Origin of the sequence: Apilactobacillus sp. EABW-1NA, assembly GCF_030398685.1 — a bacterium.
In the GTDB taxonomy this organism is placed as follows: Bacteria; Bacillota; Bacilli; order Lactobacillales; family Lactobacillaceae; genus Apilactobacillus; species Apilactobacillus waqarii.
Genome location: NZ_JAPDKO010000013.1, coordinates 1 through 46,542, shown reverse-complemented (window position 1 = coordinate 46,542; position 46,542 = coordinate 1). Strand labels below are relative to the sequence as shown.

Here is a 46,542-nt window from a genome sequence, read left to right as displayed (position 1 = left end):
AGATAAATAGTGTGGTGGCGATAGCTAGAAGGATACACCTGTTCCCATGCCGAACACAGAAGTTAAGCTTCTAAACGCCGATAGTAGTTGAGGGATCGCCCTCTGCAAGGGTAGGAAGTCGCCGCGCAATTATGGAGGATTAGCTCAGTTGGGAGAGCATCTGCCTTACAAGCAGGAGGTCACAGGTTCGAGCCCTGTATCCTCCATCCATACGAGCCGTTAGCTCAGCCGGTAGAGCATCTGACTTTTAATCAGAGGGTCGGCAGTTCGAACCTGCCACGGCTCATTAATTTAATATAATATGCCGACTTAGCTCAGCTGGCAGAGCACCTGTCTTGTAAACAGGGGGTCGGAGGTTCGAATCCTCTAGTCGGCATTATGCGGAAGTAGTTCAGTGGTAGAACATCACCTTGCCATGGTGGGGGTCGCGGGTTCGAATCCCGTCTTCCGCTTTGCCAATTCATTATATATGCCGGGGTGGCGGAATTGGCAGACGCACAGGACTTAAAATCCTGCGGTTAGTGATAACCGTACCGGTTCGATCCCGGTCCTCGGCACCATATGCACCCATAGCGCAACTGGATAGAGTGTCTGACTACGAATCAGAAGGTTGTAGGTTCGACTCCTACTGGGTGCATTTCTCGGGAAGTAGCTCAGCTTGGTAGAGCACCTGGTTTGGGACCAGGGGGTCGCAGGTTCGAATCCTGTCTTCCCGATAGAGTTTAATAACTCGTCATATTAGTCACATATCGCGGTGTAGCTCAGCTGGCTAGAGCGTCCGGTTCATACCCGGGAGGTCGGGGGTTCGATCCCCTCTGCCGCGATTAGGTCTTGGACCTTTAGCTCAGTTGGTTAGAGCAGACGGCTCATAACCGTCCGGTCGTAGGTTCGAGTCCTACAAGGTCCATAGTGGACTTTGTTTCACATCACATGGAGAATTACCCAAGTGGCTGAAGGGGGCGGTCTTGAAAACCGCTAGGTGGGTCAAACCACGCGAGAGTTCGAATCTCTCATTCTCCTTTATATTATCGCGGGATAGAGCAGTCTGGTAGCTCGTCGGGCTCATAACCCGGAGGTCGTTGGTTCAAATCCGGCTCCCGCAATTTTGGTTCGTTGGTCTAGTTGGTTTAGGACGCCTGCCTGTCACGCAGGAGGTCACGAGTTCGAGTCTCGTACGAACCGTTTATATGGCTCGGTAGCTCAGTTGGTAGAGCAACGGATTGAAGCTCCGTGTGTCGGCAGTTCGATTCTGTCCCGCGCCATTTAACTAAATATATGTTATACTTTATATTATGCGGGTATAGTTTAGTGGTAAAACCATAGCCTTCCAAGCTATTGTCGCGAGTTCGATTCTCGTTACCCGCTTTTATATGGGCCTATAGCTCAGTTGGTTTAGAGCGCACGCCTGATAAGCGTGAGGTCGGAGGTTCGAGTCCCCCTAGGCCCATTGGAGAAGTACTCAAGTGGCTGAAGAGGCGCCCCTGCTAAGGGTGTAGGTCGGGTTACCGGCGCGAGAGTTCGAATCTCTCCTTCTCCGTTAGTTTTTGACTGACCCGTTGGTCAAGTGGTTTAAGACACTGCCCTTTCACGGCAGTAACATGGGTTCGAATCCCGTACGGGTCATTAAAATTTTTCTTTTATATAATTATCGCGGGATAGAGCAGTCTGGTAGCTCGTCGGGCTCATAACCCGGAGGTCGTTGGTTCAAATCCGGCTCCCGCAATTTTGGTTCGTTGGTCTAGTCGGTTTAGGACGCCTGCCTGTCACGCAGGAGGTCACGAGTTCGAGTCTCGTACGAACCGTAAATGAGATCGTCCTTGATGGATAATCTTTTTTTGTTGTCATAATATTTATTATGACCCGTTGGTCAAGTGGTTTAAGACACTGCCCTTTCACGGCAGTAACATGGGTTCGAATCCCGTACGGGTCATCATTTATGGAGAATTACCCAAGTGGCTGAAGGGGGCGGTCTTGAAAACCGCTAGGTGGGTCAAACCACGCGAGAGTTCGAATCTCTCATTCTCCTTAACGTAGAAAATAAAGGATTGCATTAAGTTGCAATCCTTTTTATTTGACTTCTTTTGTCTACAAATGTAGACTATAAAATGTTAAATAAATAAATGAATGGGGTGATACAGCTTTTGGAAAAGACTGATATTACGAAATCTGAATGGGAAGTAATGAGAATTGTTTGGACACTAGGGGAGACAACTAGTAGTCAATTGATCGATATCTTATCTAAGAAAATGGATTGGAGTTCATCAACAATCAAAACATTATTATCTCGTTTATGTGATAAAGAATTATTAGGGATTAAGAAGGATGGTAGGAAAAACATTTATTATTCTGCCATTAAGGAACAAGCAGCATATGATATGTCTGTTAAGAGAGTGTTTGAATCAATGTGTTGTATGCATTATGGAGAGACACTTCATGACGTTATTGAAAGCATTGAATTAAGTAAAAGCGATATCGATTCAATTATCGATGTGCTAAAGAAAAAGAGAGATACAGCACCTGAAGAGGTTCATTGTAAGTGCTTGGAAGAATAATCTATTTGGAGATGAGATAAATGTGCGGAAAAAAGCATGATATGAATGATGAAGAAAAACACAACGGAGAAATGGCTTGCTGCAAGCACCATGATCACAGCAACCAAAATCATAAATGCGATATGCACCATATGGATCATGATATGGGTAACATGGACCATGAACACATGGGCCATGACATGAATCACATGGACCACGATATGAGTCATATGGACCATGGACATATGGGACATGATATGAACCACATGGATCACAGTCACATGGGCCACATGCATATGGGAAACCTAAAATTGAAGTTTTGGATTTCATTGATTCTAACAATTCCAATTATTATCATGTCACCAATGATGGGAATGAAGATGCCTTTCCAAGTGACATTCCCTGGATCTGATTTTGTTGTTTTAGTACTAGGAACTATCCTTTTTATTTACGGTGGTTACCCATTCTTTACATCATGTATCAGTGAAATGAAGAGCAAGAAGCCAGGAATGATGTCACTAATCACAATGGGAATTTCCGTTGCTTATGTATACAGTGTATACGCCGTGATTGCTAACGACATTTTAAAGGTGACACCAATGGTAAATGATTTCTTCTGGGAATTATCAACATTGATTGTCATTATGTTATTGGGTCATTGGATTGAAATGAACTCAGTAATGAATGCTGGTTCTGCTTTAAACAAACTAGCCGAATTATTACCTGACAATGCTCACTTAGTTCAATCAGATGGTCAAACTAAAGATGTATCAGTTCATGAATTATCAGAAGGCCAAACCATCTTAATTAAATCAGGTGAAAAGGTGCCTGCTGATGGAACAATTATCGATGGTAGTACTGCTTTAAACGAATCACTAATCACTGGTGAATCAAGAGACGTGCAAAAGGGTGTCGATGATTCTGTAATTGGTGGATCAATCAACGGTAGCGGAACTATCAAGGTTAAGATTACCGGTACAGGTGAAAGTGGTTACTTATCAAAGGTTATGAACATGGTAAGTGAAGCACAATCATCAAAATCAGAAGCAGAAGATTTAGCTAACAAGGTTGCTGGATACCTATTCTACGCTGCATTAATTGTTGCTTTAATCGCGTTTATAACTTGGAGCATCTTAGATGGTGTTGCATACGCAATTCCGATTACTGTCAGTGTATTAATCATTGCTTGTCCACACGCCTTAGGTCTAGCCATTCCTTTAATAATTTCAAGAATGACTTCAATTTCAGCCACTCATGGTTTATTGATTAGAAACAAGACTGCACTAGAAGGTATCAAACAAATTAGATACGCTTTAATGGATAAAACAGGTACTTTAACTCAAGGTGATTTTAAGGTTAATGCCTACGATAGTTTAGATTCAAACATCGACAAGAAGGATGTAATTAAGATTGCTGCTGCAATTGAAGCTTCTTCAAGTCATCCACTTGCTCAAGGAATTGTTCAAGCATTCAAAGATTTAAACCAAGCACCACTTCAAGCAGAAAAAGTTGAAGAAATCGCTGGTTCAGGGATTAAGGGAACAGTAGAAGGTAAGGAATACCAAGTTGTTTCAAGCTCATACCTAGACAAGAATGGTATTGATTACGATCAAAAGACTGCTGACAAATATCTACAACAAGGTAACTCATTGAGTTATGTTGTCGAAAACGGACATGTTGTTGGATACATTGCTGAAGGTGATTCAATCAAGCCTGGTGCAAAGGACATGATTGATTTCTTAAACAGTCAAAATATTATCCCAGTTATGCTAACCGGTGATAACCAACAAGCTGCTGATAAGGTAGCAAGCATTCTAGGAATTAAGGAAGTTAACGCCCAATTAGTTCCAGAAGACAAACAAAAACTAGTTACTAAGTACCAAGAAAAAGGTAAAGTTATGTTTATCGGTGATGGTGTTAACGATGCACCTAGTCTTACTAAGGCTGATTTAGGTGTTGCCATCGGTTCAGGTACTGACGTTGCCATCGAATCCGCTGACGTTGTCTTAGTAAACAGTGATCCAGCAGATGTGATTAACTTGGTTAAACTAGCAAAACACGCTCGTACCAAGATGATTCAAAACCTATGGTGGGGTGCTGGATACAACATCATCGCATTACCACTTGCAGCCGGAGCACTTTCTTCAATTGGTATTATCATTGGACCAATGTTAGGTGCCGTGATTATGTCACTAAGTACAGTGATTGTTGCAATTAATGCCATGACATTAAAAATTAAGTAAATAAAAAAGCACTTGGATAAATTCCAAAGTGCTTTTTTATTATGCTCGTTTATAGTTTAAGGACATTTCTGCTAAATTCAAAAAGTCATTTCTCTTCTTCCAATTATTGAAATCAAAATAATTATGCCAAGTTGTCATTAAAACCGTTCTCTTACGGTTAACGGTTTCCTTTAAGATGACGAATGAGATCATGTTATCTAACGTAGCGTTATTATCCATCTTTTCGATGCTGGCATCAAAGATTTTTTGATCATCTTCTGATAGGTTGAAGTATGAATAATTTACAAATTCAAACTTTTCGGTAAAGTTATGATTCTTCAATACATCGAATGTAATTGGGTTTTTGAAAATATTATGGTTCCCGGAAAAATCGACGATTTGATACTGATCGTCACCGTTTTTAAATAAACTTAATTTTACATCGGGATGTTGTTTTCTGATTTTGTTTAAAATTTGATTGCTACCAAATGTCATGCTGATTTGATTTTCCATTTTTACGCCTCCAAGATGATAAAAAAGATTTTACAAATCACACCTATATATTTACACTAAAGATAAATAAAAACAAGTAGAAGGTATGCAAAATGAAGGTTACTGTATTAGGATATTATGGTGGTTATCCAGATAATGGAATCGCCACAAGCGGATATTTAATTCAAACTGAAAAATTCAATCTATTATTGGACTGTGGAAGTGGGGTGCTATTGGAATTAGAAAAGCACTTAAACCCATACAACCTAGACGCGGTCTTATTATCTCACTACCACAGTGATCATATTGCCGATGTTGGTGTTTTACAACACTACTGGCAACTAGCACCTAATAAGCCAAAGAAAGGCCCTCTATCAATTTATGGCCACACTGAGGATGAAGAACACTTCAATGCTTTGAACTGGTTCGATGATACGGTTGCTAAACCATACCATGAAGATGATGTCTTAACCTTAGGTGACTTGGAAATTACATTTAAGAAAACACAACATCCTGTCGTTACATTTGCGATTAAGATTAAAGACAAGACAACCAATCAAGTACTAGTTTACACAGGGGACACTAGATACTTTGAAGACTTAGCATCATTTTGTGAAGGTGCTGACTTATTAATGACCGATACTAATTTCTATGACGACAAGGAAGGTCAAAAGTGGCATATGACTTCTGAAGAAACTGGTAAATTAGCATTGGATGCTAAGGTTAACAATGTTTTAATCAGTCATTTACCACAATATGGTGACTTGGATGATTTAAAGAAACAAACTGAGATGGCGACAAATAATTCAGTAAACGTGATCTTACCAAAAACAGGGATGGTAATTGATTTAAAAGACGTTAAATCATTGAACTAACCGTTGATAATAGGTTAAAATGTAGTTATCAAATAGCGAACGTGAGAAGAGGTGTCGATAATGAGAATGGAAAAAATTAATTCTGGAACAATCAAAGTAACAATCACTAATCAAGAATTAGATGAACGCGGAATTGATTTATTATCACTTTTAGGTGATGAAGATGGCATTGAATCTTTCTTATACTCAATCTTGGACGAAATCGATGTAGATGATGAATTCAAGAGTACCGGGGCAGTATCTTTCCAAGTATTGCCAAACAGTACAGGGTTAGACATGTTTATTAAGAATAAGAATGTTTTTGATAACCAAAACCAAATCAATAATGATGATGAACAAGTAGAAGATGATAACGTCGACGATGAAATCGAAGACGACGAAAATGACAATGAAACTTATGATGGACCTAGCTCTGAGATGTTTACCGACACTGGTGAAGACAGAACCGACGAACAAAGAGCCCAACTACCAAGTATGGGCCACTTTAAGGACTATACTGATACCAAGAGTTTGTACTCATTGATTCGTGCCAAGGAAATGCTTGGAAAAATCCTAGACTTCAAGAGCGAAGATCACAAGTATGATGACAAGACAAAGGAATTCATTGATAACATTCAATTGAACCTTTCAACTATGATTGATGCGCTTGAAAGAAGCGATGACTATGCCCATTACAAGCTAATGATGATTGCGACAATCAACCAAGCTAGAAGTGAACGTCAAGACTTGGATTCAACAAGCAAACGTTCTAATAGTGACCCATTCAAGGATATGGTTAAAAATGCCAAGCAACCAAGCTTAGGCCACTTTAATCCACAACTTGAAAAGTGGGAAATGATTCTAAAGGTTAGCGACTTCGACAACGTTGTTAAACTAGCCGATGCAATTCATGGAACAGAAGATGTTGATTCAACATTATATAAAGTGGGTTCATTCTACGTGGTTCAATTAACTACTACTAGAACTGAAAACGAAGTTGACTTCAAGCACTTTACCAGTGCTGTGAGTGAAGCTGTTGAATATGGTAACCAAGTCAACGCTGTAGACTTTAAACATTACAACGACAAGAAAGTAATCATGGATCATCAAGCAATGACCCAAGTGAATAAATACTTTGGCTAATAAAAAGACTGGCAAATATGCCAGTCTTTTTTCGTATCTAATTTATTGGGTGATGAAAATGTTAATGGCATCTGATAAAGAAAAACTAGTCAGTGCGAGTGCAGCTAAAGATAATCAAAAGTACTACTGTCCAATCTGTAAAGAAGAGTTAATTTTAAAACGCGGCAATATTAATGCGCCACATTTTGCGCATTTTAAGAACAGCCAGTGTGTGATTGCGATGGAAGACGGCGAGAGCAATGAACATTTGATGGGCAAAGAACAACTATTGAACTTCATTGATAAAAGAAATACACATGTGGAAAAGTATTTACCCGAAATTAATCAACGTCCTGATTTGATGTATCAAAAACTAGCGTTTGAGTTTCAATGCAGTCCGATTTCGCGGAAACGATTGGAGGAACGCATCGATGGATACCATCAACTACATATGAAATCACTATGGATATTGGGGAGTAACTACAGAAAGCATTTTGGCAGCGATAGTGTGAATAAGTTTTATTACTATATCGATTCCATTGGTTTTACCATCTTTTTCTGGCTGGTAAACGAACGAAAAATTGAGGTTCGTTACAACTGTCAGTATGTGTGTGGAAAACTACGATACCAGCGCATCACGTTTTCTCGATTGGATGAATTATTGAGGTTTATTCACAATCCGGGCACCATTGTTAAGTACAAAAGTAGTATGCATGGTGTAATTAGTCAGCTAACCAGGATTGAAAACCAAATCTTTTATCGAAATCAACAGATGTTGAAATGGCAAAACGTTTGTTATAACCAGCATCATAATATTTCTGGATCACCCATTTTGTGTGATATCAAACAGGTGACCAGTCCAATCATGGGGAAGAACTTTTTGATATGGAAAATATTGATTATGACGAATATCAAGGAACGCGTGAAATTAAGGGATGTTTTTGAGTTTGCCAATCAAATGGTCGGATTACAAACGAATTATCCACTTGTGCATAACGCCACTCAATATATTAAAGATGAGTTCAAACTGTTGATAATGCAGCTGATAACTCAACGAAAAATTCAAATTAAAAATGGTAGAGTACACATAATCGACGAAATTAAGTGGTTTGACGATTACTATCAAAAATTAAATGAGCTAAGTACGCAAAATAACACTATTTTTTGATAAGATGGAGATAGCATATTTCAAAAGGCGGTGTTTTTATGAGTGAAGTACAACAATTACCAAAGAGATCAGAAGTACCAGAAAAATTAACCTGGGACTTAACAACTATTTATAAGACAGATGATGACTTTGAAGCGGATTTCAAAGAATGCGTCAAGGAAGTCGAATCCGTGGAAAAGTTAAAGACTGATCATTTTGATGCAAAAACACTTTTAAGTGATTTAAAAGCAATCGAAAAACTAGAACGTAAAGTGGAAAAATTATATGTATACTCATCATTGAAGAGTGATGCTGATACATCAAATTCTGAATACCAAAGCATGAATGCTAGATGTGCTGATTTAGCATCTAAAGCATCATCAGCACTAGCATGGTTTGAACCAGCGGTTTTAAATATTAGTGAAGATAACCTAAAGAAGATGCTAGTTGAAGAATCAGAATTAGCAGATTACACACACTATTTTGATGAACTATTCAGCCAAAAGGACCATATCCTGGATGCTGAACATGAAAAAATTCTATCAAGTTTAGGTAACATCTTTGATACCCCTTCAAACGTATACGGTGTAATGACCAATTCCGACTTGAAGTTCCCAGTGGTATCAGACGAAGATGGTAACAAGGTCGAACTATCAAATGGTGTCTACAGTAAGTTACTTGAATCCACAGACAGAAGTGTTCGTAAGGAAGCATTCCAACAGTTATACACAGTTTATAACCAATTCAAGAACACATTAGCATCAACACTTTCTGGTGAAGTGAAGGTGCATAACTTTAGAGCTTCAATGCGTCACTTTAGCTCAGCTAAGGAAGCTGCATTGAGCAATAACCACATCGATGAAAAGGTATACCAACAACTAATTGATACGGTTAATAAGTACCTACCTTTATTACATCGTTACGTGAAACTAAGAAAGAAATTACTTTCATTAGACGAAATGCACATGTATGACTTGTACACACCATTATTCGGTAACTCACCAATCTCATACAATTTTGATGAAGCCAAGGAAGAATCAATCAAGGCGTTATCAATTCTTGGGGATGATTACATTGATCATATCAAGGAAGAATTTAACAATCGTTGGATTGATGTAGTTGAAAATAAGGGAAAGAGAAGTGGGGCATACTCATCAGGAGTATACGACACTAACCCATATATCCTTTTAAACTGGCAAGATAACCTTGATAACTTGTTTACACTGGTTCATGAATCAGGTCACAGTATGCATAGTTACTACACAACCCATAATCAACCATTCCAATATGGTGATTACTCAATCTTCTTAGCCGAAATCGCATCAACCACTAACGAAAATATCTTAACAGATTATCTTTTGAAGAATACCGATGATGTTGAAGTTAAGAAGTACGTATTAAATCACTTCCTAGATGGTTTCAAAGGAACCATTTTCAGACAAACTCAATTTGCTGAATTTGAAGACTTTGCCCACCAACAAGAACAAGCGGGCAATCCACTAACAGCTAAGATGCTAAGTGATTTCTACTACAAGCTAAACCAACGTTACTACGGTGATGGAGTCGTATCTGATCCAGAAATTGCATACGAATGGGCCAGAATTCCGCACTTCTACATGAATTACTATGTATATCAATACGCAACTGGTTTTGCAGCCGCCATTGATTTATCAGATGGCATCTGTGACAACGACCAAGAAGCAATTGATAAGTACATCGGTTACTTAAAATCAGGTAGTTCTGATTATCCATTAAACGTAATGAAAAAAGCTGGTATTGACATGACTAATGCAGATTACCTAGAAAATGCATTCAAGGTCTTTGAAGAAAGATTAAACGAATTAGAATCATTAATTTAATAACAAAAAAGCTTCCAACTTTTAGTTGGAAGCTTTTTTTATTTTAGAACACGAAGGTGTTTCATTTTAGTTTCTTTTAGACTGCTTTCGCTTAATGCATCCTTTAAGTATTCAGGAGTTAAGTTTTTATCACAGCAGGCATTGAATAATGTTGAGTATTCAATGTCATCAGTTAAAATACCATCATCGTTTCCTTCACAGTTGAAGATAACAGCTGAGGCTGGTTTTTCAATCTTCATGTTTTGGACCAAATCTTGGTCTTTTTTGATTGATTTCTTAGCAAGGTTTGAACGACGATCTTCCTTAAACATTTCAACATCTAGACCGCATTTCTTGGCAATTGCAATTGCCATTTCGTCTGAGTAGATGTAACCTTCAGTCAATAGTTTATCCTGAATCGCTGTTAAGAACTTACGTCCCTTTTTCATACCTTGGAATAAGGCAGCCTTATAGTCCAAGACAACGTTTCTGTATAAGGCAGAAAGTTCTTCAGAAGATAATCGTTTTTTTAGTTGATTGTTTGAGTTGCAGAAGTCGGTTTGGACAACCTTTAGATTGTAAATCGGAATGAACTGCAACTTAAATTTTGAATCAACGTCTTCAGAAATCTGTAAAACGGTATTTTCTGAATTCCTGCATGCTTTACACAATGGATCTATAAACAGAAATAGTTCAAACACTTTTATCCCTCCATTAAGATTTTTGTTTCGTTCTATGAATTCCATTAAATAGAATACCAAATACACCGGTAAATACAACCATTTCGCTCATAAACGGTAAAAAATTGTTTGCTTTTTTACTTCTTGAATAGTGTGGTAAAATAATGTAGTAAATTAGGTTTAACAAGGAGGTTAGCCTAGTGATAAAAAACTGGAGTGACTTTTTATTTCCATACGAACAAGCCGTAGGTGAATTAAAGGTCAAATTAAGAGGAATTCGTAAAGAATTCATTCAATCGGATAAAAGAAGTCCGATTGAGTTTGTTACTGGTCGAGTCAAACCAATCGACAGTATTAAAGAAAAAATGAAACGCCGCTATGTATCAGAAGATCGTTTATCTCAAGATATGGAAGACATTGCGGGACTTAGAATTATGTGTCCATTTGTTGATGACATTTATGTGGTTGTCGACATTCTTAGAAGAAGAAGCGATATTAATATCTTGGAAGAACGTGATTATGTTAATCGTGAAAAAGCTAGTGGATATCGTTCATACCATATTGTTTTTGAGTATCCAATCGAATTAGTCGGTGGAGAAAAGAAAATTTTAGCCGAAATTCAGGTAAGAACACTTGCTATGAATTTCTGGGCAACAGTAGAACATTCTCTAAATTACAAGTACAATGGTGAATTCCCAGAAGGATTGAAGAAGCGTCTTCAACAATCTGCGGAAACAGCATTCAAGTTGGATGAAGGGATGTCTGAAATCAGAGATGAGTTAATTGAAACTCAAGAAGATGGAAGCAAAAATGAACATAATAGGGATGAATAGTTATGAAGGTTGCAATTTATAGTAACGACGGATTTACATCCAAAGAGGTTGCTACACAATTAAAAGAAAAAATTGATGCGTCTGAAAAACTTGAATACGATGGATTAAATCCGCAAATTGTGATTTCCGTTGGGGGAGACGGAACACTTTTGTCAGCTTTTCATCATTATCGCGATGCAATTAGCAAGATTCGCTTTGTGGGAATCCATACTGGCCACCTTGGTTTTTACACCGACTGGCGTGACTACGAAGTAAAAGAACTAGTCGACAGTTTGGAAGACGATAATGGTCAAAGCGTTAGCTATCCATTGCTATCAATCAAGGTTCAATACACCGATGGTGGACCAGACGATAGTTTCGTTGCGCTAAATGAATCTACCTTAAAACGCATAAACGGAACAATGGTTACTGATATTTACATCAAGGATGAATTCTTTGAAAAGTTTAGAGGGGATGGACTTTGTGTTTCCACACCAACCGGTTCTACCGCTTATAACAAGTCAGTTGGTGGGGCAATCATTAATCCTCAACTAAACGCTATTCAGGTTTCCGAAATGGCATCCATCAATAACCGTGTCTTTAGAACTTTAGGTTCACCTGTAATTGTGCCACCTGACGAAACAATCACAATTGTTCCCGATTCACCAAAACACAACATTTTAACATGTGACCAGTTATTGATTTCTGATCGTCCAATTAAATCAATTTCATATTCCATCTGTAACGATAGAATTTACTTCGCTCAATATCGTCATACCCATTTCTGGAAACGTGTAAGTAATTCATTCATCGGAGTTCACGAGGATGACTAGTTTCACCTGGTCCAATCAACAGGACAGTCCCATCCGATTAAGAACTTTCTTACGCCAAAATGGTATTTCGCGCACATTGTTGAAACAGATTAAATTCGAAGGCGGCAAAATCGTAGTTAACGGAACCGAAGAGAAGGTCAATTATATGTTGGCACAAGGCGACGAGGTAACCATCACGTTACCGCCTGAACCAGCCAACGACATTATTGCTGTATCAAATCTACCAATCAACATTTTGTATGAAGATGATCACTTTTTGGTTGTGGATAAACCAGCTCACGTGGCATGTCTTCCATCTCATTTATATAAAAATGAAACGATTGCTAATCGAGTGAAGGGATACTTTCAAAGACAAAATTACGATAATCAAAAGATTCATATCGTCAATCGATTAGACATGGACACCAGTGGGATTATCATTTTCGCCAAGCATCACTTTGCGCATTCGGTATTGGATAAGCAAATGCAACACCATCAAATTGAAAAGATGTATGTCGCAATTGTGGAAAATCCACTAAATGACGAACATCTAGAAATTAACCTACCGATTGAGCGACAACCGGGTTCGTTTATTAAAAGATGCGTGATGGATGGTGGAAAACCTTCCAAGACGGAGGCGTGGGTGGTTAAAAATACACCTAGTCACTCATTGGTTAAGATTAAGCTGCATTCTGGTCGAACCCATCAAATCAGGGTTCACTTTGAAGCAATCGGGCATCCATTAATTGGTGATTGGCTTTACAATCCAGACAACCATGAGTTGGATCGTCAGGCACTACACTGCTACAAAATGAAATTTTATAATCCTTTTACACAACAAGACGTAGTCTGTGAATCAAAAATTCCTACGGACATGTCGTCAATTATTCAAGGCTTCTAATATATTGATATTAGGGGCTTTTTTAGTTCTTGTAAATCAAGGCTTTACGAATATGATATACTTATATATTGAATTGGATAAGGATGATTTAGATATGAAAAAAATCGAAATTGCAAAGCAATTTTTAAAACAAAATATCGATTTATTTAGATGCCCAGTATGTAAAGAATCATTTATTAACCAAGTTGATAATTCAATCGTTTGTCCTAACAACCACTCATTGGATATTTCCAAAAAAGGAACCATTCAATTTATTAACCATAAGGTGAATACAGAATATGATGGGGATATGTTAGAATCAAGACGAAGAATTATGCAGGCTGGTTTCTTCGATGAGATTTTACAAAAGATTAATGAAATAATCGATGCCGGGCATAAGAACATCGTCGACATCGGTAGTGGGGAAGGAACACCACTAAAACGTTTAGAAGACTTAAGAAAAAACGTGGATAGTGCGATCGGTTTTGATATTTCTAAACCAGGGGTCAATCTATCAACCAGTGAATTAAGCGACCAAATGTTTTTCTGTGTTGCTGACTTGGCGAACCTTCCATTTAATGATCAGAGCATTGATATTATTATGGATTTATTTTCACCATCAGCTTACAAGGAATTCAATCGAATCATTGCACCAAGTGGTCACTTGATTAAGATTGTGCCAAACTCACATTACCTATTTGAATTGCGTCAAAAGCTTTATGGTAATGATAGCGAAAATAGTATATATGATAACCAAAAAGTTGTCGATTTATTTATGGAGCATTATCCAAATGCGAAGAAATACGATGTCAAATACACCGTTGAGTTACCCAAGGAGTTAACTCACGATTTAATGATTATGACACCACTTCATTGGGGCCATAATGCGAAAGATTTAACACAAGCAGAGGTTGAATCACTAACATCAATCACAGTTGATGTATCAATATTAGATAATCAGTTTTAAAGCGAGGAAAAATTTATGACTAACCATATTGTTTTATTTGAACCATTAATGCCAGCCAACACTGGTAACATTGCTAGAACATGTGCCGGTACCGACACTGTTTTGGATTTAATCAAGCCACTAGGATTTTCAGTTGATGACAAGCATCTAAAAAGAGCTGGACTAGACTACTGGGACAAGGTTGATATTAACTATCACGAAAGCTTACCAGCATTCATGAATACTTTAGGCGAAAAGGACAAACTTTACTTAGTATCTAAGTTTGCTAACCACGACTACACAGATCGTGATTACACAGACGATGACTACAACTACTACTTCATGTTTGGTAAGGAAACCACTGGATTACCTGAAATGTTCATGCGTGATAATGAAGAAAAGGCAATCAGAATTCCACAAGATGACACTCACATTCGTGCACTGAACCTATCAAACACATGTGCCATCGTTATTTACGAAGCATTAAGACAACAATCATTTCCAAATCTTGAAAGAACACACAAGTATGAATACGACAAACTAAAATAAATGATAAGGGGTAATCAATTTGGCAAAGAGAAAAACAAGCGCGCGTAAAAAGAAAAAAACAACCACCAATGCCAAATTATTTAATATCGATAGCAAGTATCAAAATCATATTATCGGATTTGTTATGATTTTGGTTAGTGCATTCAGTCTCTTTAAATTGGGCTTTTTAGGAATCACTTTCGATAATATCGTTAGATTCTTTATCGGAGATAGTAGTCCATTTGGATTATTGATCGCACTAGTAGTCGGTTTTATCTACCTAATTAAAGGACCTAAGCTGGAATATAATAAGCGTTGGATAATTGGTGGAACCATTTTTTACCTTGGTTTAACACTGTTCTTATCAGCATTATTGTTTTCAAACAGTAGCGACAATGCCTTTATATCAAAGACACTATCTTTAATTAGTCAGGATTTCATTCACCTAACCGATGCTTCATCAGTTGGTGGTGGAATGATTGGGGCATGCTTATTAGTAGTATTTGATTTCTTGGTTTCAATTCTGGGATCAGAAATTCTATCAATTATTATGATGATTGTCGGATTAATCGTATTCTTTAACGTTCCAATGAATAAAGTCATGGATAACGTTAGAAAGTACTCCGAAGAATCATCACAAAAGATTGGGTCTGCTATCGAAGAACGTAAGCAACACCGTTTAGAAGCAAAAGAAGATAATCAAGATGACGAAGAACTAAGCGAAGACGTTAATCCAATGTCTAGGGTTCAAAGAAGAAAGAACCCATCTGCTGCTGAAGAAAATCCTAAGATTAAGCTTTCGGGTTGGATGGATAACGAACCTGAAAAACCTGAGATAAAGAGTAAGCCGGAAGCTAACTTGGATCGTTCCGACTTCAAGTCAGCAGACGACTACAATCAAGATACTAGAAACAAACCAAAACTATCTGAAATTATCAATGGACACACCGAAAATGATAGTAAGGGAATCGATATTAAGGATATTGATGATTCCAACTATCAATTGCCACCTATTGGTTTGTTATCCGATGTGGCTAGAAGTGACCAAAAAGATGAGTTTAAAAACATCGACCATAATACAACCGTATTGAAGAAGACATTGAATAGTTTTGGTGTTGATGCCGAAATTAAGAATGTTAACTTGGGACCTTCAGTTACCGAATATGAATTGCATCCAGCGATCGGTGTTAAGGTTAGCAAGATTGTTAATCTAGCAGACGACTTGGCCTTGGCATTAGCAGCTAAGGATATTCGTATTGAAGCACCAATTCCTGGTAAATCATTAATCGGGATTGAAGTACCAAACAAGAAGGTCGCAATGGTGTCATTTAAGGATGTTGTCAAAACATCTCAACAATCCAAGCATGGATTATTAACAGTGCCATTGGGAAGAAACGTTAGTGGGGATGTTATTACAACCGACCTAACTAAGTTGCCTCATCTATTAATCGCTGGTTCAACCGGTAGTGGTAAGTCCGTTGCCATCAACGGAATTATTACCAGCATTTTAATGAATGCTAAACCTAGCGAAGTTAAGATGATGCTAATTGATCCTAAGAAGGTTGAACTAGGAATTTACAACGGGATTCCACACTTGCTATCACCAGTTGTTTCAGAACCTAAGAAGGCAGCAAGAGCCCTTAACAAGGTTGTTGCTGAAATGGAACACAGATATGACTTGTTTGCTAAGCATAATCAAAGAAAGATTAGTACTTTTAATGAATATGTAAAAGGGATGACCGAAGAAGAACGTGGCGATTTAAAACCACTTCCTTACATCGTAGTTGTTGTTGATGAATTGGCTGATTTGATGATGACTGTTTCAAATGACGTTGAAGGTGCCATCATTAGATTGGCGCAAATGGGACGTGCTGCCGGAATTCACATGATTTTGGCAACCCAACGTCCATCAGTTGACGTTATTACTGGTTTAATTAAGTCTAACGTGCCATCTAGAATTGCTTTCGCCGTTTCAAGTGGGATTGATTCTAGAACTATCCTAGATACTAATGGTGCTGAAAAACTATTAGGTCGTGGTGATATGTTATATCTACCAATTGATAAGAATAAGCCAAGCCGTGTGCAAGGTGCATTTATATCTGATCAAGATGTTGAAAATGTGGTAGATTATATTAAAGAACAACAACCTGCCGAATATGACGACGATATGATTGTTACGGATGAAGAAATCAAGGTCGACGAAGAAAACGAAGATCAAGACGACTTATTCGATGACGCACTAGCCTTTGTTGTAAAAGAACAAAAGGCAAGTACATCATTGTTACAACGTAACTTTAGAATCGGTTATAATCGTGCAGCTAGAATTATTGATGACTTAGAACAACGTGGTTACATTGGCCCTCAGGAAGGAAGTAAACCAAGAGAGGTTTATAAACAACCTGATAATGACTAAAAAAATGGAACCCATCATTTTGATAGGTTCCATTTTTATTAGTTTTCAAATAGTTGGAAGGCAGCACCTAGTACTAAACCACCAACAGTTGAGATAATCATTAACCAAACAAAGATCATGGTAATGATTTGAAATCTAGATTTCTTTTTCTTAGCCATTATTAACACCACTTTCCGCAATTAATAATATATTTTAAAGTTTACAGTTCATCAGCGAATAATGCAAACTAATTCATATTGAGGTGATTGTTATTTCTCCGTTTGGATTTTTGACCATGGTATTAGTTCAGGTGGTATTTTTATTCCTATTTTCATTACTGTTCAATATCGTCAAAAAAATTATTAGCAAACTTTATAAGATTTCGATTAGAGCGAGTGATTTCTTTCCAATTATCATGAGCTATTATATCTACCAATTATCATTGGATAAACACGATCAATCGTTCTTACCATATGTATGGTTAGGACTTGTTATCATTGGGATTATCTACGCAATCTACTACTTGTTTACACGTAGTAATGCCAAAGTGGGGATTTTTTACAAATTCTTGTGGAGATTTTCAGTAATTTATTTTTTTGTGGTCTGGTCCTCCACCATTTTGATAATTGCAGCAAAAACGCTTTAAAACCTTGAGCTACCAACGTTGGTAGCTCTTTTTTTATTGCCTAAAATTAGTGGATTTTAATCTAAATGTGGTGAAAATTAGTAGATATTGGAAGAAATTTAATAATAAGGTGGTACGAAGTGGTGGATAGTGGTAAAATCAAGTTAATATAAATTGGAAGGAGTGAAGAAGCGTGTTAATGGGTGAATATGAACATTCAATAGATTCAAAAGGGCGCTTAATCATTCCTTCCAAGATTAGATCAGAAATAGGTGCGAACTTCATCATCACACGTGGACTTGATGGATGTTTATTCGGATATCCTATGGATGAATGGAAAAAGGTTCAAGAAAAGATTAACCAACTTCCTGTAAGCAAGAAGTCAGCAAGATACTTTTCACGTTTTCTATTCTCAGCCGCCGACGAAAGTAAGGTCGATAGCCAAGGAAGAATTAACATTCCAGATACTTTGATTAACTACGCTGGTATCGAAAAGAAATGTGTGATTGTGGGGGTTTCCACAAGAATTGAAATCTGGAGCAAGGAAAAGTGGGACGAATTCTCAGCAACTGCTGGTGAAGAGTTCGACGACATTGCTGAAGACTTAATTGATTTTTAGAAAAGAAGGTGACTAATTATGACGGAATTTCATCATGAAACTGTACTACTTAAAGAAGCAGTTGACGGATTAAATATTAAACCCGATGGCATTTACATCGACTGTACCCTCGGTGGGGGAGGTCACAGTGCCCGAATTTTGTCACAATTAACATCTGGTCATCTTTATTCATTCGATCAAGATGAAGTGGCAATCGAATATAACAAAACTAACCTCAAGAAATACATAGATGAAGATAAGGTTACCTTTGTTAGAAGCAACTTTAGATACATTCAAGAAGAAATGAACAAATTAGGAATTCAATCTGTTGATGGAATTCTGTATGACTTAGGAGTTTCATCTCCACAGTTTGATGACGCAAGTAGAGGTTTTAGTTATCAACACGATGCACGATTAGATATGCGAATGGATCAGAGAAATCCGTTAGACGCATGGAAAATTGTCAACGAATGGCCATACGAAAAATTAGTGAAGATTTTCTTCCGTTATGGAGAAGAAAAGTTTTCCAAGCAAGTTGCACGAGCGATTGAAAGGAACCGAGAAAACCATTCAATCGACACAACCGAACAACTTGTTGATGTGATTAAGGAAGGAATTCCTGCCGCGGCTAGACGTCACGGTGGTCATCCTGCCAAGAAAGTCTTTCAGGCATTGAGAATTGCCGTCAACGACGAACTGGGCGCTTTGGAAGAATCATTGGAAAAGGCAATCGATTTAATTGATGTGAACGGAAGAGTCAGCGTCATTACATTCCAATCATTAGAAGATCGATTAGTTAAGACAATGTTTAAGGAAAAAACCACGATTGAAGATTTACCGAGTGGTTTACCAATCATTCCAGATGACATGAAACCAGACTACAAATTAATTAATAGAAAACCAATACTACCGAGTGATGACGAATTGAGAGATAATCATCGTTCACATAGTGCAAAATTGAGAGTTATTGAGAGAATTAATAAATAATAGAGAGAAGAGTTAATCTGATGGCACAAAATAATCTAGCTAATAGCGTATACGCTACCCCTGGTTATTACTCCGCAGGGGAACAACAAAAACAACAAAATCCAGAAGTAAAATCAAATGTAAGACTTGGATTGTCAAAATTTGAAAAAACTGTTGTAATATTAGGATGTTCACTTGTATTCTTTTTGATGGTGGGTCTAGTTGGTGAAAAGATTTCACTAGGTAACCATGCCACAGAACTTCAAGTAACAACTAATTTATTAGGCAAGGTTAAAGATGATAACAGTACACTAAAGCAAGAAGTAAGTGAACTTCAAAGCGGAAATCGTCTACAAAAAATTGCTAAACAAGCCGATTTATCTTTGTCCAATAAAAACGTAAGGAATGTTAGCAAATGAATAAATTAAATAATCGGAACAAACAAAAAAAACGCCGAGAAAACCGTAGCCGCTATGGACAATTTTTACTATTGCTATGTCTAGGCGTTTTTTTGTGTATGGTATTGAGATTTACATATGTATCAGTATTTAAAAACGTTGGCGGATACAACTTAAGCGAAATGGCGAAGAGTTTGTACACTCAAAGCAACGTGATTTCTGCTAAGCGTGGAACTATTTACGATGCAAACGGTCAACCTCTTGCTGAAGACACTAACGTCTATACAATGTATGCCATCTTAAATAAGAAACAAGTTGGTTTAGATAATAAACCAATGTACATCACTGATAAGGAAAAGGCTGCCAAAGCCATTTCTTCAGTGTTGCCAATTTCCTATAAACAAGCATTAAAGGATCTTTCTCCTAGTACCAATGCGTTCCAAGTTGAATTTGGTTCAGCCGGTACTAACATTTCATTAACTCAAAAACAAAAACTAGATTCATACCATATATCTGGTTTGAATTTCCTACAACAACCATCAAGACTATATCCAAATGGTGTCTTTGCTTCTCACATCATTGGATATGCGTCTGCTAACTCAAACTCTAGCGATAGCAAGGTATCACTAACTGGTCAAATGGGAATTGAAAAGGTATATAACGAACTATTGACTGGTAAGAATGGATACAAGACCACTCAACTAAACAACGCAGGTGTTGAAGTTGATAACGGTGAAAGTGTTAACAAACCAGCTAAAAATGGTGACGATGTTTACACTACTTTAGACTATCGTCTTCAATCACTACTAGAAACTGAAATGACCAGTGTTTACAACCAAGTTCATCCAAAGACAATGAATGCCGTTTTGATGAACGCCAAAACTGGTGACATTTTAGCTGCTACTCAACGTCCTACATTTAACGCTACTACCAAGCAGGGACTAAGCAGTATCTGGCGTAACACATTGATCCAGGATTCATACGAACCTGGTTCAACAATGAAGATTTTCACTGTTGCATCATCAATTAACAGTGGTCACTATAATGGAAATGCCACATACCATTCTGGTAAATACCTAGTTGATGGTAAGGTCGTTCCTGACTGGAATACTAATGGTTGGGGTAACATTACTTACAACAAAGGTTTCGCATTATCAAGTAACGTTGCCATGGCTCATCTTGAACAACAAATGGGTGCCAAGACGTGGCGCAACTACATGAATCGTTTCCAATTTTTTACTTCAACTAACTTAGGTTTCCCTGGAGAAGAAACAGGAAGCGTTCAATTTAACTACCCAATCGAACAAGCTAATACAGCGTTTGGACAAGGTATCCAAGTTAATGCAATGCAAATGATGAGAGCATTAACTTCAATCGCTAACGGTGGTACAATGTTACAACCAAGACTTGTTACAAAGATTGTGGATCCAAAGACCAAGAAGGTCATTAAATCATATCCAAAGAAGGTAGTTGGTCATCCAATTACCGCAAGCACAGCAAAACAAGTTATTCAACATATGGAAGATGTTGTTTATAAATCATATGGTATTGGTGGAGCATACAAGATTCCAGGCTACAAGATTGCCGCAAAGACTGGTACTGCCCAAGTCAGTGATGGTAAGTCTGGATACGAATCTGGTGACGATAGTTACCTATACTCAGTTGCCGGAATTGCACCAGCAAATAATCCAAAATACATCTTATATATAACAATGAAACAACCTCATTTAACTGGAACTAAGACAGCTTCACAATTAATGGCTGAAATCTTTAACCCAGTGATGAGATTAGCATTGGAAGAAAACGTAAATGCTGAAAGTGAAAATAGTCTAAAGGTTCCAAGCATTACTGGTAAGTCTACTAGTGAAGTTAAGGCAGAACTAAAAGCTGCTGGTTTGAAATACGCAATTATTGGTGACGGGGATAAAGTATTAGATCAATCAATTGATGCCAACGAAAAAGTTTCAAAGAATCGAATGGTAATCGTTCAAACCAACGGCAGTAAGACGATGGCTAACCTAACGGGCTGGTCTAGATATGATGTTGCGACATACTGTCGAATGGCAGGTATTGGTGCCGAACTTGACGGTGATGGATATGCATACAAGCAATCCGTCAAACCGGGGGCAAGTCTAGACGGTGGAACCAAGGTAACCATAAAATTTAAATAGGGGATTGAAATCAGGATGTTTATGAATATTGTTTTACCAATCATAATTAGTTTTTTAATTACATTAATCTTTATGCCATCTCTAATTGGCTACTTCAGAAGAAAGCATGAAGGCCAAATGATCAGAGAAGAAGGACCAAAGTGGCATGAAAAGAAATCAGGAACACCTACAATGGGTGGTCTTCTTTTCATCATCGCAATCATTATTGCGTCACTAATTAGTGGTGGGGTTGCTCATATGATGAACCCAACACTATTAATCCTATTGTTCATATTAGTATTGTACGGATTATTAGGAATGTGGGACGATAGTATTAAGCTATTTAGACGTCAAAATGAAGGTCTAAAAGCATGGCAAAAACTAGCGGGTCAAATCGTAGGTGGATTAATCTTCACTTTTGTTTATGCACACCACTTCCCACTAGCATTAAAGATTCCATTTATGGGTGATTTACACCTTGGTTGGTTCTACGCAATTTTCATCATCTTCTACCTAACTGGTTTCTCAAACGCAGTTAACTTAACTGATGGGTTAGATGGTCTAGTTAGTGGATTATCAATCATTGCCTTCCTAGCTTATGCAGTTGTTGCATTAGTTCAACACCAAATGGATGTTGCAATTTTCTGTTTTGCAGTAGTTGGTGCCCTATGTGCATTTATGGTATTCAACCACAAGCCAGCTAAGATTTTCATGGGAGACATGGGATCATTAGCACTTGGTGGTTCATTAGCTGCCGTATCAATTCTGGTTCATCATGAACTTTCATTGATATGGATTGGTTTCATGTTTGTATTGGAAACATTGAGTGTAATGATTCAAGTTACATCATTCAAACTTACTGGTAAGAGAGTGTTCTTAATGTCACCAATCCATCACCATTTTGAAATGCTAGGTTGGTCAGAATGGAAGATTGATATTGTCTTTTGGTCTGCAGGTGCTATTTTGGCAATTACCGGAGTTTTATCAATTATTTTATAATAATATTTTTGGGAGCATGAATTATGAAAAATATTGACGATTATCAAAATAAAAACATACTAGTTTTAGGTGCAGGAATGAGTGGAATCAATGCATCTAAACTATTAAAACAATTAAACGCTAACGTTTGGTTAAATGACGCTAATCCTTTGAAATCGGACGCAAAAGAAGAGTTAGAAAAAATTGGCGTTGAGGTAATTGATGCTAAACAAAGTCCAAAGATTTTAGATGATTACAATTTTGATTTAATCGTCAAGAACCCTGGAATTTTTTACGATAATGAATTAATCAAAGAAGCAATTAAAAGAAATATTCCAATCACAGTTGAAGTTGAAATTGCCAGTCAAGTCAGTGAAGCACCAATCGTCGGTGTAACTGGTAGTAATGGTAAAACCACTGTTTCAACTATGATTAATGACATCCTAAACGAAGAAAGAACTAATGGACATTCATACGTTGCAGGAAACATTGGTGTTCCAGCAAGTACTGTTACCACTAAGGCAACTAAGGATGATGACATTGTCTTAGAACTATCTAGTTTCATGCTAGTTGGTATTAAGACATTACATCCACACATTGCCGTTTTAAATAACGTTTTCTCTAACCATCTTGACTACCATAAGACCAGAGAAAACTACGTTAACGCCAAAATGCGCATTACCGAAAATCAAGATGAAAACGACTACTTCGTTGTTAACTTTGATAATGAAGAATGGCGTGAATTGAGCAAACGTAGCAAAGCTAAGGTTGTTCCTTTCTCATACGATGCAGTAAGTACCGATGGTGCTTATGTAAAAGATGAACAAATCTTCTTTAAAGATGAATTCGTTATGAACGTCGATGAAATTAGAGTGCCTGGTCAACAAAACGTACAAAATGCTTTAGCAGCGATTGCTGTTGCCAAGATTATGGGCAAGAGTAACTCTGTAATCAAGAAGGCACTAAGTACATTTGGTGGTGTCAGACATCGTGTCCAATACGTATTAACTGCCGATGGTAGAAAGTTCTACAATGATTCCAAGGCTACAGATATTGAAGCAACTCAAGTGGCTTTAAGAAGTTTTAAAGATAATGTTGTTTTAATTGCCGGTGGATTAGATCGTGGTTATACTTTCGAAAAACTAGAAAAGGACTTTGCCGACCACGTTAAGGCAATCACTTTATTTGGTGAAACTAAGGACTTGTTAGCAGACACTGCTAAGAAGGCCGGTGTTAAAAACATCAAGATTGTAAACAACATGAAAGAAGCTGTGGATGAAGCATGGGCAATGAGTGAAGAAGGCGACATTGTTCTATTGTCTCCAGCTAACGCTAGTTGGGATCAATATGATACCTTTGAACAAAGAGGGGACGAATTCATCCAACTAGTAGAACAAAAAACAGGTAGAAAGGAAGAAAACTAATGAGACTAATGATTTCAGGTGGAGGAACTGGTGGCCACATCTATCCTGCACTAGCATTAATTGAAGAACTTCGCAGAGTTGATCCTGATGCTGAAGTTTTATACGTTGGATCAACTAGAGGCTTGGAAAAGGATATTGTTCCAAAGCACAACATTGCTTTTGAAGAATTAGAAATCCAAGGCTTCAAACGTTCTCTTTCTTTATACAACGTAAAAACCGTTAGTTTGTTTTTAAAGAGTCTACATAAATCAAAGAAGTTAATTAAAAAATTCAAGCCAGATATCGTGATTGGAACTGGTGGATACGTTTCTGGAGCTGTTGTTTATGCCGCTTCACAAATGAAGATTCCAACAATGATTCATGAACAAAATAGTGTGGTTGGTTTAACTAACCGTTTCCTAAGCAAACACGTTGACAAGATTGCCGTTGGATTCGAAGATGCCATCAGTCAATTCCCCAAGGAAAAGACCGTATACACTGGTAACCCACGTGCCCAACAAGTGGCAAACTTAAAATCTGATTTTACTTGGGACCAATATGGATTAAAAAATGATGTTCCAACACTTTTAATCTTTGGTGGTAGCCAAGGTGCGTTGAAGATTAATAAAGTTGTTTGCGAAAGTATTCGTCAATACAACGAAAAGAATTACCAAGTCGTGTTTGTTACTGGTAAGAAGCGTTATGATGACGTTATGGAACAACTAAAAGGACAAACAATTAACGATAATGTCGTAATTAAGGATTACATTGCTGATATGCCAAACGTTTTACCAAAGGTTGATGCAATCGTTGGTAGAGCAGGGGCTACTAGTTTAGCTGAAATTACTGCTCTTGGAATTCCATCAGTGTTAATTCCAAGTCCATACGTTACCGCTGATCATCAAACCAAGAATGCATTGAGTTTGGTGAAAAACGATGCCGCATTAATCATTACTGAAAATGATTTAAATGCGAAGACATTAATTGAAAATTCTGACTTTATCATGAACGATAAGGAAAAGAGAAATGAAATGGCTGAAAACTCTAGAAAAATGGGTTGTCGTGATGCCGCAAGTCGTCTGTTGGAAGTTGCAAAATCAATTTGCCGTTAATGGAGGAACTTTACTATGAAGTCTAAATTATTTTCCTCAAAAAAATCCTCGAATAGGGCTTCAAGAATATCCGATGATTTTGTTGAATTGCATAAGCAAAAGATAAAAAATAAAATGAAATCTTCCTCATATATCATCATTCCATTGGTAGTGTTGCTACTAATCTTGATTTATTTGGTTTCACCAATGAGTCGAATTAGCAGTATTAGCATTAATGGAAACGGATATATCTCTCAAGGAGATATTAAGAGAGAACTTCAGTTAGATGAAGGGGACAGTATTTTTAAAGTGATCGGTCATAAAAATAAAATTAACCAAAGGGTTATTAATAATGATCATCGCGTTAAATCGTTAGATTTTAAATTTACGGGATTTAATCATCTTTCTGTTTCAGTTTCACCATACAAAGAAATTGGTTATGAAACTCGTGGCAACAAGCAGTATCTAATATTAGAAAATGGAAAGGTTACTAATATTGCTGTAAAGAATCCTAATGATTCTAAGATGCCTTATATAGTGAAATTTAATAATCAGTCATTATTAAAATCAATGATTGAAAAGTATGTAAAGCTACCTAAGGACATCAGAGACAACATTCGTGTCATTTCATACTCACCAACTAAGGTGTACCCAGATGAATTACACGTTTATATGCGAGATGGTAATCGTGTTATTATCTTAATGCATGATTTTAATGATAAGATGGGTTTCTATCGCTCAATCGCCACTCAATTAAAAACAAAAAGTGTTATTAATTTAGAGGTTGGTGCCTACTCATTCCCAATCAATGATGAGAAAAAAAGTAGCAATACAACCTCTAAAGCATCTACTAAAACTAAGCTAAAAGAAACGCTAAATAAGGATGCAAAGAAAACAACAACTACAACTAAAAAAAGAAACTAATAATGGTTCTTTAGAGTTGTCTACTCTTGTGTTAAAATTAACTTATAACTAACTTAAATATAAACTAGAGTATCTAAGAATAATTATGCTTAATTGGAGGTTCCCTTAGATAATGAATTCAGAAATGTATGTTGGATTGGATATTGGAACTACGTCAATTAAGGTGATTGTTGCCGAAAAAGTAAAGGGCCAAATGAACGTTTTAGGTTTAGGAAACGAACGTTCAGAAGGTGTTAGCCGAGGCATCATCGTCGATATTGACAAGGCTTCTGAATCAATTAGAAGAGCTGTTAACCAGGCAGAAGAAAAAGCTGGTATTCAAATTCATGATGTGATTGTTGGTATTCCTGCCAACCAATTAAAGATTGAACCATGCAGCGGTATGGTTGCTATCTCAGATCAATCAAGAGAAATTTCAGATGAAGACGTTAAAAACGTTACTGTATCTGCAATGATTAAAAACCTACCACCAGAAAGAGAAATTATGGATACCTTAGCTGACGAATTCATCGTTGATGGATTTGACGGTATTAAGGACCCAAGAGGTATGGTTGGTGTAAGACTTGAAATGAAAGGTCGTATCATCACTGGACCAAAGACTATCATCCATAATATTAGAAAAGCTGTTCAAAGAGCTGGATTAAATCCATCTTCAATCATCAACATGCCACTAGCACAAGGCATGACCATTTTAGATGATGGAGAACAAGACTTTGGAACTGTTCTAATCGACTTAGGTGGTGGCCAAACAACTGCTTCTGTTGTTCATGATCATCAACTAAAATTCACTACTGTTGATAGTGAAGGTGGAGAATACATCACTAAAGACATTTCTGTTGTGCTTAACACTTCATTAGAAAGTGCCGAAAAAGTTAAACGCGATTACGGTTACGCTGATGAAATTGAAGCATCAGAAAGCAATGAATTTCCAATTGAAGTTGTTGGTCAAAGCCAACCAGTCAGAATTTCTGAAAAATACCTAGCGGAAATCATTCAAGCTAGAGTAGACCAAATCTTTACTAGAATGTACAAGAGTTTAAGCAGTATCTCTGCTTTAAACCTACCTGGAGGTATTGTTCTAACTGGTGGAGTTGCAGCATTGCCTGGAATCTCAGAATTAGCAGCCGATAGATTTGATACTAACGTTAGAGTCTACATTCCAGATCAAATGGGATTAAGACACCCTTCATTTTCACTTCCATTGTCACTAGTAACTTATCGTGCTAACATGAGTGAAATTCAAGTGTTAGTAAGATCATCACTAGAAGGCAAAACTGTAGTGAACAACACTCAATCCAATGATGATTTCATTGGCAACGATTATGGCGATGATGTAATCGATAACTCATCTGAATACATTCAACAAGATAATCAACCACAACAACCAAGTAAACCTAAAAAGTCTGGTTCAAAACTAGCTAAAAGTACTAAGGGAAGACTTAAACGCTTTTACCAAGACTTTTTCGAATAAAATAACAGAAGTACACGGAGGAAGTTAAAATGGAATTTTCATTAGATTCTACTGAAAACCAAGGCGCAAAAATTAAAGTTATTGGTGTAGGTGGCGGTGGTAGTAACGCCGTTAACCGTATGATTGCTGAAGATGTTAAAGGTGTTGAATTTATCGTTGCAAATACCGATGTTCAAGCATTAAACACATCAAAAGCTGAAACAAAAATCCAATTAGGACCTAAATTAACTAGAGGTTTAGGTGCAGGTTCTGATCCAGAAGTAGGAACTAAGGCCGCTGAAGAAAGTGAAGAAGCCATCTCAGAAGCACTTCAAGGTGCAGATATGGTATTCGTAACTGCCGGAATGGGTGGTGGTACTGGTAACGGTGCTGCTCCAATCGTGGCAAAGATTGCTAAGGACTCAGGTGCCTTAACTGTCGGTGTTGTTACAAGACCATTTACTTTTGAAGGACCAAGAAGATCCAAATATGCTGCTGAAGGTGTTTCAGCATTAAAGGAAAACGTTGATACTTTAATCGTAATTGCCAACAACCGTCTATTAGAAATGGTTGATAAGAAGACACCTATGATGGAAGCCTTCCAAGAAGCTGACAACGTATTAAGACAAGGTGTTCAAGGTATTTCAGACTTAATTACTAGTCCTGGATACGTTAACTTGGACTTTGCTGATGTTAAGACTGTTATGCAAAACACTGGTTCAGCACTTATGGGTGTTGGTACTGCTACAGGTGAAAACAGAACTGCAGAAGCAACCAAGAAGGCTATTTCTTCACCATTGCTAGAAGTTTCAATCGATGGTGCAAAACAAGTATTATTAAACATCACTGGTGGCCCAGACATGTCACTATTTGAAGCCCAAGATGCTTCTGACATTGTTGCTCAAGCTGCAACTAGCGATGTAAACATTATCTTTGGTACTTCAATTGATGAAGACCTAGGCGACGAAATCAAGGTTACTGTTATTGCTACAGGAATCGAAACTAGTCCAGAAGAACTACTAAATGGCCAAGCACGTCCATCAAGAGTTTCAGAAACTCCTGGTAAGGTAGTTAGCCCAAGACATCACAAGGAAGACCAAGGTAACGTTAGAACTAACGACGAAAACACAGATAGCGACAAGCCATCTGACACACGTTTTGAAAACGTACAAAAGAAAGAATTTGATCCATTTGATGCTAACAACTCAAGTGACAATCAAAAGGAAGATAAATCAAGCGATGACGATTTACCTCCATTCTTCAAATTCCGTCGTAAGAACTAATCACTTTTTCTAGATTTCTTTGAAGGGAATGAATTGAAATGACAGCTAAGTTTAGTTTTAGTAAATTCTTCGGAACTGATTACGATCAAGACGAAGACTTTTACGAAGAAGATAACTCCCAAGTGGAGAACAATGATAAGGTAGTTTCAATTAGCAAAAACTCAAGTCAAAGTCGTAATAGCAAAATTTCCGTCTTTGAACCTAAGATTTATGCTGATGTAAAAACAATTGCGCAAAAATTAATTGATAACAATGCTGTAATCATTAATTTTGATGCTGCTAGCGATGAAGCAACTAGAAGAATTATTGATTTCTTAAACGGAGTTGTTTTCACTATTGATGGAAATATTGAGAGAATTTCTGAATTAGTCTTTCTTTTCACTCCACACAACTACTATGTAGACGGAGAAATCAGAAAAGAAATGAATGAACGTTTAAGATAAAATGGATAAAAATATTGAACAGCATTTTAGAAAAGAAGAAGTTCCGTTCATCGATTCTTGTGCAGATTTAATTGATGAGTCAATTAATCAATATCGTCCAATCCTAACTAAGTTTTTAAACCCTAGACAGGTTTATATTTTAACGACTTTAGTTAATCGCCATAGCGATTTATCAGTCGCCTTTTTCGGGGGATATCCAAATTCGGAAATGAAACGTGGCTTGATATATCCTGAATACTTCGAACCATCTGAAGATGATTATCAAGTTAAGTTATTTGAAATTAGATATCCGCTAAAGTTCTCAAAATTACGCCACAGTAAGATATTGGGAACTTTATTAGGTTCAGGTGTTGAGAGATCAACAATTGGCGATATTTTAACTGACGGAACAAGATGGCAATTCCTATGCACAAGAGAAATTGCTGACTTCTTGAAAATGCAAATTAGCTCAATTGGTAAAACAAAAGTTTCACTGATTGAAACAGAATTTTCTGACGTCATTACGCCGGAAAATGAATGGAGAGATGAGTCAACGACTCTATCATCATTTAGAATGGATAACTTAATTTCGGAAGGATTTAACATATCCAGAAATGATGCCAAAGAGTTAGTTAGTCATCAAAAGGTTCACCTTAACTGGGCGGTAAACAGTCGACCGGATTACGAAATTACAACACACGATGTTGTATCGGTTAGAAGATTCGGCCGCATTCGTTTAAAGCGTCAGGAAGGCCAAACCAAAAAAGGTAAATATAGAGCCATTATTTCTGTATTAAAAAAATAGGTTGGAGGAGAGATACAATGGTACTTAGCCCACAAGATATTCATAATAAAGAGTTTTCTGTAAAAATGAGAGGTTACAATATTGACGAGGTAAACGAATTCTTAGATCGTATTATCAAGGATTACCAATTAACTTTATCCGAAAATATCGATATGAAGAACCGTTTGAAACAAACTGAAGATGAACTAAAATACTTTAATGGTATGAAGGATTCATTGAATCAATCAATTATCATTGCACAAAATGCTGCTGATAAGGTTAAAGTTGAAGCTCAAAACGAAGCCAACAACGTAACTGAACAATCAAGAAAACAAGCTGATGAAATTTTGAATGATGCTAGCGTTAAGGCTAAAGACATCGTTGAAAATATCTCAAACCAATCTAAAGCACTACTTATTGCAAATGATGATTTAAGAAAGACTACTGAATCATTCAGAGAAAAGATTAGAACTTTACTTGAAAGCCAAATGCAATTTGTTAACAGTCCAGAATGGGATCAAATGATTTCCGGAATTGACGGTAACTTCGACAAGGTTAACGAACAAATTAATAACCTTGACAATTTTAAGGAAACAGTTGTACAATCTGAAGGTAAAGAAATGCCAGCAGATGCAACTATTAAGATTTATCCTGATGGCTCATTCAAAGCAATTGAATAACTTGAGATAGAGAATAGAAAGCTTAGAATTCGACACAATCTAGCGAGCTGACAAATGGTGGAAGGTCAGTTGTAAATCATTCTATGCAGATCACCTCTGGCTAATCTCTTTTAATGTAGTAAATAAAGATGGGATATTATTTTTAATATCCTAATTTGGGTGGTACCGCGGAAGACTTCGTCCCTTGTGATGAAGTCTTCTTTTTTTATAATTTGAAAAGGGAGTGTGTGTTATGCGTGTAAAAGATACTTTGAACCTAGGTAAGACCAAGTTTAAGATGCGTGGAAACTTACCTGTTAAAGAAGTTGAAAGACAAAAAGTATGGGAAGACAATCACGTCTACCAAATGAGACAAAAACTAAACGAAGGAAAACCATCATTCGTACTTCATGATGGACCTCCATATGCTAATGGTGACATTCATATGGGACACGCTTTAAACAAGATTTCAAAGGACTTTATCGTAAGATACAAGTCAATGAACGGATTTAGAGCACCTTACGTTCCAGGTTGGGATACTCACGGTTTACCAATCGAACAAAAGCTTACTCAAGCTGGATATGACAGAAAGAAAATGGATACTAACGAATTCAGAAAACTTTGTCATGAATATGCTTTGAAGCAAGTTGATCGTCAAAGAGAAGGTTTCAAACGTCTAGGAGTTACTGGTGAATGGGACAACCCATACCTAACTCTAAAGCCTGAATTTGAAGCCGCTGAAATTCGTGTATTCGGTAAGATGGCTGAAAAGGGTCTAATCTACCGTGGTAAGAAACCAGTTATCTGGTCATGGTCTTCAGAATCAGCTCTAGCTGAAGCCGAAGTTGAATACCACGATATCGAATCACCTTCAGCTTTCTACGCTGAAAAGGTTGTCGATGGTAAAGGTGTTTTAGACGAAGATAACACATACATGGTTGTATGGACTACTACTCCATGGACCATTCCTGCTTCAATGGGTATCACAATTGATGCCGGTTTCGACTACGCAGTTGTTAAACCAGCTAACGATGATCGTAAGTTTGTTTTAGCTGCAGAATTAGTTGAAAAAGATGCCGAATTATTCGGTTGGGAAGACTACGAAATCGTAAAGACGGTAAGAGGTCAAGAACTAGAAGGTGTATTAGCTCAACATCCATTTATGGACAGACAACTATTAACCATGCTAGGTGATTTCGTTACTATCGATACTGGTACTGGTTTAGTTCATACTGCTCCTGGTTTTGGGGAAGATGACTACTACGTTGGTAAATCATACGGCTTAGACATCTTTGTTGATGTTGACGCACAAGGTTACCTAACTAAGGAAGCTGGTCCAGATTTCGAAGGTGTCTTCTACGATGATGCAAACGAAATTTCATTAAACAAGTTAAAAGAAAAGAACTTATTATTGAAGTACCAACCAATCACTCATAGTTACCCATTTGACTGGAGAACTAAGAAGCCGGTCATTTACCGTGCTACTGATCAATGGTTTGCTTCTGTTGATAAGATTAGAGATGACATTCTAAATGCCATCGAAGACGTTCAATTCAAACCTGAATGGGGTAAGAAACGTCTATACAACATGATTAAAGATCGTGGTGACTGGGTAATCTCAAGACAACGTGTTTGGGGTGTTCCACTACCAATCTTCTACGGTGAAGATGGTACTCCTATCATCACTAAAGAAACTACTGACCACGTTGCAGACTTATTTGCAAAACATGGTTCAGACATTTGGTTCGAAAAAGAAGCTAAGGACCTATTACCAGAAGGATTCACTAGTGAACATTCACCAAATGGTAAGTTTACTAAGGAAAACGACATCATGGATGTATGGTTTGACTCAGGTTCATCACACCAAGGTGTTTGTGCCGAACGTGATTACCTAACATACCCTGCAGACCTATACCTAGAAGGTTCTGACCAATACCGTGGATGGTTCAACTCAAGTTTAATTACTAGTGTTGCATTTAGCGGTAAGGCTCCATACAAGCAATTATTATCACAAGGATTCACTCTTGATGGTGAAGGTCACAAGATGAGTAAATCACTTGGTAACACAATTGCTCCTGATGAAGTTATTAAGAAGATGGGTGCAGAAATCGTTCGTCTATGGGTAACTTCTGTAGATACTTCTGCCGATGTTCGTGTATCAATGGAAAACTTTGTTAAGATTTCTGACTCATACAAGAAGATTAGAAATACCATGAGATACATGCTTGCCAACACTTCTGACTTTGATCCTAAGGAAAACAGTGTTGATTTTGCAGACATGAAGTCAGCTGACCAATACATGATGGTTAAGTTAAACAACTTCGTAAAAGACATTAAGGCAGACTACGACAACTTTGACTTCTTAAGTCTAAACCGTCGTCTACTTTCATTCATCAATGCTGATCTTTCAGCTTTCTACCTAGACTTCGCTAAGGATATCCTATACATCTATGCTGAAGATAGTGCGGAAAGAAGATCAATGCAAACAGTTCTATACAATGCAGCTGTTGCAATTACTAAATTAATTACACCAATTCTTCCTCACACTGCTGAAGAAATCTGGCCATTCCTATCTGAAAAAGAAGAATTCGTTCAACTATCAGAAATGCCAGAACCAATGGACTTACCTGGTGCAGATGAACTTTCATCAAACTGGCACAAGTTCATGGAAGTCAGAGATGACGTATTAAAGGCATTGGAAGAAGCTAGAAATAACAAGCTAATTGGTAAGGCTTCAGAAGCTAAACTATCATTATTTGTAAATGATGAAGTAAAATCATTACTAGATAACCTACACACAAATGTTGGTCAAATCTTGATGGTTTCACAACTAGAAGTTAAAGATTTAGCTGATGCTCCAAGTGATGCACAAAGCTTTAACGACGGTGTTTCAATCGTGGTTGAACATGCTGAAGGTGACACTTGTGAACGTTGTCGTCTAATCTCTACAGATGTTGGTTCTGATGCAGATTATCCACAATTCTGTGCACGTTGTGCTAAGATTGTTCGTGATAACTTCCCAGAAACATCTACTGAAGGATTCGAAGAATAATCGATAAAAAACTGGGATTATCCCAGTTTTTTATTTTTAAGGAGAAATAATATGATTAAAGGTAAAGTAAATAATTTTAACCCGGATCACGATTTTGGGTTTCTAAAGGGCGAAGACAAGAACAAGGTCTTCTTCCATGGCTCAGCGGTCGAAAACAAGACTAGAAATGAAATTGAAATTGGTCAACAAGTGGAATACCAAATTGCACAAGGCATGAAGGGACCACAAGCTGTCAAAATTCGTGTAATTGATTAGTCAGTCCATTGAAAAAATAATTAAATATATATAGAATGAATATATAACTAAAAAAGGGCTGATATTATGGATTTAGAGGAAAAGGTACTAGGTGTTGAGCCTAAGTACGATGGCGCAATTATCAACGTTGAAAAACAAACAGTTGAATTGCCAAATGGTGAAACATCAACTAGAGATGTTGTTCATCATTCCAATGCCGTTGGTATTTTAGTCTTAACTAAGAACAACAAGATGTTATTAGAAACCCAATGGAGAGCTCCTGTTGCTAAAGAAACAATCGAGATTCCTGCCGGTAAAGTTGATAGTAGAGACCATGGCACTGCCTTGGACACTGTAGTTCGTGAGTTGAACGAAGAAACTAGATACAAGGCTAACAACATCAAACGAATCACCGGATTTTATTCAAGTGTTGGATTTTGTGACGAATATATGGATCTATACTTGGCAACTGATCTAGAACCAGTTGAAGATGAATTACCAAGAGATCAAGGTGAATACTTGAGAATTAAGGAATACTCACTTGATGAAGCCATGGCAATGATTGAAAGTGGCGAAATCGAGGATGCTAAGACAATTACTGCTATTTATTATTGGAAGTTACATGACAAGATTGGTCTTTAATTAATAAAGGAGAAAGTCCAATATGATAACTAGAAAAGAGTATCAAAATAGTCAAAAAAGAAATTCTATTGACGATGATTTTATAAAAAGAGACGAACCAGTTGAGCAACCTTCATTGAAGAGAATTAGACCCGAAGAAAAAAAGGGTAAGGCTCATGCAATGACAACCGAACAAAAGACAAAACGTTTAGGTAGAAGACTTAACTGGGCTATTGCATTTTTAATACTTGCAATCATTGTCGTTTACTTAATACTAATCTACGTTAATCCTTAAGGAGATATTTATGAAATTTGGAATTATATGTGCAATGGACGAAGAAATCAAATCATTGCTAGATAACTTAGACGACACTAAGAAAGTGGACATCAAAGAAATGACTTTCTACGAAGGTAACATTTCTGGACAAGAAGTTGTTCTTGTTCGTTCAGGAATTGGTAAAGTTGAAGCAGGTTTAACAACGGCTCAATTAATTACTAGCTTTGATGTTGATATCGTTATCAACTCAGGTTCAGCTGGTGGAATTGGCCAAGGCCTAGCTGTCGGTGATGTTGTTGTTTCAACTGAAACTGCATACCACGATGTTGATGCTAGAGCTGCTGGATACGAATACGGCCAATTACCAGGTCAACCAGCAAGATTCAAAGCTTCAGAAAAATGGGTAAAAGAAATTACTGAAGCTTCTAAGGAAGTTGGTTTAAACGTTCAAAAGGGATTAATCGTTACAGGTGATCAATTCGTTGCCGACCAAGCAGTGATTGATAACATTTTAAAGAACTTCCCAGACGCACTTTCATGTGAAATGGAAGGTGCAGCTGTGGGACAAGTTGCTAACCAATTTGATATCCCATACGTTGTAGTTAGAGCAATGTCAGACAACGCCAACGGTGACGCTGATCGTAGCTTTGACGAATTCATCATTGATGCAGGTAAGAAATCTGCTCAAATGTTATTAGACTTATTCGCAAATCAAAAATAGAAGGGGGTTTAGGTATACTTGACTGAAATCTACTTAGATAATGCCGCTACCACTCCAATGGATAAAAACGTTTTGGATGACATGTACGATAAGATGCAAAACGTTTACGGTAACGCTTCTACCTTGTACAGCATCGGTAGAAAGGCTCATACCGTATTGGAAGATAGTAGAGACATTATCGCCAACAGTATTAATGCGAAGCCAGACGAAATTATTTTTACAAGTGGTGGTAGTGAAAGTGATAATACCGCGATTCTTCAAACTGCTGAAGCAAGAAAGAATTTAGGAAACCATATTATTACAACTGCCATTGAACACGAAGCAGTGTTAAAGCCACTTGCTTATCTTGAAGAACAAGGTTTTAGAGTAACTTACCTACCAGTTGATGAAACTGGGGTAATTAGTTTAGACGACTTCAAGGATGCATTAGACGATGATACCATCTTGGTAACCATCATGACTGCTAACAATGAGGTTGGTTCTCACATGCCAATTCACGAAATTGGTGAAATCTTAAAGTACCACCAGGCATGGTTCCATACCGATGCCGTTCAAGCTTATGGATTGTTAGATATTGATGTAAATGATGATTACATTGATTTACTATCAACATCTGCTCATAAGATTAATGGTCCTAAGATGACTGGTTTCTTATACAGACGAACTGGGGTAGATTTTCCAAGTTTTGTAAAAGGTGGAGACCAAGAAAAGAAGCGTCGTGCCGGAACAGAAAACATTCCTGCAATCTCCGGATTTGCGACCGCGGTTTCTCAAATTACACCTGAATTAAAGCACGAACTACACGATCGTTATTATGGATTCAAACATCAAATCATTGATGCTTTAAATGATAATAATATTGATTTCGTTGTTAACGGAACTGTCGAAGACAACCCGGTCCAACATGTATTTAACATTTGGATTAAGGGCATTGCTTCAGACATCATTTTGGCTAATTTGGACTTGGAAGGAATTGCGATTTCAGCTGGTTCAGCATGTACCGCTGGAAACATTGAACCATCACACGTTTTGATGGCAATGTTTGGTAATGATACCAATCGTTCATCTCAATCAATTCGAATTAGTTTCGGTAAATTCACAACAAATTCAGAAATCGATGCCTTTACCACTGCATTAGTAAAGGTAATTAAGAGAATAAAGAAGGTTGACTAATATGGCTTTTGAAACAGTAAATCAATTACAAGGTGATTCTAAAACATACGCAGTTAGTCCTGAAATCAAAAAATTCACACTATCTGACATGGGTTTTGTAAAGACTAATGCTGGTAATTTTCAATTTGAAAGAACATTAGATCCTGAAGATCCTTACAATGGTATCAAGTTAAAGATTGTTTTTAAGAGTGATTTAAAAACATTCAAGATGAGCACCATTACTGCAAATGGTTTAAATAAGGTTAATATTTTTACCAACAAAAATGCTGATGCATTAGTTGAACAATTCAATTTCTTTATGGATAACTTTGTGGAAAGAAAAGTTTTCGTGAGAAAATAATTAAAAAGAGGGCTTAATAGCCCTCTTTTTTGCATCTTCATTGCAATTGGTGCATTAAATGGGTTATTATATTTTTTATGGAATATACGACCTTCAAATCGTAGATTCTAAGAATCTAAAAGAAATGATGGTGATTTTAAATGGCAGACAATAGTAATACCCGTGTTGTTGTCGGAATGTCAGGTGGAGTGGATTCATCCGTTACCGCCTACCTTTTGAAGCAACAAGGATATGACGTTGTAGGTGTATTTATGAAGAACTGGGACGACACTGACGAAAACGGTGTTTGTACCGCAACAGAAGACTACAAGGACGTAGCCAAAGTTGCCTCAGAAATCGGAATACCTTACTACTCTGTTAATTTTGAAAAAGAATATTGGGATCGCGTTTTCACTTATTTCTTGAATGAATACAAAAAAGGTAGAACTCCAGATCCCGATGTTATTTGTAACAAGGAAATTAAGTTCAGAGCGTTTTTAGACTACGCCTTAGATTTAGGTGCAGACTACATCGCTACTGGTCACTATGCTCGTTTGCAACGTGATGCAGATGGTCACAACCACTTGCTTCGCGGAAGCGACGACAACAAGGACCAAACTTATTTCTTAAGTCAATTATCCGCAGAACAATTAGACCGCGTTATGTTCCCACTAGGTGACATGCCAAAGCCTAAGGTTCGTGAAATTGCAAAAGAAGCTGGTCTAGCCACTGCTGAAAAGAAGGATTCAATGGGAATCTGTTTCATCGGTGAAAAGAACTTCAAGTCATTCTTAAGTAACTACTTACCAGCAACTCCTGGTAAAATGATGACTTTTGATGGTGAAGAAAAGGGTAACCATGATGGCCTAATGTATTACACAATTGGTCAACGTAAGGGATTAGGAATCGGTGGAGACGGTAAAGATAACCGCCCATGGTTCGTAGTTGGAAAAGACCTTTCAAAGAACATCTTGTATGTTGGTAAGGGCTATGAAAACAAGCACCTATACGCAGATTACCTAGAAGCTTCAGATATTTTCTGGATTAATGACATTGCTGATCGTGGCAACGACTTCCGTTGTACAGCTCAATTCAGATATCGTCAAAAAGACGTTGGCGTAACTGTTCATCTAAACGATGATGGTAAGTCACTACGTGTTGATTTTGATGATCCTGCAAGAGCCGTTACACCAGGACAAGCCGTTGTATTCTACGATGGTGATGAATGTCTAGGTTCAGCAATTATCGATGCAGCATACCAAGACGATAAAGAATTACAATACATTTAAAACCAAAAGATGCTTATTCATTAAGCATCTTTTTTTATATAAACTTTGAATTTATCCGCATAAATTGAGATAATATATATAAATCAAAATGAACGAGGGATAAAAGTGAAACTTTACTTTGTAAGACATGGAAAAACTGAATGGAATCTAGAAAGCAGATACCAAGGCGCTGGAGGAGACTCCGAATTGTTGCCGGAAAGCTATAAACAAATGGATCAATTAGGTGAGTACCTAAAAGATGTTAAGTTTAGTCATGCTTATTCCAGTCCAATTAAGCGTGCTCGTATTACCGCTTACCGTGTTATTCAACATTTCCATCGAAAACCTCAATTGAGCCTATGGAACAGATTCGAAGAGTTTCATTTAGGTAAGATGGAAGGCCAAAAGTTTGACGATGTTAAAAAACAATTTCCAGAAAGTTTTGACAATTTCAGAAATCATCCAGAAAAATACGATGCCGACGAAATTGGTGGAGAGAGTTTTAATGACGTAATTAGCAGAATGCAGTATGCTATAAAACGTGTTGTAAATGAAAACGATGATGAAGATAACGTGATTATTTTCAGCCACGGTGCTGCCTTAAACGCACTAATCAATTCACTTTTGGGTGTTGAGATTAAGGATTTAAGAAAACGCGGTGGCCTAGCAAACACTAGTACAACTATTCTAGAAACAACTGATGGCGGAAAGTCATTTGAACTAGTAAGTTGGAACAATACTGAATATCTTACAAAGAAAGCTGATAAAACTGACGTAATTTAATATGTAGGTGATTAAAATGGATCAAAAGTCTGAAGAAATTAAAGAAAAGCAACAAGCTGTTGAAAAGAAACGCGAAGAACAACAAAAAAAGGCCGATGAAACTCTTCATAAATTAGTTGAAGATATTGATAATCATCCAGATGATTACCGTACCTACTACGACTTAGGAAGCTTTTTAGTTCAATTACATAACTACACCCAAGCCGAAGAACTAATGATGAAAGCCTTAGGTCTATTCGCTGACAGAAGTAAGAAAGCCAAAGAAACCTTGGTATATGGACTAGGAAATGTCTACTATGCAGCCGGTGAATACGACAAGGCGATTGAACAATTCAATAACCTATCCGATGGTGACATGAAGACCGATGCCTACATCATGTTGGCACAAAGTTACATGGCCAAAGAAGATTACAAAAAGGCGGTCGTATTTGCTTTAACCGCACAAGGTTTTAGAAGACAAGACCCAGAAATAAACTACCTACTAGCAAGTAGTTTATTAGCTTTAGGAAACTTCAGTGAAGCAGCAGAATTCTATGACAAGGTCCTACAAGCTAAACCAAAAGATGGCAAGGCTAACTTTGATCGTGGAATCGTCGCAATGGTATTGGAAGAAGACTTTAACCAATACTTTGAAACCGCTAAACGAGAAGATCCTAATTACTTTGAAAAGGGACAAAAGCGTCTAGCAGATATTGAAAAGTTTATTCAAGTAAAAAATAAGGGGAGATAAGCCGTGGCAGAATCAATGAATTTGTTCTCAGTAGACGACAATGACGAACATATTGAAGACAATCAAGAGCTATTTATAAAAGGTAAAGTTGCGGCTACTTTCTTTGAAAGTCCCGATAGCTTCTTTAAGGTGCTATTGGTAAAAATTTTCGAAACAAATATTTCAGATTGGCATGAAGATGAAATTGTAATTACTGGTAATTTTGCGGATATTGCTGAAGAAAGCGAATATCAATTTTATGGTGAATTAGTCGATCACCCAAAGTACGGAAAGCAATTCAAATCAGATAACTATCAAAGTACGGTCCCAACGTCTAAAGAGGGACTAGTCGAATACTTATCCGGTGACAATTTTCCGGGAGTTGGTAAGCAAACCGCTAAACGAATGGTGGATGCTTTAGGCACCAATCTAATTTCAGACGTGTTGGAAAACAACTCATTGTTGGATCGAGCCGGATTATCCGATAAACAAAAATCAACTGTGTTAGAAACATTGAACAAGAACAATGGGATGGAACAGGTGATTATTGGATTAAACAGTTATGGATTTGGGAGCAGTCTATCTTCTGCAATCTATAACAAGTACAAGGGGGATACCCTAAAGGTAATCCAAGAAAACCCATACAAGTTGGTTGAAGATATCGACGGAGTTGGTTTTAAAAAGGCTGACGATATTGCCAAACAAATGGGGATGTCTGCAAACAATCCTGGAAGAATTCGTGCGGGGCTAATTTCAGCCCTTAAGACGCTTTCTTTACGTAATGGGGATACTTACACTCAAACCGGTCCAATCCTCGAAGAAACGCTAAAATTATTGAATAACGGTAATGCTGAACCAGTTAGTGGCGAAGACTTATCCGCGCAATTTTTAGAGCTAGCCAAGAACCAAAAGATTGTTGGTGAAGAGGACCGTGTTTATTTAAAGGAATTATATGATGATGAATGGCGCATTGCCGAACACATCAGTCGAATTATCAAGAACCCAGTTGTTAAGAAATTTGATGACAAGACAATTGATAAGAAGATTCGTTTAATCGAAAAGAAACTAAATATTAGCTATGACGAATCACAAACCAATGCGTTAAAACAAGCCATCAAGTCACAAATGTTCCTACTAACCGGTGGTCCAGGAACCGGGAAGACCACCATCATCAAGGGAATCATTTACTTGTACGCTTATTTAAACGACCTATCTTTGGATATTAACAAGTACAAGGAACGTGAATTTCCAATTCTTTTAGCAGCACCAACCGGGCGAGCTGCCAAGAGAATGCAGGAAACTACAGGAATTCCTGCCAGTACCATTCACCGTTTACTTGGATTAAACGGATATGAAGATAGTGATGAAGGGACTCAAGACATTGAGGGTGGCTTGTTAATCGTTGATGAAATGTCAATGGTTGATACATTCCTATTCAGAGCGTTGGTACGTGCTATTCCAAACCAAATGAAGGTTGTGTTTGTTGGTGATAAGGATCAATTACCATCAGTTGGACCTGGTCAGGTCTTCACTGATTTATTGAATTCGAAACGAATTGATAGCATGCAATTGACAACTATTTATCGTCAAGATAGCAACTCAACCATCATTCCGTTAGCTCACAGTATTCAACAAGGAAAACTACCTGATGACTTTAACGATAAACAATCAGACCGTAGTTTTATTCCATGTAACGCTAACCAAATGAGTTCCGTAATCGAACAAATTGTCAAACGCGCTAAGCAAAAGGGCTTCAGTGCAACTGATATTCAAGTATTATCACCAATGTATCGTGGTAATGCTGGGGTTAATCATTTAAACGAAGTCATCCAACAAATTATGAATCCTAACAATACCGATAACCAGGTAGAATATCGCGGCATTCATTACCGTCTCGGCGACAAGATTTTACAATTGGTAAATAGTCCCGAGGATAATGTTTTCAACGGTGATATTGGTCAAATTATCGATATTGAAAAAGGTAGTAAGCAAAGCTTAGATAAGATAACCGTTGCCTTCGATCAAAGCGAGGTAACTTATCAACGTAAAGATTGGATTCAAATCACTTTGGCTTACTGTACAACCATTCATAAGGCCCAAGGTAGTGAATTCAAGATGGTCATCTTGCCAATTGTTCCGCAATTTACCAAGATGTTGAAAAAGAACTTGTTGTACACAGCGATTACTCGTGCCAGTGATACTTTGATTATGATTGGGGATTATAACTCATTCCTATCATGTGCACAAAGTGAATCTGACAACAGAAATACTAGTTTGATGCAAAGAATCCAATCATTATTGGATGGAGAAGTTAAACCAGTTACAACATCTGTTAACGACCAAAGTAATATCGTTAAAGAAGTTGCTGAAGAAAAGAAGGCACAAGCACCTGTTGATAATAAACCGGTTGAAGAATCAAAATCTGCTTCAGTTTCAGATACTACACAAAATGATGTTGCAACTGAAGAGGATGAGGAATCGCCTTTTGAGGAAGCAACCTTCGATGATAAACCTAAATCATATCGCTTAACTAAGGACATGATTTTATTGAATCAGGTTGATCCGATGATTGGGATGCACGGAATCAAACCATAATTGTTATATCAATTTGCAGTTTTTGTGGTAAAATTTAAGCATTAAAAGAACTCGAGAGGAGCACTTTCATGGTGGAGTCAATGGATAATAAAAATATGAAAATCTTTTCCTTAAGTTCTAACAGACCGTTAGCAGAAAAGATTGCCCAAACTTGTGGACTTAAGCTTGGTGAAGCAACAATTAATCGTTTTAGTGATGGCGAAATTCAAATTAAAATTGATGAAAGTATCCGTGGGGATGCCGTATACATCATTCAATCACTAAGTGAACCAATTAACGATAATATCATGGAACTATTCATCATGATTGATGCTGTTAGAAGGACTAGTGCAAAATCTATTAATGTGATTATTCCATATTATGGTTATGCTAGACACTCTGCTAAGAAGCGTGAAAGAAAGGCAATCATTGCCAAATTAATCGCACGTGTATTAGAAAGAGCGGGAATTGACCGTGTGTTAACCCTTGATTTACACGCTGCTCAAATCCAAGGTTTCTTCAACAAACCAGTTGATAACCTAAAGGCTGATAAGCTAATGGCTAAGCACATGTTAGAAAACTACGATTTAGATAACGCCGTTGTCGTTTCACCTGATCATGGTGGAGTAGGAAGAGCCAGAGGTTTTGCAGGATTAATTGATGCACCAATTGCAATTATTGATAACAGAGATCCTGAAAACGATGCGCACATTCCAACATTCATCATTGGCGATGTTAAGGACAAGGTGGCTATTGTGGCTGATGACATGATTGACACTGCTTCACGTGCTGTAAAGGCAGCAAATGTTTTAGCTAAGAACGGTGCTTCGGCAGTATACCTTGTTACTACACACGGTATCTTTGCTGGGGATGCTATTAAACGCATCGAAGAATCACCAATCAAAAAGGTGATTGTATCCGATTCAGTTTACATTAGCGACGAAAAGAAAATTGATAAATTGGACATTGTGTCTGTAGCAGATTTAATGGGTAAGGCAATCTTGCGTATTCATAACAACAAATCTGTTGGTAAATTATTTAGATAAGAAGTTCACCCATGATTGGGTGGGCTTTTTTGTTTGCTTGTTTTCTTGCTTTGAGGGCCAATAAAATTTAGAATATAGATGTAGTATTATGAAAATTGAGGTGTTTAAAATGTATAAAGCTTCAGATGAACGATACGATAATATGAAAATCAGAAGAGCTGGAAACTCCGGTCTACAATTACCCGCATTATCATTTGGAATGTGGCATAGCTTCGGTGACGACGCCAACTTTAAAGACAGTCGCGAAGTAATGCTAAATGCTTTTGATAAAGGAATCTTTAGTTATGATTTAGCAAATAACTATGGTCCTGGTTCAGGAGCAGCTGAAAGAATGTTTGGTCAAGTCTACAAGAATGACTTGAAGCCCTACCGTGATGAACTAGTGATTACTACTAAGGCTGGTTACCACATGTGGCCTGGACCATACGGTTCATTCTCAGCTAGAAAGACTTTGATTGCCGCATTGGACAGATCACTAGAAAGAATGGGTCTAGACTACGTAGATATCTACTACAGCCATCGTTTTGACCCAAACACTAGTCTAGAAGAAACCGCCGAAGCATTGGACAGCACTGTTAGATCTGGTAAAGCATTATATGTTGGTATCTCTAACTACAATGGTGAACAAACCCGTGAAATCATTAAGTACTTCAAGGAACTACACACACCATTTGTTGTTAACCAAGCATCATACAATATGTTAAACCGTTCTGCTGAAACAGACGGTACTATCGATGCATTAAAAGAAAATAACGACGGTTTAGTTGCTTACGGTCCATTAGCTGAAGGAATCCTAACTGATAAGTATCTAAACGGATTACCTGATGACTTGAAACTTCACTTTACTAACAGTTTCATGATGGAAAATAAGGATGAAGTTGTAAAACGTCTAAACCAATTAAATGAATTGGCTAAGAACAGAGACCAAACACTAGCTCAAATGAGTTTAGCTTGGTTATTACATGACCCAGTGGTAACAAGTGTTGTTACTGGTGCATCTGATCCTAAGCATTTAGATTCAAACCTAAAGGCTTTAGATAACCTAGACTTCACCGAAGATGAATTAACACGTATCAACGAAATTTTGAAAAAATAATTTTTAAAAAAGGAGCAGTCTTTTATGACTGCTCCTTTTTTTATATGACAAACATGGTTTAAATGCGTTATAATAGTAAATTGTTTTCAATCGTTTAAAAAAGGAGAGATAGAATGAATGATTCCGCTAAAAAGCTGAATTTAACGGAACTAATTGGTTTAGTTATTGGTTCAATCATTGGTGGAGGAATCTTCAACCTTATGCACGACATGGCATCACAAGCTGGTGTTGGGTCAGTGATAGTTGGTTGGGTTATCACAGCCATTGGGATGCTTTGTCTAGCATTCACATTTCAAAATTTAACTAACAAACGACCAGATTTACAAGCTGGAATTTACAGTTTCGCTGATGCTGGATTTGGTCACTATATCGGGTTTAACTCCGCATGGGGATACTGGTTATCAGTTTGGTTAGGAAACATTAGTTATGCGACTCTATTGATGAGTTCACTAACTTACTTTTTCCCAATCTTTGATAACGGTCATAACTTGGTATCATTTATTGCTGCTACCATTATTCTATGGGGTGGCCACTTCCTTGTGTTAAGGGGAATTCATTCAGCATCATTTATTAACACAATTATTACTATTATCAAGTTGATTCCAATCTTCTTGTTTATCGTTATTATGATTACTGCATTTAAACTAAACGTATTTACTAGCGACTTCTGGCTAATGCATGGTAAACCATTTAACTTCTCAGATGTGTTGGGACAAGTTAAGAGTACAATGCTAGTTACAGTTTTCGTATTCTCAGGTATCGAAGGAGCAGTAATCTTCTCAGGATACGCTAAGAAGCGAAAAGATATTGGTAGAGCAACCGTTCTTGGAATTATTGCCGTAACCATGATTTACATGTTGGTAACACTACTTTCATTTGGTGTTATGCACCAAGCTCAATTATCACAATTAGGTCAACCAGCCATGGCCGATTTATTACAACACGTTATGGGTAAGTGGGGTGCTATCATCGTAAACATTGGTTTAATCATCGCCGTATTGGGTGCATGGTTATCATGGACAATGTTTGCTGCGGAAGTGCCTTATGAAGCTGCAAAAGTTGGGTCATTTCCAAAATTCTTTGCTAAGGAAAACAAGAATGGAACTCCCGTTAATTCACTAATCTTTACTAACGTTTTAGTTGAATTATTCATGGTTTCATTCTTCCTAGCATCAAGTGCTTATAACTTGTTCTTATCAATTTCAAGTTCAGCGGTGCTAATTCCTTATGCATTCTCAGCATTATACCAAGTTAAGTATTCATACCTTGATAAGGGTGCTAGCGACCGTAGACGTAATTTAATTCTTGGAATTATTGCTAGTGCATATTCCATTTGGTTGATTTATGCAGCTGGATTAAACTACATTCTATTGACCACAATATTGTTTGCGGCAGGGCTACCAGCTTATTGTTACTTACAAAAGGTCGATAATAAAAAAGATCATATTTTTACCAAACTAGAAAGATTATTAGCGATAGCATTGGTTATTTTAGCCGTAATTGCGATTTACGAACTAGTCACTGGTGGAATTACCATATAAAAAAAGAGTGATTAAGGAACTGAAGTTATAATATTGAACAGATAAATAAAAGCACTTTCGATAAAATGATTATTTTAATTTGATAAAATAACATAATTCGGAGGTGTTTTTTGTATGGCTAATAATAGATATTCATATGAA

At 37.3% G+C, this 46,542-nt stretch carries 43 protein-coding genes, 21 tRNA genes and 1 rRNA gene; 62 read left to right on the top strand and 3 right to left on the bottom strand.

Features of this window, described 5'->3' with window-relative positions; all coding sequences use genetic code 11:
• Positions 1 to 10: 10 nt before the first annotated feature.
• The 24 genes from rrf (at position 11) to OEZ61_RS04960 (ending at position 4,774) form a co-directional block, all read left to right on the top strand.
• A 5S ribosomal RNA gene (gene rrf, locus OEZ61_RS05075) occupies positions 11 to 127 on the top strand.
• A gap of 6 nt (positions 128 to 133) precedes the next feature.
• Positions 134 to 206 (top strand) — tRNA-Val (locus OEZ61_RS05070).
• A 7-nt stretch (positions 207 to 213) separates the two neighbouring features.
• Positions 214 to 286: transfer RNA gene (locus OEZ61_RS05065), tRNA-Lys, on the top strand.
• Positions 287 to 303: 17 nt separating this feature from the next.
• Positions 304 to 376, top strand: a tRNA-Thr gene (locus OEZ61_RS05060).
• Between the two features lie 4 nt (positions 377 to 380).
• Positions 381 to 452: transfer RNA gene (locus OEZ61_RS05055), tRNA-Gly, on the top strand.
• Positions 453 to 471: 19 nt separating this feature from the next.
• Positions 472 to 560 (top strand) — tRNA-Leu (locus OEZ61_RS05050).
• A 3-nt stretch (positions 561 to 563) separates the two neighbouring features.
• Positions 564 to 637, top strand: a tRNA-Arg gene (locus OEZ61_RS05045).
• Positions 638 to 642: 5 nt separating this feature from the next.
• Positions 643 to 716, top strand: a tRNA-Pro gene (locus tag OEZ61_RS05040).
• A gap of 34 nt (positions 717 to 750) precedes the next feature.
• Positions 751 to 824, top strand: a tRNA-Met gene (locus OEZ61_RS05035).
• 9 nt (positions 825 to 833) lie between these two features.
• A tRNA-Ile gene (locus OEZ61_RS05030) sits at positions 834 to 907 on the top strand.
• 25 nt (positions 908 to 932) lie between these two features.
• A tRNA-Ser gene (locus OEZ61_RS05025) sits at positions 933 to 1,020 on the top strand.
• A gap of 9 nt (positions 1,021 to 1,029) precedes the next feature.
• A tRNA-Met gene (locus OEZ61_RS05020) sits at positions 1,030 to 1,103 on the top strand.
• Positions 1,104 to 1,107: 4 nt separating this feature from the next.
• Positions 1,108 to 1,182: transfer RNA gene (locus tag OEZ61_RS05015), tRNA-Asp, on the top strand.
• 7 nt (positions 1,183 to 1,189) lie between these two features.
• Positions 1,190 to 1,262 (top strand) — tRNA-Phe (locus tag OEZ61_RS05010).
• A 32-nt stretch (positions 1,263 to 1,294) separates the two neighbouring features.
• Positions 1,295 to 1,365: transfer RNA gene (locus OEZ61_RS05005), tRNA-Gly, on the top strand.
• Between the two features lie 7 nt (positions 1,366 to 1,372).
• A tRNA-Ile gene (locus OEZ61_RS05000) sits at positions 1,373 to 1,447 on the top strand.
• A 2-nt stretch (positions 1,448 to 1,449) separates the two neighbouring features.
• A tRNA-Ser gene (locus tag OEZ61_RS04995) sits at positions 1,450 to 1,537 on the top strand.
• Positions 1,538 to 1,550: 13 nt separating this feature from the next.
• A tRNA-Glu gene (locus OEZ61_RS04990) sits at positions 1,551 to 1,623 on the top strand.
• A gap of 26 nt (positions 1,624 to 1,649) precedes the next feature.
• A tRNA-Met gene (locus OEZ61_RS04985) sits at positions 1,650 to 1,723 on the top strand.
• Between the two features lie 4 nt (positions 1,724 to 1,727).
• A tRNA-Asp gene (locus tag OEZ61_RS04980) sits at positions 1,728 to 1,802 on the top strand.
• Between the two features lie 55 nt (positions 1,803 to 1,857).
• Positions 1,858 to 1,930: transfer RNA gene (locus tag OEZ61_RS04975), tRNA-Glu, on the top strand.
• Positions 1,931 to 1,938: 8 nt separating this feature from the next.
• Positions 1,939 to 2,026, top strand: a tRNA-Ser gene (locus tag OEZ61_RS04970).
• A gap of 115 nt (positions 2,027 to 2,141) precedes the next feature.
• Positions 2,142 to 2,552, top strand: coding sequence for a CopY/TcrY family copper transport repressor (locus OEZ61_RS04965; RefSeq protein ID WP_051961099.1), 411 nt, complete (start codon positions 2,142 to 2,144; stop codon positions 2,550 to 2,552).
• A 20-nt stretch (positions 2,553 to 2,572) separates the two neighbouring features.
• Positions 2,573 to 4,774 (top strand): copper-translocating P-type ATPase, encoded by a 2,202-nt coding sequence (locus OEZ61_RS04960; protein ID WP_290047067.1) that lies wholly within the window; start codon positions 2,573 to 2,575, stop codon positions 4,772 to 4,774.
• 39 nt (positions 4,775 to 4,813) lie between these two features.
• On the opposite strand, the gene OEZ61_RS04955 is transcribed toward OEZ61_RS04960, so the two are convergent.
• On the bottom strand, positions 4,814 to 5,266 hold the full coding sequence (locus OEZ61_RS04955; protein WP_034531825.1) for a hypothetical protein: 453 nt from the start codon (positions 5,264 to 5,266) through the stop codon (positions 4,814 to 4,816).
• A 92-nt stretch (positions 5,267 to 5,358) separates the two neighbouring features.
• On the opposite strand from OEZ61_RS04955, the gene OEZ61_RS04950 reads away from it, so the two are divergent.
• From OEZ61_RS04950 to pepF, 4 genes are all read left to right on the top strand, one after another.
• Positions 5,359 to 6,120, top strand: a complete 762-nt coding sequence (locus OEZ61_RS04950) for an MBL fold metallo-hydrolase (RefSeq protein ID WP_140999894.1) — start codon at positions 5,359 to 5,361, stop codon at positions 6,118 to 6,120.
• Positions 6,121 to 6,180: 60 nt separating this feature from the next.
• On the top strand, positions 6,181 to 7,242 hold the full coding sequence (locus OEZ61_RS04945; protein WP_051961097.1) for an adaptor protein MecA: 1,062 nt from the start codon (positions 6,181 to 6,183) through the stop codon (positions 7,240 to 7,242).
• A 64-nt stretch (positions 7,243 to 7,306) separates the two neighbouring features.
• A complete protein-coding gene (locus tag OEZ61_RS04940) occupies positions 7,307 to 8,389 on the top strand; it encodes a competence protein CoiA family protein (protein WP_290047066.1) in 1,083 nt (360 codons plus the stop codon).
• 38 nt (positions 8,390 to 8,427) lie between these two features.
• Positions 8,428 to 10,227, top strand: a complete 1,800-nt coding sequence (gene pepF, locus OEZ61_RS04935; RefSeq protein ID WP_034534504.1) for an oligoendopeptidase F — start codon at positions 8,428 to 8,430, stop codon at positions 10,225 to 10,227.
• Between the two features lie 38 nt (positions 10,228 to 10,265).
• Here the strand turns inward: pepF and OEZ61_RS04930 are convergent, their stop codons facing one another.
• A complete protein-coding gene (locus OEZ61_RS04930; protein WP_263500603.1) occupies positions 10,266 to 10,907 on the bottom strand; it encodes a DsbA family protein in 642 nt (213 codons plus the stop codon).
• 179 nt (positions 10,908 to 11,086) lie between these two features.
• Here OEZ61_RS04930 and OEZ61_RS04925 point away from each other — a divergent pair, with 179 nt between their 5' ends.
• From OEZ61_RS04925 to OEZ61_RS04900, 6 genes are all read left to right on the top strand, one after another.
• Entirely contained in the window at positions 11,087 to 11,719 is a 633-nt protein-coding gene (locus tag OEZ61_RS04925; protein WP_034531820.1) for a GTP pyrophosphokinase family protein, read from the top strand.
• Positions 11,720 to 11,721: 2 nt separating this feature from the next.
• Positions 11,722 to 12,531 carry an NAD kinase gene (locus tag OEZ61_RS04920; protein ID WP_034531818.1) on the top strand — a complete coding sequence of 270 codons (810 nt, stop codon included), beginning with the start codon at positions 11,722 to 11,724 and terminating at the stop codon, positions 12,529 to 12,531.
• The gene (locus OEZ61_RS04915; protein ID WP_290047065.1) at positions 12,524 to 13,411 is read left to right on the top strand and encodes an RluA family pseudouridine synthase; all 888 of its coding nucleotides are present in this window, start codon (positions 12,524 to 12,526) and stop codon (positions 13,409 to 13,411) included. Before OEZ61_RS04920 ends, OEZ61_RS04915 begins: the two co-directional genes overlap by 8 nt.
• 94 nt (positions 13,412 to 13,505) lie before the next feature.
• Positions 13,506 to 14,357, top strand: coding sequence for a methyltransferase domain-containing protein (locus tag OEZ61_RS04910; protein WP_034531814.1), 852 nt, complete (start codon positions 13,506 to 13,508; stop codon positions 14,355 to 14,357).
• 15 nt (positions 14,358 to 14,372) lie between these two features.
• The gene (locus OEZ61_RS04905; protein ID WP_034531812.1) at positions 14,373 to 14,885 is read left to right on the top strand and encodes a tRNA (cytidine(34)-2'-O)-methyltransferase; all 513 of its coding nucleotides are present in this window, start codon (positions 14,373 to 14,375) and stop codon (positions 14,883 to 14,885) included.
• Between the two features lie 19 nt (positions 14,886 to 14,904).
• Positions 14,905 to 17,277, top strand: a complete 2,373-nt coding sequence (locus tag OEZ61_RS04900; protein ID WP_051961091.1) for a DNA translocase FtsK — start codon at positions 14,905 to 14,907, stop codon at positions 17,275 to 17,277.
• Positions 17,278 to 17,315: 38 nt separating this feature from the next.
• On the opposite strand, the gene OEZ61_RS04895 is transcribed toward OEZ61_RS04900, so the two are convergent.
• Positions 17,316 to 17,435, bottom strand: coding sequence for a DUF4044 domain-containing protein (locus OEZ61_RS04895; RefSeq protein WP_080695541.1), 120 nt, complete (start codon positions 17,433 to 17,435; stop codon positions 17,316 to 17,318).
• A gap of 116 nt (positions 17,436 to 17,551) precedes the next feature.
• Here OEZ61_RS04895 and OEZ61_RS08190 point away from each other — a divergent pair, with 116 nt between their 5' ends.
• The 28 genes from OEZ61_RS08190 to arcD all read left to right on the top strand — a co-directional run bounded on the left by OEZ61_RS08190 (position 17,552) and on the right by arcD (position 46,401).
• Positions 17,552 to 17,902, top strand: coding sequence for a DUF3397 family protein (locus tag OEZ61_RS08190; RefSeq protein WP_080695540.1), 351 nt, complete (start codon positions 17,552 to 17,554; stop codon positions 17,900 to 17,902).
• 172 nt (positions 17,903 to 18,074) lie between these two features.
• Positions 18,075 to 18,500 (top strand): division/cell wall cluster transcriptional repressor MraZ, encoded by a 426-nt coding sequence (gene mraZ, locus OEZ61_RS04890; RefSeq protein WP_034531808.1) that lies wholly within the window; start codon positions 18,075 to 18,077, stop codon positions 18,498 to 18,500.
• An 18-nt stretch (positions 18,501 to 18,518) separates the two neighbouring features.
• Positions 18,519 to 19,466 carry a 16S rRNA (cytosine(1402)-N(4))-methyltransferase RsmH gene (rsmH, locus tag OEZ61_RS04885; protein WP_034531806.1) on the top strand — a complete coding sequence of 316 codons (948 nt, stop codon included), beginning with the start codon at positions 18,519 to 18,521 and terminating at the stop codon, positions 19,464 to 19,466.
• Positions 19,467 to 19,486: 20 nt separating this feature from the next.
• Positions 19,487 to 19,864: a hypothetical protein gene (locus OEZ61_RS04880; RefSeq protein WP_034531801.1), complete on the top strand. Its 378-nt coding sequence runs from the start codon at positions 19,487 to 19,489 to the stop codon at positions 19,862 to 19,864.
• A 98-nt stretch (positions 19,865 to 19,962) separates the two neighbouring features.
• Positions 19,963 to 22,014 (top strand): penicillin-binding transpeptidase domain-containing protein, encoded by a 2,052-nt coding sequence (locus tag OEZ61_RS04875; RefSeq protein WP_290047064.1) that lies wholly within the window; start codon positions 19,963 to 19,965, stop codon positions 22,012 to 22,014.
• 21 nt (positions 22,015 to 22,035) lie between these two features.
• Positions 22,036 to 22,992, top strand: a complete 957-nt coding sequence (gene mraY, locus OEZ61_RS04870) for a phospho-N-acetylmuramoyl-pentapeptide-transferase (protein ID WP_034531845.1) — start codon at positions 22,036 to 22,038, stop codon at positions 22,990 to 22,992.
• A gap of 23 nt (positions 22,993 to 23,015) precedes the next feature.
• The gene (gene murD, locus OEZ61_RS04865; protein WP_290047063.1) at positions 23,016 to 24,395 is read left to right on the top strand and encodes a UDP-N-acetylmuramoyl-L-alanine--D-glutamate ligase; all 1,380 of its coding nucleotides are present in this window, start codon (positions 23,016 to 23,018) and stop codon (positions 24,393 to 24,395) included.
• The gene (gene murG / locus OEZ61_RS04860) at positions 24,395 to 25,486 is read left to right on the top strand and encodes an undecaprenyldiphospho-muramoylpentapeptide beta-N-acetylglucosaminyltransferase (RefSeq protein WP_034534481.1); all 1,092 of its coding nucleotides are present in this window, start codon (positions 24,395 to 24,397) and stop codon (positions 25,484 to 25,486) included. The genes murD and murG overlap by 1 nt, the downstream gene beginning before the upstream one ends.
• 15 nt (positions 25,487 to 25,501) lie before the next feature.
• Positions 25,502 to 26,389 (top strand): cell division protein FtsQ/DivIB, encoded by an 888-nt coding sequence (locus tag OEZ61_RS04855; protein WP_290047062.1) that lies wholly within the window; start codon positions 25,502 to 25,504, stop codon positions 26,387 to 26,389.
• 109 nt (positions 26,390 to 26,498) lie between these two features.
• The gene (ftsA, locus tag OEZ61_RS04850; protein ID WP_034531792.1) at positions 26,499 to 27,860 is read left to right on the top strand and encodes a cell division protein FtsA; all 1,362 of its coding nucleotides are present in this window, start codon (positions 26,499 to 26,501) and stop codon (positions 27,858 to 27,860) included.
• A 29-nt stretch (positions 27,861 to 27,889) separates the two neighbouring features.
• Complete coding sequence (gene ftsZ, locus OEZ61_RS04845; protein ID WP_053791875.1) at positions 27,890 to 29,122, top strand: cell division protein FtsZ; 1,233 nt, start codon at positions 27,890 to 27,892, stop codon at positions 29,120 to 29,122.
• A 38-nt stretch (positions 29,123 to 29,160) separates the two neighbouring features.
• On the top strand, positions 29,161 to 29,565 hold the full coding sequence (gene sepF / locus OEZ61_RS04840; RefSeq protein ID WP_034534475.1) for a cell division protein SepF: 405 nt from the start codon (positions 29,161 to 29,163) through the stop codon (positions 29,563 to 29,565).
• A 1-nt stretch (position 29,566) separates the two neighbouring features.
• The gene (locus tag OEZ61_RS04835; RefSeq protein WP_290047061.1) at positions 29,567 to 30,349 is read left to right on the top strand and encodes an RNA-binding protein; all 783 of its coding nucleotides are present in this window, start codon (positions 29,567 to 29,569) and stop codon (positions 30,347 to 30,349) included.
• Between the two features lie 17 nt (positions 30,350 to 30,366).
• Positions 30,367 to 31,008 carry a DivIVA domain-containing protein gene (locus OEZ61_RS04830; RefSeq protein ID WP_053791873.1) on the top strand — a complete coding sequence of 214 codons (642 nt, stop codon included), beginning with the start codon at positions 30,367 to 30,369 and terminating at the stop codon, positions 31,006 to 31,008.
• A gap of 232 nt (positions 31,009 to 31,240) precedes the next feature.
• A complete protein-coding gene (ileS, locus tag OEZ61_RS04825) occupies positions 31,241 to 34,039 on the top strand; it encodes an isoleucine--tRNA ligase (protein ID WP_290047060.1) in 2,799 nt (932 codons plus the stop codon).
• Positions 34,040 to 34,090: 51 nt separating this feature from the next.
• Positions 34,091 to 34,294, top strand: coding sequence for a cold shock domain-containing protein (locus OEZ61_RS04820; RefSeq protein WP_034531780.1), 204 nt, complete (start codon positions 34,091 to 34,093; stop codon positions 34,292 to 34,294).
• A 66-nt stretch (positions 34,295 to 34,360) separates the two neighbouring features.
• Complete coding sequence (locus tag OEZ61_RS04815; RefSeq protein WP_034534468.1) at positions 34,361 to 34,915, top strand: NUDIX hydrolase; 555 nt, start codon at positions 34,361 to 34,363, stop codon at positions 34,913 to 34,915.
• 22 nt (positions 34,916 to 34,937) lie between these two features.
• Positions 34,938 to 35,189 (top strand): hypothetical protein, encoded by a 252-nt coding sequence (locus OEZ61_RS04810; protein ID WP_053791871.1) that lies wholly within the window; start codon positions 34,938 to 34,940, stop codon positions 35,187 to 35,189.
• Between the two features lie 10 nt (positions 35,190 to 35,199).
• Entirely contained in the window at positions 35,200 to 35,892 is a 693-nt protein-coding gene (locus OEZ61_RS04805) for a 5'-methylthioadenosine/adenosylhomocysteine nucleosidase (protein ID WP_290047059.1), read from the top strand.
• 18 nt (positions 35,893 to 35,910) lie between these two features.
• Positions 35,911 to 37,065, top strand: a complete 1,155-nt coding sequence (locus OEZ61_RS04800; RefSeq protein WP_290047058.1) for a cysteine desulfurase family protein — start codon at positions 35,911 to 35,913, stop codon at positions 37,063 to 37,065.
• A gap of 1 nt (position 37,066) precedes the next feature.
• Positions 37,067 to 37,405, top strand: a complete 339-nt coding sequence (locus tag OEZ61_RS04795; protein WP_160184502.1) for a DUF1831 domain-containing protein — start codon at positions 37,067 to 37,069, stop codon at positions 37,403 to 37,405.
• Positions 37,406 to 37,545: 140 nt separating this feature from the next.
• On the top strand, positions 37,546 to 38,673 hold the full coding sequence (gene mnmA, locus OEZ61_RS04790) for a tRNA 2-thiouridine(34) synthase MnmA (RefSeq protein ID WP_034534459.1): 1,128 nt from the start codon (positions 37,546 to 37,548) through the stop codon (positions 38,671 to 38,673).
• Between the two features lie 105 nt (positions 38,674 to 38,778).
• Positions 38,779 to 39,435, top strand: a complete 657-nt coding sequence (locus OEZ61_RS04785; protein WP_140999881.1) for a histidine phosphatase family protein — start codon at positions 38,779 to 38,781, stop codon at positions 39,433 to 39,435.
• A 16-nt stretch (positions 39,436 to 39,451) separates the two neighbouring features.
• On the top strand, positions 39,452 to 40,165 hold the full coding sequence (locus OEZ61_RS04780; protein WP_290047057.1) for a tetratricopeptide repeat protein: 714 nt from the start codon (positions 39,452 to 39,454) through the stop codon (positions 40,163 to 40,165).
• A gap of 3 nt (positions 40,166 to 40,168) precedes the next feature.
• Positions 40,169 to 42,739 carry an ATP-dependent RecD-like DNA helicase gene (locus tag OEZ61_RS04775; protein ID WP_290047056.1) on the top strand — a complete coding sequence of 857 codons (2,571 nt, stop codon included), beginning with the start codon at positions 40,169 to 40,171 and terminating at the stop codon, positions 42,737 to 42,739.
• Positions 42,740 to 42,807: 68 nt separating this feature from the next.
• Entirely contained in the window at positions 42,808 to 43,764 is a 957-nt protein-coding gene (locus OEZ61_RS04770) for a ribose-phosphate pyrophosphokinase (protein ID WP_041152388.1), read from the top strand.
• A gap of 109 nt (positions 43,765 to 43,873) precedes the next feature.
• Positions 43,874 to 44,860, top strand: coding sequence for an aldo/keto reductase (locus tag OEZ61_RS04765; RefSeq protein ID WP_034531770.1), 987 nt, complete (start codon positions 43,874 to 43,876; stop codon positions 44,858 to 44,860).
• A gap of 113 nt (positions 44,861 to 44,973) precedes the next feature.
• The gene (arcD, locus tag OEZ61_RS04760) at positions 44,974 to 46,401 is read left to right on the top strand and encodes an arginine-ornithine antiporter (protein WP_057198106.1); all 1,428 of its coding nucleotides are present in this window, start codon (positions 44,974 to 44,976) and stop codon (positions 46,399 to 46,401) included.
• Positions 46,402 to 46,542 lie beyond the last annotated feature (141 nt).

What these genes read in the sequence shown, in the direction of transcription:
- OEZ61_RS04960 (WP_290047067.1), top strand. Translation starts at nt 2,573, where the DNA reads ATGTGCGGAAAAAAGCATGATATGAATGATGAAGAAAAACACAACGGA.
- OEZ61_RS04955 (WP_034531825.1), bottom strand. Translation starts at nt 5,266, where the DNA reads ATGGAAAATCAAATCAGCATGACATTTGGTAGCAATCAAATTTTAAAC.
- OEZ61_RS04950 (WP_140999894.1), top strand. Translation starts at nt 5,359, where the DNA reads ATGAAGGTTACTGTATTAGGATATTATGGTGGTTATCCAGATAATGGA.
- OEZ61_RS04945 (WP_051961097.1), top strand. Translation starts at nt 6,181, where the DNA reads ATGAGAATGGAAAAAATTAATTCTGGAACAATCAAAGTAACAATCACT.
- OEZ61_RS04940 (WP_290047066.1), top strand. Translation starts at nt 7,307, where the DNA reads ATGGCATCTGATAAAGAAAAACTAGTCAGTGCGAGTGCAGCTAAAGAT.
- pepF (WP_034534504.1), top strand. Translation starts at nt 8,428, where the DNA reads ATGAGTGAAGTACAACAATTACCAAAGAGATCAGAAGTACCAGAAAAA.
- OEZ61_RS04920 (WP_034531818.1), top strand. Translation starts at nt 11,722, where the DNA reads ATGAAGGTTGCAATTTATAGTAACGACGGATTTACATCCAAAGAGGTT.
- OEZ61_RS04915 (WP_290047065.1), top strand. Translation starts at nt 12,524, where the DNA reads ATGACTAGTTTCACCTGGTCCAATCAACAGGACAGTCCCATCCGATTA.
- OEZ61_RS04910 (WP_034531814.1), top strand. Translation starts at nt 13,506, where the DNA reads ATGAAAAAAATCGAAATTGCAAAGCAATTTTTAAAACAAAATATCGAT.
- OEZ61_RS04905 (WP_034531812.1), top strand. Translation starts at nt 14,373, where the DNA reads ATGACTAACCATATTGTTTTATTTGAACCATTAATGCCAGCCAACACT.
- OEZ61_RS04895 (WP_080695541.1), bottom strand. Translation starts at nt 17,435, where the DNA reads ATGGCTAAGAAAAAGAAATCTAGATTTCAAATCATTACCATGATCTTT.
- OEZ61_RS08190 (WP_080695540.1), top strand. Translation starts at nt 17,552, where the DNA reads ATGGTATTAGTTCAGGTGGTATTTTTATTCCTATTTTCATTACTGTTC.
- rsmH (WP_034531806.1), top strand. Translation starts at nt 18,519, where the DNA reads ATGACGGAATTTCATCATGAAACTGTACTACTTAAAGAAGCAGTTGAC.
- OEZ61_RS04880 (WP_034531801.1), top strand. Translation starts at nt 19,487, where the DNA reads ATGGCACAAAATAATCTAGCTAATAGCGTATACGCTACCCCTGGTTAT.
- OEZ61_RS04875 (WP_290047064.1), top strand. Translation starts at nt 19,963, where the DNA reads ATGGTATTGAGATTTACATATGTATCAGTATTTAAAAACGTTGGCGGA.
- mraY (WP_034531845.1), top strand. Translation starts at nt 22,036, where the DNA reads ATGAATATTGTTTTACCAATCATAATTAGTTTTTTAATTACATTAATC.
- murD (WP_290047063.1), top strand. Translation starts at nt 23,016, where the DNA reads ATGAAAAATATTGACGATTATCAAAATAAAAACATACTAGTTTTAGGT.
- murG (WP_034534481.1), top strand. Translation starts at nt 24,395, where the DNA reads ATGAGACTAATGATTTCAGGTGGAGGAACTGGTGGCCACATCTATCCT.
- OEZ61_RS04855 (WP_290047062.1), top strand. Translation starts at nt 25,502, where the DNA reads ATGAAGTCTAAATTATTTTCCTCAAAAAAATCCTCGAATAGGGCTTCA.
- ftsZ (WP_053791875.1), top strand. Translation starts at nt 27,890, where the DNA reads ATGGAATTTTCATTAGATTCTACTGAAAACCAAGGCGCAAAAATTAAA.
- sepF (WP_034534475.1), top strand. Translation starts at nt 29,161, where the DNA reads ATGACAGCTAAGTTTAGTTTTAGTAAATTCTTCGGAACTGATTACGAT.
- OEZ61_RS04835 (WP_290047061.1), top strand. Translation starts at nt 29,567, where the DNA reads ATGGATAAAAATATTGAACAGCATTTTAGAAAAGAAGAAGTTCCGTTC.
- OEZ61_RS04830 (WP_053791873.1), top strand. Translation starts at nt 30,367, where the DNA reads ATGGTACTTAGCCCACAAGATATTCATAATAAAGAGTTTTCTGTAAAA.
- ileS (WP_290047060.1), top strand. Translation starts at nt 31,241, where the DNA reads ATGCGTGTAAAAGATACTTTGAACCTAGGTAAGACCAAGTTTAAGATG.
- OEZ61_RS04820 (WP_034531780.1), top strand. Translation starts at nt 34,091, where the DNA reads ATGATTAAAGGTAAAGTAAATAATTTTAACCCGGATCACGATTTTGGG.
- OEZ61_RS04815 (WP_034534468.1), top strand. Translation starts at nt 34,361, where the DNA reads ATGGATTTAGAGGAAAAGGTACTAGGTGTTGAGCCTAAGTACGATGGC.
- OEZ61_RS04810 (WP_053791871.1), top strand. Translation starts at nt 34,938, where the DNA reads ATGATAACTAGAAAAGAGTATCAAAATAGTCAAAAAAGAAATTCTATT.
- OEZ61_RS04805 (WP_290047059.1), top strand. Translation starts at nt 35,200, where the DNA reads ATGAAATTTGGAATTATATGTGCAATGGACGAAGAAATCAAATCATTG.
- OEZ61_RS04795 (WP_160184502.1), top strand. Translation starts at nt 37,067, where the DNA reads ATGGCTTTTGAAACAGTAAATCAATTACAAGGTGATTCTAAAACATAC.
- mnmA (WP_034534459.1), top strand. Translation starts at nt 37,546, where the DNA reads ATGGCAGACAATAGTAATACCCGTGTTGTTGTCGGAATGTCAGGTGGA.
- OEZ61_RS04780 (WP_290047057.1), top strand. Translation starts at nt 39,452, where the DNA reads ATGGATCAAAAGTCTGAAGAAATTAAAGAAAAGCAACAAGCTGTTGAA.
- OEZ61_RS04770 (WP_041152388.1), top strand. Translation starts at nt 42,808, where the DNA reads ATGGTGGAGTCAATGGATAATAAAAATATGAAAATCTTTTCCTTAAGT.
- OEZ61_RS04765 (WP_034531770.1), top strand. Translation starts at nt 43,874, where the DNA reads ATGTATAAAGCTTCAGATGAACGATACGATAATATGAAAATCAGAAGA.
- arcD (WP_057198106.1), top strand. Translation starts at nt 44,974, where the DNA reads ATGAATGATTCCGCTAAAAAGCTGAATTTAACGGAACTAATTGGTTTA.